The organism is Pseudomonas sp. p1(2021b) (assembly GCF_020151015.1).
Lineage (GTDB): Bacteria > Pseudomonadota > Gammaproteobacteria > Pseudomonadales > Pseudomonadaceae > Aquipseudomonas > Aquipseudomonas putida_K.
In genome coordinates, this window is sequence record NZ_CP083746.1 from 1602096 (window position 1) to 1659247 (window position 57152).

Consider the following 57152-nt stretch of genomic DNA (forward strand, 5'->3'; position numbering starts at 1 on the left):
CTGGCCGCGCCTGGGGCAGCTCAAGGCCAGTTATGCGGTGGATGGCCAATTGCTGCTTGAAACCTCGGGGCAGGCGCCGCTTACGGTGCCTGTACCACCCGCCGACGAGGCGCTGCGGGGGGTGACCATCTGGCGCGATACCCTGCGCGTGCCCGACGCCGGCGACGCCGCCGCGGCCTGGTTGAGCGAGCTGCTCGGCAAGCCGGTGCGCCTGGTGCATTGCCCCGAGCAGCGGGCCCGCTACCTGCCCAATGGCTATGGGTTCAACAGTGACCGTGCGGCTTTCCCGGACGGGTTTCCTTTGCTGTTGATCGGCCAGGGCTCGCTCGATGAGCTGAATCGACGGATCGGGCGGCCCATGGAGATGTTGCGGTTCCGACCGAACCTGGTGGTTTCGGGGGGCGAGCCGTTTGCCGAGGACGGGTGGAAGCGGATTCGTATCGGCGGCCTGGTTTTCCGGGTGCTCAAGCCTAGCGTGCGCTGCATCCTGACGACCCTGGACCCGGCGACCGGGGAGCGCAGCGCGGATCGCGAACCGTTGACGACCTTGAAGACGTTCCGTGAGCGTGAGGGGGATGTATTGTTCGGGCAGAACCTGGCGGTGGATGGCAGTGGGGAGTTGCGGGTGGGGATGGCGGTCGAGGTCCTTGAGTAGGGGGCTACGGGCCCCTGCGTTCCGGCCGCCTGTTGCCTCAGGAGTACAGACGGCGCCTGGCCTGGTGGACGGGTGGTGGGCTCAGGTTCTAGAGGCTGCTTTGCAGCCTATCGCCGGCTTGCCGGCGATAGGGCCCGAACGACGAACCCAGTAGCGCCCGTCCGCGTAGCCCACCCCGTTACATATCGTCGAAATAACGCTCATGCCAATCCACCAACGGCTGCGGTGAATTCAGCTTCTGCCCGTAGATGACCGAATAGGACAGTACGTTCTGTACATACTGCCGGGTCTCATCGAACGGTATCGATTCTACCCAGACATCGAAGCTCAGGTGCTTGGCGCCCTTGAGCCATTGGCGTACTCGCCCGGGGCCGGCGTTGTAGGCTGCCGATGCCAGCACCCGGTTGCCATTGAACTGCCCGTGCACCTGGCTCAGGTAGGCTGCCCCCAGCTGGATGTTCTTGTCCGGGTTGAGCACCTGCGACGGTGAGGCCAACGGTATGTTGAACTTGCGCGCCGTCTCCTTGGCCGTAGCCGGCATCAGCTGCATCAGGCCGCTGGCCCCGACACTGGAGCGGGCGTCTTCCATGAAGGCGCTTTCCTGGCGGGTAATGGCGAACACCCAGCTCGAATGCAGCCCGCGTACCTTGGCCTCGCGTACCAGCGTGTCGCGATGGGCCATGGGGAAGCGGATGTCCAGGTCGTCCCAGTACTGTGCCTGGCTGATGGTGCGAATCGCCGGGAAGTACCAGCGCAGGTCGTAGGCCAGGCGCGCCTGGGCGACCATCTCGTCGCGGTTGAAATGACGGCTGACGTGGTACCACTCGCGGCGACCTTCGACGATCTGGCCGCGGGCGTGGAATTCCAGCGCGCGGCGGATGCCCGGGGTGTTGCGAACCTTGTTGATCACCTGCTGGCTCAGCGCCAACGGCTTGTTGTTCAGCTGGTAGGGTGTTTGCGCCCGGTCGGCGGCCAGGAAACCATAGAAGTCGCGTTCACGGGCCACGGTCTTGTACAGCAGCGGGATCTGTGGGTTGTTCGGCTGGGCGAGCTCCAGGCTGCGTGCCTGCCAGTAGCGCCAGCGGTTGCTGCTGGCCAGGTCCTGGGGCAGGCGTTGGGTCAGCTTGTAGGCCTCTTCCCAGCGCCCCAGGCGCAGCAGCAGGCGCAGGCGCCATTCACTGACGGTATTGTCGCGCAGTTCGGGGTCGTAGCGCGTCATCAGGTCGAGGGCGCGCGGGTCATAGCGGCGTGCCAGGGTCAGGCCGATCTCGCGAGCGATGGCGACTTTCTCGTCACGGGAGAAGTGCATGCGCTGGGCGTAGTCGTCGAGTAGCGCCATGGCCCGTTCCGGGTCCTGGCGGGCCAGGCGGCGCAGGCCCAGGCTGACCACATCGGACATGGCCTCGTTGGCCGGGGTGAAGCGCGACGGCTGGTTGAGCAGTTGCGGCTTTTGCGCCACGTCGATCAGCAGGCGGCCTTGGGGGGCGAGGGTGGTCAGGCTTTTCACCAGGCTATTGGCCAGGCCGTAGTTGCGCGCCTGGGCCGCCAGCTTGGCCCGGTGCCAGCGCTTGGCTTCGGTCAACTGGCCCTCGGCGGCCCAGAGGCCGAACAAGGTGTCGCAGGCCGCCGGTTGCGACTTGCCCACGTTCCACAGCTTTTCGGCGCTGGCGAAGCCCTCGGCACGCTGACCGTGGGTGATCTGGTACTGGCCGTTCAGGCAGTCCAGCTCGGTGAAGTTGAGCTTGGGGTCGTAGTATTTGACGAACGTGCTCCACTCTCCGCGCTCGGCCAGCCAGCGCAGCCAGCGCAGCTTCATCCAGTTGGCCTGGGGCAGGTCGCCGTGCTTGGCGAGGAAGCCTTCTATTTCCTGGTTGCTGGCGCTCTTGAGGCGGGCGGTGAGCTCGTCATAGGCCAGGTAGGGCGTCAGCGGGTAGTCACGCAGTGCCTGGGCGTAGCGCAGGTAGGGGCCTTTGTCGCCCTTGGCCAAGGCGCGCTTGGCTTCGTCGTAGTACTGACGTTGCTGGGTGATGTCGATGGCCTGTGCCGCACTCGTGGCGGTGGCAGTGAACAGCAGGCAGGAAACGAGTTGGAACAGGCGGCTGCGCATGAGACGTCCGGGCAGTTGAACCATGGGAAAGTGACGGCGGAGCCAGCACTGTTGGGATCTATTGCCTTAGCTTAGCCGTTTGCCGGCGGCGGATGAAAGCACTGAGCTTGTATCCGGAGATTATCTTCGACCGGGTGTCGCACGGCCCCTGGAATAGGGCCGGGTTGATGCCGGGAAGGGGCAAGTCAGGTAGAATGCGCGCCCGGTTTTTGGAGACGATTATGACCCTGCTCAAATTCAGCGATGTGTCCCTCGCGTTCGGTGCCATGCCGCTGCTGGACAAGGTGTCCTGGCAGATCGCGCGTGGCGAGCGGGTGTGCATCATCGGTCGCAACGGCACCGGCAAGTCGAGCATGCTGCGCCTGGTCAAGGGCGAGCAACGGCCCGATGACGGCGAGATCTGGCGGGCCCCAGGCCTGAAGATCGGCGAACTGCCGCAGGAGTTGCCGGTGGCCGACGAGCGCAGCGTGTTCGACGTCGTGGCCGAGGGCCTGGACGGTGTCGGGGCGCTGCTGGCCGACTATCACCACCTGAGCCAGAACATCCAGGGCGACGCCGACCTGGAGAAACTCATGCATGTCCAGCACGAGCTCGAGGCCCGCGACGGCTGGCGCCTGCAGCAGGTGGTGGAAAGCACCCTGAGCCGCCTACAGCTGCCGGCCGACAAGACCCTGGCAGAGCTCTCCGGTGGCTGGCGTCGTCGTGTGCTGCTGGCCCAGGCACTGGTGTCCGAACCCGACCTGCTGCTGCTCGACGAGCCGACCAACCACCTGGACATCGGCGCCATCGCCTGGCTCGAGGAAGCCCTGAGCGGCTTCAACGGTGCGGTGCTGTTCATCACCCACGACCGTTCCTTCCTGCAGAACCTGGCCACGCGTATCCTCGAGCTGGACCGCGGCGGCTTGATCGACTGGAACGGTGACTACGCCAGCTTCCTGGTACACAAGGAGGCCATGCTGGCCGCCGAGGAAACCGCCAATGCGCTGTTCGACAAGCGCCTGGCCCAGGAGGAAGTGTGGATTCGCCAGGGCATCAAGGCTCGGCGTACCCGCAACGAAGGCCGTGTACGCGCCCTCAAGGCCCTGCGTGTGGAGCGTGGCGAACGACGTGAGCGCCAGGGCAAGGCGAACATCCAGATCGAGGTGGCGGACAAGTCCGGCAAGCAGGTCATGGTGTTGGAGAACGTCAGTTTCGCCCATGCCGACGGCCCCCTGCTGGTCAAGGATTTCTCCATGGTCCTGCAGCGCGAGGACCGCATCGGCCTGCTGGGCGCCAACGGCACCGGCAAGACCACCTTGCTCAAGCTTATGCTGGGTGACTTGGAGCCCAGCAGTGGCAAGGTCGAGCGCGGCACCAAGCTGGAAGTCGCCTACTTCGACCAGATGCGCCACCAGCTGGATCTGGAAAAAACGGTGATCGACAACCTTGCCGAGGGGCGCGACTTCATCGAGATCGATGGCCAGAATCGCCACGTGCTCAGCTACCTGGGCGATTTCCTGTTCAGCCCCCAGCGTGCCCGCACGCCGGTCAAGGCCTTGTCGGGCGGTGAGCGGGCGCGTTTGTTGCTGGCCAAGCTGTTCAGCAAGCCAGCCAACCTGCTGGTGCTGGACGAGCCGACCAACGACCTGGACGTCGAAACCCTCGAGCTGCTCGAGGAAGTGCTATCCAACTTCAAGGGCACCGTGTTGATGGTCAGCCACGACCGGGCGTTCCTCGACAACGTGGTCACCAGCACCTTGGTGTTCGAAGGCCAGGGGCGGGTGCGCGAATATGTCGGGGGCTATGAGGACTGGATCCGCCAGGGCGGCTCGCCAAAGTTGCTGGGCGTGACCGAAAGCAAGGGCGGCAAGGCAGCGCTTGGCAGCGCGGTGGTGGAGAAGCCTGTCGAGCAGGCGGCGCCAGCGCCGGTTGCGTCTGCCGCTGCGGTGGAGCCTGGGAAGAAGAAGCTCAGCTACAAGCTGCAGCGCGAGCTGGAAGCCCTGCCGGGACAGATCGACGCGCTGGAGCAGCGTATGGCCGCGGTTCAGGAAGAGGTCAATGCCCCTGGTTTCTACCAGCGCCCGATTGGCGAGACCTCGGCAGTACTGGCCAAGCTGGAGCAGATGCAGGGTGAGCTGGACGCCCTGGTCGAGCGTTGGGCCGAGTTGGAAGGGTAGAGCGTATCGGGGGCGCTATGCGCCCCATCGCGGGGTAAGCGGGACCGCCACAGCGCCGCTCCTGCAGGGGCATCGCTGGCCCTGTAGGAGCGGGCTGCAAAGCAGCCGCAAGTACGTGTCAGCCTTCTTTCTTCAGCAGGCGTACCGCCAGCACGTCACAAGGCGCACCGTGCAGCACGTCGTTGGCGGTGGAGCCCAGCAGCAGGGCCAGGCCATGGCGGCCATGGCTGCCCACCACGATCAGGTCACAATTCTGCTCCTTGGCCAACTGGTGGATTTCCTGGCGTGGCTGGCCGTAGGTCAGGTGCGAGTCGCCACGGTTGATGGTCGGGTACTTGTTGAACAGGCGATCCATGCGCTCCTTGGCCTGGTCGAACTGTTGCTGCTGCAATTGCGACAGGTCCATTGGCACGTCTCCGCCAAAGGCCATGGCCATGGGTTCGACGATATGCACCAGGGAGACCTTGGCACCCGTGGGCTCGGCGAGTTTCATGGCACGCTTGATCACCGGGTCGCATTCTTCGGTCAGGTCGACGGCGACCAGAAGATGTTCGTAGGACATGGGTGGTACTCCTGCAATCGCGATAGTAGAAGTATGGTCGCTTTCGGGCCGAATGCCGTGAAACCTGGCTAACCAGCTCATTTGCAACGCTTTATGGGAACTACAGATATGACGGTATGGCTGGTGGTGTCAATCCTTGCGCTGATTCTCAGCCCCCTGGCCTGGTTGCGGCCATCGCGCAAGCAGAGTGAACAGATGAACTTGCGCATGGAGGGGCGACGCATGGGCCTCGCCATGCAGCTGGCGCCCCAGACCTGGCCTCATTGGCTGGAAAAGGAGCCGCCAAGCCCTTGCCCGCAATACCACCGCGCGCGGCGTAAAGGCCATGACGATACCTGGGTGTATTGGCAGGTCACCCCGGGTGTGTGGTGGAACCAGTGGCGCGAGCCATGCGAGGACGCCCGTCTGTGCGAGGCCTTTGCGCGCCTGCCGGAGAGCGTCTACAAGATCGAAGCCGACAGCCGCATGCTTGCCCTGTACTGGGGCGAGCGGGGCGACAAATCTGTTTTGCAGGATATTGCCCAGGTCCTCGAAGCCCTCGCTTGATAGGGTTGGGGTATTGGGCGGGCGCTCGATTTCATCGGCGCCGCAAAATTCAAGGCATGCGCTGCGCCATGAATACCTGCCCATCACTGTCATCATGTTTCGTACCCAGTGGGTGCAAAATGACCGGAAAGTCGCGTTTTCACCGTGCTTGCGAGCATTTGACAACGTCGATCTTTTCGAGGAATGTGTGCGTACCCAAATCAAACGGGCGTATGAATTGAGCGTTTGTATGTCGAACGGCTCTAACAGAATCCCGACTCGCGCGCTGACGGGTGTGCCTGGGTAGGGGCCAAGCCGGCCCTTAATGCCAGCGTTCGGCGTGTACAGTTCAGCTTCCATATCGTGGAGATCAGTTGATGATTTACGAAGGTAAAGCCATCACGGTTAAGGCTCTTGAAAGCGGCATCGTCGAACTGAAGTTCGACCTCAAGGGTGAGTCCGTCAACAAGTTCAACCGCCTGACCCTGGACGAACTGCGCCAGGCCGTGGATGCCATCAAGGCCGACGCCGCCATCAAGGGTGTGATCGTCAGCAGCGGCAAGGATGTGTTCATCGTCGGCGCCGACATCACCGAATTCGTCGACAACTTCAAGCTGCCCGAGGCCGAGCTGGTCGCCGGGAACCTGGAAGCCAACCGCATCTTCAACGACTTCGAAGACCTCGAAGTGCCGACCGTTGTCGCCATCAACGGCATCGCCCTGGGCGGCGGCCTGGAGATGTGCCTGGCGGCGGACTACCGCGTCATGTCCAGCACGGCGAAGATCGGCCTGCCTGAAGTCAAGCTGGGTATCTACCCAGGCTTCGGCGGTACCGTGCGCCTGCCACGCCTGATCGGCTCGGACAACGCCATCGAATGGATCGCCGCCGGCAAGGAAAACCGTGCCGAGGACGCCCTGAAGGTCGGTGCCGTCGATGCCGTGGTGGCCCCCGAGCTGCTGCATGCCGCAGCCCTGGACCTGATCAAGCGCGCCATCAGCGGCGAGCTGGACCACAAGGCCAAGCGCCAGCCCAAGCTGGAGAAGCTCAAGCTCAACGCCATCGAGCAGATGATGGCCTTCGAGACCGCCAAGGGCTTCGTGGCAGGCCAGGCCGGCCCGAACTACCCGGCACCGGTCGAAGCCATCAAGACCATCCAGAAGGCGGCCAACTTCGGCCGTGACAAGGCCCTGGAAGTCGAAGCCGCAGGCTTTGCCAAGCTGGCCAAGACCTCGGTCGCCGAAAGCCTGATCGGCCTGTTCCTCAATGACCAGGAACTCAAGCGCAAGGCCAAGGCCCATGACCAGATCGCCCACGACGTGAAGCAGGCCGCCGTGCTCGGCGCCGGCATCATGGGCGGTGGCATCGCCTACCAGTCGGCGGTCAAGGGCACGCCGATCCTGATGAAGGACATCCGCGAAGAAGCCATCCAGCTGGGCCTGAACGAAGCCTCCAAGCTGCTCGGCAAGCGTGTCGAAAAGGGCCGCCTGACCCCGGCCAAGATGGCCGAGGCGCTCAATGCCATTCGCCCGACCCTGTCCTACGGTGACTTCGGCACTGTCGATATCGTCGTCGAGGCCGTGGTCGAGAATCCGAAGGTCAAGCAGGCCGTGCTGGCGGAAGTGGAAGGGCAGGTCAAGGAGGATGCGATCCTGGCCTCCAACACCTCGACCATTTCCATCAACCTGCTGGCCAAGGCGCTCAAGCGCCCGGAAAACTTCGTCGGCATGCACTTCTTCAACCCGGTGCACATGATGCCGCTGGTGGAAGTGATCCGTGGCGAGAAGTCCAGCGATGTGGCGGTCGCCACCACCGTGGCCTACGCCAAGAAGATGGGCAAGAACCCGATCGTGGTCAACGACTGCCCGGGCTTCCTGGTCAACCGCGTGCTGTTCCCGTACTTCGGCGGCTTCGCCAAGCTGGTCAGCGCAGGTGTGGACTTCGTGCGCATCGACAAGGTCATGGAGAAGTTCGGTTGGCCCATGGGCCCGGCCTACCTGATGGACGTGGTCGGCATCGACACCGGCCACCATGGCCGCGATGTCATGGCCGAAGGCTTCCCGGACCGCATGAAGGACGATCGCCGCTCCGCCGTCGATGCGTTGTACGAGGCCAACCGCCTGGGCCAGAAGAACGGCAAGGGCTTCTACGCCTACGAAACCGACAAGCGCGGCAAGCCGAAGAAGGTCGCCGACCCATCGGTGCTGGAAGTGCTCAAGCCGATCGTCTTCGAACAGCGTGAGGTGACCGACGAGGACATCGTCAACTGGATGATGATCCCGCTGTGCCTGGAGACCGTTCGCTGCCTGGAAGACGGCATCGTCGAAACCGCCGCCGAGGCGGACATGGGCCTGGTGTACGGCATCGGCTTCCCTCCCTTCCGCGGTGGCGCGCTGCGCTACATCGATTCGATCGGGGTCGCCGAGTTCGTCGCCCTGGCAGACCGGTACGCCGATCTGGGGCCGCTGTACCACCCGACCGCGAAGCTGCGCGAAATGGCCAAGAGCGGCCAGCGCTTCTTCAACTGAGCGCCCAACGAGTTAGAGCGAGAATATTGATATGAGCCTGAATCCAAGAGACGTGGTGATTGTCGACTTCGGTCGCACGCCGATGGGCCGTTCCAAGGGTGGTATGCACCGCAATACCCGTGCCGAGGACATGTCCGCGCACCTGATCAGCAAGCTGCTGGAGCGCAACGACAAGGTCGATCCGAAGGAAGTCGAGGACGTGATCTGGGGCTGCGTCAACCAGACCCTCGAGCAGGGCTGGAACATCGCCCGCATGGCCTCCTTGATGACCCCGATCCCGCATACCTCGGCCGCCCAGACCGTCAGCCGCCTGTGCGGCTCGTCCATGAGCGCGCTGCACACCGCCGCCCAGGCGATCATGACCGGCAACGGCGATGTATTCGTGGTCGGTGGCGTCGAGCACATGGGCCACGTCAGCATGATGCACGGCGTCGACCCGAACCCGCATCTTTCCCTGTACGCAGCCAAGGCCTCGGGCATGATGGGGCTGACTGCCGAGATGCTCGGCAAGATGCACGGTATCACCCGTGAGCAGCAGGACCAGTTCGGCCTGCGTTCGCACCAGCTTGCCCACAAGGCGACGGTCGAAGGCAAGTTCAAGGACGAGATCATCCCGATGCAAGGGTATGACGAGAACGGTTTCCTCAAGGTCTTCGACTACGACGAGACCATTCGCCCGGAAACCACCCTCGAAGGCCTGGCATCGCTCAAGCCGGCATTCAACCCCAAGGGCGGTACCGTCACTGCGGGTACTTCGTCGCAGATCACCGATGGCGCCTCCTGCATGATCGTCATGTCCGGCCAGCGTGCCATGGACCTTGGGATCCAGCCCTTGGCGGTGATCCGTTCCATGGCCGTGGCGGGCGTAGACCCGGCGATCATGGGCTACGGTCCGGTACCGTCGACCCAGAAAGCCCTCAAGCGTGCCGGCCTGACCATGGCCGACATCGACTTCATCGAGCTCAACGAAGCCTTCGCGGCACAGGCCTTGCCAGTGCTCAAGGATCTGAAAGTGCTCGACAAGATGGATGAGAAGGTTAACCTGCACGGCGGCGCCATCGCTCTGGGCCACCCATTCGGTTGCTCGGGGGCGCGGATTTCCGGCACCCTGCTCAACGTCATGAAGCAAAATGGCGGTACCCTGGGTGTCGCCACCATGTGTGTGGGCCTGGGCCAAGGCATCACGACTGTCTTCGAACGCGTCTGATCGCATCGTCTACAGCGACCGGGGCCTTGTGCCCCGGTTTTTGTTTTTAAAGTTTGTTTCAAGAGGGTGAGCGACATGCAGATACAGCCAGGTGTGTACCGGCATTACAAAGGGCCGGAATATCGTGTGTTCAGCGTTGCGCGGCACTCCGAGACCGAAGAATGGGTCGTGTTCTACCAGGCGCTGTATGGAGAATATGGCCTGTGGGTGCGGCCGTTGTCGATGTTCCTGGAGTCCGTCGAGGTTGACGGCGAGCAGGTGCCGCGCTTTGCTTTGGTCAAGGCCGAAGAGGGGCTGTTCGAGCAGCCTGGCGTGGCAAGCGACTGAACCTGAGCGCTTGACCTCACTCTGTTGCCACTATATATAGCGGTGCCGCGTCCGGCACCTGACGCGTTTTTCATCTTCAGATTCAGGAATACTCCGATCCATGGGCAAATCGCTGGTCATTGTGGAATCCCCGGCCAAGGCCAAGACCATCAACAAGTACCTGGGCAGCCAGTACGTGGTGAAGTCGAGTATCGGCCATATCCGAGACCTCCCCACCAGCGGTTCGGCCAGCGCCAGCAAGGAACCGGCGGCCAAGCGCGGCAAGGCCGCAGGTGAGGCGCCGGCCCTGTCGCCGAAAGAGAAGGCCCGTCGCCAGCTGGTGGCCCGCATGGGCGTCGATCCGGAAGCCGGCTGGAAGGCCAAGTACGAGATCCTGCCCGGCAAGGAAAAGGTCATCGAGGAACTGCGTCGCCTGGCCAAGGACGCCGATACCATCTATCTCGCAACCGACTTGGACCGCGAAGGGGAGGCCATCGCCTGGCACCTGCGCGAGGCCATCGGTGGCGATGACACCCGCTACAAGCGCGTGGTGTTCAACGAAATCACCAAGAAGGCCATCCAGGAGGCCTTCTCCCAGCCGGGCGAGCTGGACATCGACCGGGTCAACGCCCAGCAGGCGCGGCGCTTCCTCGACCGCGTGGTCGGCTACATGGTCTCGCCATTGCTGTGGGCCAAGATCGCCCGCGGCCTTTCGGCTGGCCGCGTACAGTCGGTGGCGGTCAAACTGGTGGTGGAGCGCGAGCGTGAGATTCGTGCATTCGTCCCGGAAGAGTACTGGGAAGTCCATGCGGACCTCGGCACTGCCAAGAACGCCAAGGTGCGCTTCGAAGTAGCGCGCGAAAAGGGCGAAGCCTTCAAGCCGCTGAACGAAGCCCAGGCCATGGCGGCGCTGGAAAAGCTCAAGGCTTCCAGCTACAGCGTGGCCAAGCGTGAGGACCGCCCGACCAGCAGCAAGCCGTCGGCGCCGTTCATCACCTCGACCCTGCAGCAGGCTGCGAGCAACCGCCTGGGCTTCGGCGTGAAGAAAACCATGATGATGGCCCAGCGTCTCTACGAAGCCGGCTACATCACCTACATGCGTACCGACTCGACCAACCTGTCGGTCGATGCGCTGGATATGGCGCGCAGCTACATCGAGCGCGAATTCGGCAAGCAGTACCTGCCTGAAAAGCCGGTGGTGTACGGCAGCAAGGAAGGCGCCCAGGAGGCGCACGAGGCGATTCGTCCTTCGGACGTGAATACCCATCCGAGCAAGCTCAGTGGCATGGAGCGGGATGCCGAACGCCTGTACGAGCTGATCTGGCGCCAGTTCCTGGCCTGCCAGATGCCGCCTGCGCAGTACCTGTCCACCAGCGTCACGGTCAACGCCGGCGACTTCGAGTTGCGCGCCAAGGGCCGTATCCTCAAGTTCGACGGTTACACCCGTGTGCTGCCCCAGCAGAGCAAGCCGGGCGAAGATGACGTGCTGCCGGAAATGGCCCAGGGCGAGGTACTCAAGCTCATCCAGCTCGACCCGAGCCAGCATTTCACCAAGCCGCCGGCACGCTACACCGAAGCCAGCCTGGTCAAGGAAATGGAAAAGCGCGGCATCGGCCGCCCGTCGACCTACGCGGCGATCATTTCCACCATCCAGGACCGCGGCTACGTAACCCTGCACAATCGCCGCTTCTATTCCGAGAAGATGGGTGACATCGTCACTGAGCGCCTCTCGGAGAGCTTCTCCAACCTCATGGACTACGGTTTCACCGCCGGCATGGAGGAGAACCTCGACGACGTGGCTCAGGGCGAGCGCGACTGGAAGAACGTCCTCGACGAGTTCTATGGCGACTTCAGCAAGAAGTTGCTGACCGCCGAGTCGGCCGAGAACGGCATGCGCGCCAATCAGCCCACGCTGACCAACATTCCGTGCAAAGAGTGCGGCCGGCCGATGATGATCCGTACCGCCTCCACGGGCGTCTTCCTTGGTTGTTCGGGCTACAGCCTGCCACCGAAGGAGCGCTGCAAGGCCACCGTGAACCTGGTACCGGGCGACGAGATCGCTGCTGACGACGAAGGTGAGTCCGAATCTCTGGTGTTGCGTGGCAAGCACCGTTGCCCGATCTGCGCCACGGCGATGGATGCCTACCTGCTGGACGAAAAACACAAGCTGCACATTTGTGGCAACAACCCGGACTGTCCGGGTTACGAGATCGAAGAGGGCAGCTACCGCATCAAGGGTTACGAAGGGCCGAGCCTGGAATGTGACAAGTGCGGCAGCGAGATGCAGCTCAAGACCGGCCGTTTCGGCAAGTTCTTCGGTTGCACCAACCCTGCGTGCAAGAACACCCGCAAGCTGCTCAAGAACGGTGAGGCGGCGCCGCCGAAGATGGACAAGGTGGACATGCCGGAGCTCAAGTGCGAGAAGGTCGACGATACCTACGTGCTGCGCGATGGTGCCTCGGGGCTGTTCCTGGCTGCCAGCCAGTTCCCGAAGAACCGCGAAACCCGTGCGCCGCTGGTGCTGGAAATCGTCCCGCACAAGCATGAAATCGATCCGAAGTACCACTTCCTGTGCGATGCGCCGCAGAAGGATCCGGATGGCCGCCCGGCAGTGATCCGCTACAGCCGTAAGACCAAGGAGCAGTACGTGCAGTCCGAGGTGGACGGCAAGCCGACGGGCTGGAAGGCGTTCTACGACGGCAAGGTGTGGAAGGTCGAAGACAAGCGCTGATCGGTAAGCGCTAAAAGGGGGCCGCTTCATGCCCCATCGCGGGCTTGTCCCGCGATGGGGCACGAAGCGGCCCTTGTCTTTTATGACATTCGGCTTGCGGCAGGGCGGGGCAATCCCTGAAACTGAGGCATCGCCTTGCAGCCTAGGGAGGCCATTCGAAATGGCCCAGGAACTCTACACCCGCACCAACCAGAAACTGTTCTTCGCAGGGCTTGCCCTGGAGTCCATGGCCAAGGCTGCCGACAGCCAGGCGATGAATGCCCAGGGCCTGATCCAGGCGGAGCGTGAATCGGCGCTGTTCCACTTGTATGGCGCACTGCTTGGCCTATGCCATGAGATCGCCGGCTTTTACCGCCTGCCGCAAGCGGCGGCCACGCAGGTGGAGCTGTTGCTCAATGAGGAGGCGCTCAATGGCATCGCCATCCCGGAGGTGGCCGAGATGCTGGAGCTGGCGCGTCAGCCGGAAACCTGGCTCGCGCAATTGCTTCGTGCTTATGCCGATTTGTTCCGACCGCCGGTCGCCAAAAAAGCACCGAAAACCGACGTCACCCAGCCTCTGATCCAGGCCGTGAACCTGGATGAACCCGAGCAGGCGCTGCTGTCCCGGGAAGAGCTGGAAAGTTGGCGCAACAATCTCAAGGGTTTGGTGCGACGTTTCCGTGACGCGTTGAGTGAGTGCTGACAGCGGCGGTGGCTGGTACAATACCGGCCTTTCGTGAAAAGCAGGCCCTATATGTCAACGTCCTTTCTAGAAATTGTCGAGTTGCCTGATGGCCGGATCGAGCTGCGCCGTGCCGAGGACGAGGGTTCTTTGGTGACCCTGGATTTCTCCGAGGACGCCAAGGCGTTCCTGCAAGGCCAGCATGTGGAAGTGGCCAAAGCCATGCTGAGTGTCGGCGTGCAAATGGCAGGTCGCCTGGTCGAGGGCGATCTCGAGCACGAGGAAGGGCCGCGCGTTCTGCATTGAGCCTCGCGCTTTGCAATTCAGAAATTGAAAGACAGGCAAAGCCTGAACATCAGCCGAGGCGGATGTTCAGGCTTTGTGCGTTTCCGGTCGTGGCTGCGCGGATCAGTTGCTGGCGCGCCGTGGCATTGAGGTTGCCAAGCCAGCTGACCACGGTATGGCTGTGGCCCAGGCGCAAGGCTTCGCAGGCCAGCTGCAGGGCGCTCTGGTTCGCGCCCGGTTGCAGCAACAGGATGCGTTCACGGTTGAGGCCGGCATCGCGTAGCCAGGCCTGGGTCAGGCTGGCGGGTGGTGCAATGAGGGTCAGCCAGCGGGTTTCGTCCTCTTCGCTCAGTTCTCGCAGAACTGGCGCCAGCAGGCTTTGGCAGTGGCCAGGTGCGCCACGCAGGGACAGTTCGCTGAACAGCTCGGGCTGCTGGGGCTTGCGTGGTTGCTCTGCGGCGCCGTTGCGGGCCTTCAGGCCCGGCAGCACCGGCTGGGCCAGGAAGGCCTCGAACAGGGGCAACTGTGCTTGCTGGGGTGCATGGATGAACTGCTGCATGACGCCTCCTGGATCAGCGGCGAATGACGCCGACACTCAAGCCCTCGATCACCAGTTCCTGTTCTTTCAGGTCGACTTCGATGGGGGCGAATTCGGGGTTTTCGGCGATCAGCCAGACCTTGCTGCCTTCGCGCTTGAAGCGCTTGACGGTCACTTCATCGCCGATGCGGGCGACGACAACCTGGCCGTTGCGGGCTTCGCGGCAGGTATGCACTGCCAGCAAGTCGCCGTCGAAGATGCCGATGTCCTTCATGCTCATGCCGTGCACGCGCAACAGGTAGTCGGCGCGGGGATGGAAGAAGGCCGGGTTGATGTTGCAGGATTCCTCGATGTGCTGCTCGGCGAGGATCGGGGCACCGGCGGCGACGCGGCCGATGATCGGCAGGCCGCTTTCCTCCGCCTTGGTCTCCAGGCCGGGAATGCGGATGCCACGGGAGGCGCCCGGAGTCATTTCGATCGCACCCTTGCGGGCCAGCGCCTTGAGGTGTTCCTCGGCGGCGTTGGGGGACTTGAACCCCAGTTCCTGAGCGATTTCCGCACGGGTCGGCGGGAAGCCGTTGTCTTCCAGGCAGCGTTTGATGAAGGCCAGGATTTCGGCTTGGCGTGGCGTCAGTTTCAACATGGCGGGCGCTCTGTCTTTTTATACAGTGACTGGAATTATATACAGTGGATGGCCAGCTGCAAGCACTTGAAGACGAGAAAAGCTTCGCACGAGGCAGGCTTTCATCGCCCAGGCTACGGGATACGCGGCCTGCAGCGTGACATGCGGAGCTGTGGTTAAATGGCGACCCACCAGTCACCGAGCCTTGACAAGAGGCCTGCTTGAAACGTATGTTTCAAACAACTGTTTGTCAGGCGGAGTAGTCATGGCCCAATCCGAAACCGTTGAACGCATTCTCGATGCTGCCGAGCAGCTGTTCGCGGAAAGGGGGTTCGCGGAAACCTCGTTGCGGCTGATCACCAGCAAGGCCGGGGTCAACCTGGCGGCGGTGAACTACCATTTCGGTTCCAAGAAGGCCTTGATCCAGGCGGTTTTCTCGCGCTTCCTCGGCCCGTTCTGCGCAAGCCTGGAGCGTGAGCTGGACCGACGCCAGGCTCGCCCCGAGCCGCGGCCGAGCCTAGAAGAGCTCCTGGAAATGTTGGTGGAGCAGGCCTTGGCCGTGCAACCGCGCAGCAACAACGACCTATCGATCTTCATGCGCCTGCTGGGCCTGGCCTTCAGCCAGAGCCAGGGGCACTTGCGCCGTTACCTGGAGGACATGTACGGCAAGGTGTTCCGCCGCTACATGCTGCTGGTCAACGAGGCCGCCCCCCGTATTCCGCCGCTGGAGCTGTTCTGGCGCGTGCACTTCATGCTCGGCGCGGCGGCGTTCAGCATGTCGGGCATCAAGGCCTTGCGGGCCATTGCCGAGACCGACTTCGGCGTCGACACCTCGATCGAGCAGGTGATGCGCTTGATGGTGCCGTTCCTGGCCGCTGGTATGCGCGCCGACAGCGGTGTCACTGACGAAGCGATGGCCGCAGCGCAATTGCGTCCGCGCAGCAAGACCGGTTCCGCACCGGCCTCGGCCAAGGCCTGAGCGCTGGGCGTGGAAGGGCGCTTGAGCTAAGCTAGCGCCCATGCCCGACCTCGATTTCCTGCACGTTTCCCTCGCCGACCAGCGCCTCTATGGGTTCGCCCAGGGCGAGCTGCGTGTGCGCCTGGCCGTGTCCACGGCGCGCAACGGGGCTGGCGAGCGCAATGGCTCGGGCTGCACGCCCCGTGGCCTGCATCAGGTCCGCGCGAAGATCGGTGCCGGCTTGCCGCAGGGCGCCGTGCTGAGCAGTCGACGCTGGACCGGCGAGGTATGGTCCGAGGCGCTGCACGCACGTTTTCCCGGGCGAGACTGGATCTTGAGCCGCATCCTCTGGCTCAGCGGCTGCGAGCCGGGATTCAACCGTCTCGGCCAAGTCGACACCTTTCGCCGCTACATCTACCTGCATGGCACGCCGGACACTGAACCTATGGGCGTGCCGCTGTCCCATGGATGCATACGCATGAGGAACAGCGACCTGGTGCCGCTGTTCGACCGTATACAGGAGCATTGCCGGGTGCAGATCGACGAAGCCGCCTGCCCGCAATGGAACTCCCTGCCTCTTCACTGAAGGATTCAATTATGACCGCCAGCCTGCAAGGCTCCCTGATGGTGGATATCGCCGGTAAATGGCTGACCGCCGAAGACCGCCATCTCTTGCGCCAGCCCGAGGTGGCCGGCCTGATCATCTTTGCCCGCAACATCGACAGCCCCCGCCAGGTGCGCGAGCTGTGCGCCTCCATCCGCGCCATCCGGCCCGACCTGATCCTGGCGGTCGATCAGGAGGGCGGCCGGGTCCAGCGCCTGCGCCAGGGCTTCGTGCGCCTGCCGGCCATGCGTGCGATCGCCGACAACGCCAACGCCGAGCAGTTGGCTGAGCAGTGCGGGTGGGTGATGGCGACCGAGGTGCTGGCGGTCGGCCTGGACCTGAGCTTCGCGCCGGTACTGGACCTCGATCACCAGCGCAGTGCGGTGGTCGGTAGCCGCGCCTTCGAAGGTGACCCGACACGGGCCACGCGGTTGGCCGGAGCCTTCATCCGCGGTATGAACGCAGCCGGCATGGCCGCCTGTGGCAAGCACTTCCCCGGCCATGGCTGGGCGGAAGCGGACTCCCATGTGGCCATCCCCACGGATGAGCGCAGCCTGGAGCAACTGCGCCAGGCCGACCTGGTGCCGTTCACGCGCCTGAGTGGCCAGTTGGCGGCCGTGATGCCGGCCCATGTGATCTACCCGCAGGTGGACAACCAGCCGGCTGGCTTCTCGCGTCGCTGGCTACAGGACATCCTGCGCGGCGAATTGGGCTTCAAGGGGGTGATCTTCAGTGATGACCTGTCGATGGCTGGCGCCCATGTGGTGGGGGATGCGGCCAGCCGTATCGAGGCCGCACTGAGCGCCGGCTGCGACATGGGGCTGGTGTGCAACGACCGGGCTGCGGCGGAGCTGGCCTTGAGCGCGGCGCAGCGCCTGAAGGTCAGGCCGTCGCCGCGGATCGCGGGAATGCGCGGACGCGGGTTCGCGCGTACCGACTACCGCCAGCAGCCGCGCTGGCTGGAGGCGTTGGGGGCCTTGAGAGAGGCGCAGTTGATCGATTGACCGGGGGGCTGCGCTGGCTCATCGCGGGACAAGCCCGCTCCTACAGTGACTGCGCCAGTCCAAGGGGGCGCTGTACCTGTAGAAGCGGCCTTGAGCCGTGATCGAGGACGAAGTCCTCGCTGGGGTCAGCGGCGTTTACCCGGCAACGGCGCGAACAGCGCCTCGATCTCGTCATCGCCCAGGCGCCACTGCCCGGCCTGCCCGCCATCGAGCAAGCTGGCCGCCAGCGCGGCCTTCTCCTGCTGCAGTTGCTGGATCTTTTCTTCCACCGTTCCCCGGGTGATCAACTTGAACACGAACACCGGCTTGTCCTGCCCGATGCGATAGGCTCGGTCGGTAGCCTGGTTCTCGCTGGCCGGGTTCCACCAAGGGTCATAGTGGATCACCGTGTCGGCGGCCGTCAGGTTCAGGCCGGTACCGCCGGCCTTGAGGCTGATCAGGAACACTTCGCTGTGGCCGTTCTGGAACTGTTGCACGGGCGTGCGACGGTCGCGGGTATCGCCGGTCAACAGGCTGTAGCGAATCCTGCGCTTGTCCAGTTCGGCCTCGATCAAGGCCAGCATCGAGGTGAACTGGGAAAACAGCAGCACCTTGCGCCCTTCGCTGAGCAGCTCCTCGAGCATCTCCATCAGGCTGCCCAGCTTGCCTTTGTCGGCCTGGTTGCCCTTGGCTTCCACGCCCTTGACCAGGCGTAGGTCACAGCAGACCTGGCGCAGCTTGAGCAGGGCGTCGAGGATGACGATCTGGCTGCGTGCCGCGCCGTTGCGGGCGATTTCGTCGCGGACTTTCTTGTCCATCGCCACCCGTACCGTTTCGTAGGTGTCGCGCTGGGCATCGCTGAGCTCGACCCAATGGATCATCTCGGTCTTGGCGGGCAGTTCGGTGGCCACCTGTTCCTTGGTGCGGCGCAGCAGGAAGGGGCGGATGCGGCTGGTCAAGTGGGCCATGCGTTCGCTGTCGCCGTGGCGTTCGATGGGCGTGCGGTAGTCCTGGTTGAAGCGCTTGAGGTCGCCCAGCCAGCCGGGCATCAGGAAGTGGAACAGCGACCACAGCTCGCCCAGGTTGTTTTCCATCGGCGTGCCGGTCAGGCACAGGCGTTGGCCGGCCTGCAGTTCGCACACCGCCTGGGCGGCCTTGCTGGTGCTGCTCTTGATGTTCTGTGCTTCGTCCAGGATCAACACGCTCCAGGACACCGTACGCAGGTGCTCGAGGTCTCGCGGCGCCAAGGCATAGGTGGTCAGCACCAGGTCGTAGTCGAGCAGCGCGTTGAAATGCTTGCTGCGCCCCGGGCCATGCAGCGTCAGCACGCGCAGGCCGGGGGCGAAGCGTTGGGCTTCGTCGAGCCAGTTGGGCACGAGGCTGGTGGGCATCACTGCCAGGGCGGGTTGCGGCAGGCGGCCTTTTTCCTTTTCCAGCAGCAGGTGGGCCAGGGTCTGCAGGGTCTTGCCCAGGCCCATGTCGTCGCCGAGGATGCCGCCGGTGCCCATTTCGCGCAGTGCCTGCAGCCAGTTCAGGCCTTGTTGCTGATAGGGGCGCAGCGCAGCGTTCAGCCCTTTGGGTGGTTCGACCTGCAGGTCGCGGGCATCGCGCAGGCGCCGGCCCAGGTCGCGCAGGTGTTCGCCACCTTCCCAGAGCAGGGGCAAGTGGTCGATGTCGTTCAGCCGGGCGACATCGGCACGCTCCAGGCGCAGGGAAGGGCCGATGGCGTCTTCGTGCAGGTACAGCTCGCCCAGGGTGCCCATCACTGCCTTGATGCGGCCATAGGGCAGGGCAACGCGCAAGGCCGGGCTGTCCTGGCGGCCGCGGTTGAGGTCGATCAGCAGGTGTTCGTCGTCGCTGCGTCGGGCCAGCTCGCTGGGACGCAGCAGTTCGGGGCTGCTGCGCAGCAGTTGCAGCATGATCGGCAGCAGGCTGTGGCGCTGGCCGTCGACCACGATCCCCAGCTCCAGGTCGAACCATTCATGGCCGGGTGTTTCGTCGAGGGTGGCGTACCACTCGTCGATGTCCTGCAGGTTGAAGGCGAAATCCCGGGGGATGTCGATTTCCCAGCCGGCCTTGCGCAGACGTGGCAGGCCTTCACGGGCGAACAGCAGCCAAGCTTCGTCGTCGGCGAGTTGGAACATTTCGCCGGCGCTGTCGGGCAGGGCCTTGCTCTGCCGGGTGGCAGGCTTGAAGCCAAGCCCGCGCAAGGTCTTGCGTATGGCCTGCTCGGCCTGGGGCTGGCGGTGGATACGTTGGCTGGTCTCGCCCACGAGGCGGTTCAGGGGCTTTTCGTCGTTGCCACTGGCCAGCAGGCCGTCGTAGTTGAAGGCCAGGGCGGCGCGGTGCTGTGTCTGGCGCTGCATGCGCCCGGTCTTGGGCATATAGGCGCTGAATTCCAGGCTGCCGAGGGTCAGGTGCGGGCGTGGCTGGATGTGGTCGTGTTCTTCGCTGCGCACGGTGGTGGGCGTGGGGACCTGGCGGTTCAGGGCATTGAGCCGATGGCTCAGCGGCACGACCAGCGCCTCCGGTACCGTCGGCGCGCGGGCCAGTTGGCTGGCGATGAAGGGGTCCAGCTCGTGCCGCAGCCGGCCTGTTTGGCAGGCCCGGGTATCCACGTAGTACAGCGGGTCCAGTGGCAGCACCGGGAACAGGGCATGGCCATCGTGATACCAGGCGCCACGGTAGCTGCCGTTGTCCTGGCGGACCCAACGGAACTCCGCCGACTGCTCGGGGCCCTGGGTGAACGGCTCGGCTTGGTCCTCGAACAGCAGGCGACCTGTGGCCAGGGCATATTCGAGCAACTCCGCCCCTTTCTTGCCCTCCAGTGGCGTCGAGGGCGAAACGATGGCTTTGTTCTGCGAGCTGATCAGGCGTAGCAGGCGAGCATCTTCTTCGGTCACATAGCGAGGGGTGTAGTAGATCATCTCCGGCAACGAGGTGATCTTGCCCAGTTTCAGTCGGCCGTCGCTTTGCAGGGTGCCCTTGAGGGCTTCCAGGCGGCATTGCATACGGTCGAGCTTGACCTGGTAGTAGATGGCCGGCCCCTTGCGCGCGGACTTTTGCTCTGCCGGCGTGGCCGTGGGGGCTTCGAGCGCCTTGATCCATTGGCTCAGTTCGGGGGGGAGCGATGCCCCGCAACCGAGTGTCGAGGGGTCGTCGATGCACTCTTGCAAGTGGAACAGCGCGGCGGCGCAGTGCTTGCAGTTGGTCTCTACCGGGCAAGTACAGCGCCCGAGTACACGCAGCTTGGCGCCGCTGTGCATCAGGTGGATCGTCTGACTGTAGCGCTGGCCTGCGGAACCCGAGCAGACTGCCTCGACCGCCTGGTCATGGGCCGAAAGAATCTTGACCTTGCCCTGGATGGCATAGTCCAGGCCACGGCCAAGCGCTCCGGCATCGAAGGCGGAGGTCCAGCTCCCGTTGGCCTGGAGCAGCTGCTGCACATCGCGCGCGCTCACCTCATTGCTCCATCATCTCCGGGTCGAGCACTGGCAGCTTGCGCATGCCGGCGGGGGTGACCTTCAGCAGCACGGCCAGGTGCCCGCCGTCGAGAAAGGTCAGCTGGTTGGCTTTCATGTTGCTGTTGCTCTGCCTGAACTGCTCGCTGCGCAGCACGCTGCCGTTGCCGTCGAGCTGGTTGACCCAGAAATTGGCGTCCACGGCGATGAAGCGGCCATCGGCGATGCTCAGGTTGCCTTCGATGGGGAAATGCCCGAACTGCTCTTCGCCGGCGCTCAGGGCAATGCGGCTTGGCGTGCTGCCGACCTGCTGTTGCCAGGCCTTGTGCAGCAGCACGGTGTAGTCGGCGGTCGCCTGCAGGCGGGTGGCTTCATCGTCCAGCGCCAGTGGCCGTTCGGCTGCCTTGTCCAGGCGTGGCGCGCCAGCGCTCCAGTCTTCCGGGGCGAACGGGCTGGTCACCGCGGGCACGGCGTTCTGGCGCAGCAGGATCATTTCTACCTGATAGAGGCCTTCGGCGAAGGCGGCCGGCGCGAACAGCGTCAGCATCAAGGTCAGGCAACGGATGGCACGCATGGATCTTCCTTAGGCAGGCTGTGGGGTCAGGCGCTCGAACAGCGCCTCCAGGGTGGTGAAACGTTCGTCCGGGCGCTCCATCGGCACGAGGAAGCGGAACTGCGTGGCGCCTTCGAACTTGTAGCGCTTGGGCTGGCCCTGGATGAGCTTGATCAGGGTCAGCGGGTCGACCGGTGTCTCGGCTTCGAACTCGATCTTGCCGCCGTTGGGGCCGGCGTCGACCTTCTTGATGCCGAGCTTTTCCGCCTGCAGCTTGAGCAAGGTCAGGCGGACCAGGTTCTTGGTCGGTTCGGGCAGCAGGCCGAAGCGGTCGATCATCTCCACTTGCAGGTCCTTGAGGCCGTCTTCGTCGGCGGCCGAGGCGATGCGCTTGTAGAGGATCAGGCGGGCATGGACGTCCGGCAGGTAGTCTTCCGGGATCAGCGCCGGCAGGCGCAGGTTGATCTCCGGGCCGCCGCCCAGCGGTTGCTCGAGGTTCGGCTGGGTGCCCTTGCGGATGGCCTTGACTGCGCGTTCGAGCATTTCCATGTACAGGGTGAAGCCCACGGCCTGGATCTGCCCGCTCTGGCCTTCACCGAGCAGCTCGCCGGCGCCACGGATCTCCAGGTCGTTGGTGGCCAGGACGAAGCCTGCGCCGAGGTCCTGGGTGTTGGCGATCGCCTCCAGGCGCTTTTCGGCATCGGCGCTGATCTGCTGGCGCTGTGGCGTGAGCAGGTAGGCATAGGCTTGGTGATGGCTGCGCCCGACACGGCCACGCAGTTGGTGTAGCTGGGCCAGGCCGAACTTGTCGGCGCGCTCGATGACGATGGTGTTGGCGCTGGGCACGTCGATGCCGGTCTCGATGATGGTCGAGGCCACCAGCACGTTGAAGCGCTTGTGGTAGAAATCGCTCATCACCTGTTCCAGCTCGCGTTCGCGCATCTGCCCATGGCCGATGCCGATACGCGCCTCGGGCACCAGTTCGGCCAGTTCGGCCGCGCATTTCTCGATGCTCTTGACGTCGTTGTGCAGGTAATACACCTGGCCGCCGCGCAGCAGCTCGCGCAGCAGCGCTTCCTTGACCGTGCTCTTGTTCTGCTCCATGACGAAGGTGCGCACCGACAGCCGTCGCGCCGGTGGAGTGGCGATGATCGACAGGTCGCGCATCCCCGACACCGCCATGTTGAGCGTGCGCGGGATGGGCGTTGCGGTCAGGGTGAGGATGTCCACTTCGCTGCGCAGGGCCTTGAGCTGTTCTTTCTGGCGCACGCCGAAACGGTGTTCCTCATCGATGATGACCAGGCCCAGGTCCTTGAAGCGCACGTCGTCCTGCAGCAGCTTGTGGGTGCCGATGAGGATGTCGATCTTGCCTTCGGCCAGGTCCGCGGCGGCAGCGCTGACTTCCTTGGCCGACTTGAAGCGGCTCATGACCTCGACCGTCACCGGCCAGTCGGCGAAGCGGTCGCGGAAGCTGTTGTAGTGCTGCTGGGCGAGCAGGGTGGTGGGCACCAGCACGGCCACCTGGCGGCCGCTGTGCACGGCGATGAAGGCAGCACGCATGGCTACTTCGGTCTTGCCGAAGCCGACGTCACCGCACACCAGGCGGTCCATCGGCTTGCCGGCGAGCATGTCGGCGCGCACCGCGTCGATGGCCGATTGCTGGTCCGGCGTTTCCTCGAATGGGAAGCCGGCGCTGAAGGTGGCGTAGTCGGCGGCCGGGTCGGCGAATGCATGGCCCTTGCGCGCGGCGCGGCGGGCGTAGATGTCGAGCAGTTCGGCAGCCACGTCGCGGACCTGTTCGGCGGCCTTGCGCTTGGCCTTCTGCCAGGCTTCGGAACCCAGGCGGTGCAGCGGGGCCAGGGCATCGTCGCTGCCGGTGTAGCGGGCGATCAGGTGCAGGTTGGCGACCGGCACGTAGAGCTTGGCGCCTTCGGCGTACTCCAGGGTGAGGAACTCGGCGGCCTGGCCGTCGATTTCCAGCGTGGCCAGGCCCAGGTAGCGGCCCACGCCATGGTCGATGTGCACCACCGGCGCACCTTCGCGCAGCTCGGTGAGGTTCTTGATGACCGCATCGTTGGCCGCGTCGCCGCGTTTCTCGCGGCGCCGACGCTGCATCACGCGCTGGCCGAACAGCGGGCTTTCGGCAACCAGGGCAATGGCCGGCTCGTCCAGCAGCAGGCCGTCGTCCAGTGGGGCGATGGTGATTGCCAGGCGCGCCTTGCCGGTGACGAAGTCAGCCCAGCTTTCGACCGTTTGCGGGCGCAGCTTCAAGCGCTCGAGCAGCTCCAGCAGCACTTCGCGACGGCCCGCCGATTCGGCGGTGAACAGCACGCGGCCGGAGAACTCGTCGAGGAACTTCGACAATTCGCCCAGCGGCTGGTTGGCCTTGGCTTCGATGGCCAGGTTCGGCAGCGGTCGGGCCGGGAAGCGCTGGCGACCGGCACCGGGCTCGACCTCGTCGCTGCTGACCACCACGCGTGGCCACTGCTTGAGCTGGGCGAAGCAGTCCTCGACCGGCAGGAACAGCTCGGCCGGGGGCAACAGCGGGCGGGTCAGGTCGCCGCGGCGTTCTTCATAGCGCCCGCGCACATCGTTCCAGAAATGCTCGGCGGCCTGTTCGACGCCGGGCAGGGAGAACACCTGGGTGTCGGCCGGCAGGTAGTCGAACAGGGTCGAGGTTTCCTCGAAGAACAGCGGCAGGTAGTACTCGATGCCGGCGGGGATGATGCCGCTGGTCAGGTCCTGGAAGATCGCGCTGCGACGGAAATCGACATCGAAGCGTTCGCGAAAGCGCGCCTTGAAGCGGGTCACTTCTTCCTTCTGCATCGGGAATTCGCGGGCCGGCAGCAGGCGCACCGAGTCGACCTTGTCGATCGAGCGCTGGGTCTCGGGGTCGAAGGTGCGCAGGGTCTCGATCTCATCGTCGAACAGGTCGATCCGGTAGGGCAGCTTGCTGCCCATGGGGAACAGGTCGATCAATGCACCGCGCACGGCGAACTCGCCATGCTCGTAGACCGTGTCGACGCAGCGGTAGCCGCTGGCTTCCAGGCGTGTGCGCATCTGCTCCACGTCGATCGTCTGGCCGACGTCCAGCACCAGGCTGCTGCCCAGCAGGAAGCGGGTCGGGGCCAGGCGGTGCAGGGCGGTGGTGATCGGCACCACGAGGATGCCGTGGTCCAGTTCCGGCAGCCGGTAGAGGCTGGCGATGCGCTGGGAGATGATGTCCTGGTGCGGCGAGAACAGGTCGTAGGGCAGGGTCTCCCAGTCGGGAAACGGCAGCACCGGCAGGTCCGGCGCGAAGAAGCGCAGCTCCTGTTCCAGACGGTCGGCAGCCTGGCTGTCGGCGGTCAACAGCAGGGTGAAGCGGCCAGCGCTGCTGGCGGCTTCGGCGATGGCAAGGCTCAGGGCGGCCCCGGGCAGGTTGCCCCAGGTTTGTTTGCCGGCCGTGGCCGATAATTGCGGTAGGCGCAGAACTGACACGGGAGATTGGACTCCAAGCGTTGCGGCAAAGACGACAATTGTACCGGTGCCGGTGCGCGCTGTCAGGCTCGGAAGGGCGTGGCGACGGGCTCTGGCGGTGGCGACAGGCGCTCATTGCCCGATACGTCGAGGGGCGTCATAATGTAGCCCCTTTTTTCTCCCCCTACATGTGGAAGGTTCCCGTGACTCAGAAGCCCGACCAGTGTCTTGGTGAGTGGATCGATCGTGAAGCCCTGGCTGAAGCGATGATCCCGCTTATCGGTCAGCTCTACCGCAACAACAACGTGGTGAGCTCGATCTATGGCCGCAGCCTGATCAATCGTTCGGTTATCTCGATCCTCAAAGCCCACCGCTTTGCCCGTCACCGTCAAACCGACGAAACCGAACTGTCCGTCCACGAGACATTCCCCCTGCTCAAGGCCATGAGCGAGCTGAAGCTGGGTGCCGCCTCGGTCGACCTGGGCAAGCTGGCCAACAAGTTCAAGCAGCAAGGCAACGGCCGCACCGTCGAGCAGTTCGTGCGCGAAGAGCTGGCCGATGTCGTCGGCCAGCAGAACGTTTCCCCACGCAAGGGTACCGACGTCGTCCTGTACGGCTTCGGCCGCATCGGCCGCTTGCTGGCGCGTATCCTCATCGAGAAGACCGGTGGTGGCGACGGCCTGCGCCTGCGTGCCATCGTCGTGCGCAAGGGCGCCGAGAACGACCTGACCAAGCGCGCCAGCCTGCTGCGTCGTGACTCGGTACACGGCCCGTTCGATGGCACCATCGTCATCGACGAGCAGAACAACACCATCACCGCCAACGGCAACCTGATCCAGGTCATCTACGCCAAGAACCCGAGCGAAGTCGACTACACCCAGTACGGCATCCAGGATGCCCTGATCGTCGACAACACCGGTGTATGGCGTGACGCCGATGGCCTGGGTCAGCACCTGGCCTGCCCTGGCGCTTCCCGCGTGATCCTCACCGCACCCGGCAAGGGCGCGCTGAAGAACATCGTGCACGGCATCAACCACGGTGACATCACTGCCGACGACAAGATCATCTCCGCCGCCTCCTGCACCACCAACGCCATCGTGCCGGTGCTCAAGGCCGTGAATGACCAGTACGGCATCGTCAACGGCCACGTCGAGACCGTTCACTCGTTCACCAACGACCAGAACCTGATCGACAACTTCCACAAGGGCAGCCGCCGTGGCCGCGCCGCGCCGCTGAACATGGTCATCACCGAGACCGGTGCCGCCACCGCTGCGGCCAAGGCGCTGCCGGTGCTCAAGGGCAAGCTGACCGGCAACGCCATTCGCGTGCCGACGCCGAACGTCTCGATGGCCATCCTGAACCTGAACCTGGAAAAGGCCACGACGCGCGACGAAATCAACGAGTACCTGCGCCAGACCGCCATGCACTCGGACCTGCACAAGCAGATCGACTACGTCAGCTCCCAGGAAGTGGTATCGACCGACTTCGTCGGTTCCCGCCACGCCGGTGTGGTCGACGCCGAGGCGACCATCTGCAACGACAATCGCGTTGTCCTGTACGTCTGGTACGACAACGAATTCGGTTACAGCTGCCAGGTCGTTCGTGTGATGGAAGACATGGCTGGTGTGAACCCGCCAGCGTTTCCACGCTGATCCGCTTGTAATGCGTTGAAGAAACGGGAACCTTCGGGTTCCCGTTTTTTTTGGCCACGAAGCGTCGATCTGCACGCTACCTGTAGGAGCGTGCAGGCGGCTGGACAATCGAGAGATCGAGTTTGCGCGTACTTCTATTACTGTTCATCCTGATGTCCCTTGGTGCCTGCGACCCAGGCCCGACTCTGGAGCGCCTGGGCGGCCCGACCATGGGCAGCAGCTACAGTATCCAGTATGTCCGCGACCCTGGCGGCCCGTCGCCAATGGAGGTGCGGGAAGCCGTCGATGCGATCCTCGGCGACATCGACGAGCACTACTCGACCTACCGTGGCGACTCCACCGTCAGCCGGTTCAACCAGCTGCCAGCCAACCGCTGCCTGGCGCTGCCGGCGGACATGCTGGCGTTGGTCGGCTTCGGCCAGCACCTGGCCGAACAGAGCGAGGGCGCCTTCGACCTTACCGTCGAGCCGTTGCTCGACCTGTGGGGCTTCGGCCCCCAGGCCCGGCAGGCGCAGGTGCCCGACCCGCTGCAGCTGGCCCAGGCACGCCAGCGCGTCGGCTACCGGCACCTGCGTATCGAGGGCGGCGCCCTGTGCAAGGACGCCCCGGTGGAACTGGACTTCAACAGCATCGCCGCAGGCCACGCCGTGGACCAGATCGCCGAACGCCTGCAGGCGATGGGCGTCAGCCATTTTCTCGTCGAGGCCACCGGCGAGCTCAAGGCCGTGGGCAACAAGCCCGACGGCAGCCCGTGGCGGGTCGCCCTGGAATTGCCCCGCGAAGACCGCCAGGTCGCCCGCCAGGTGATCGCCGTGGATGGCCTGGCCGTGTCGACCTCGGGTGACTATCGCCACTATTTCGAGGACAATGGCCGGCGCTATTCGCACACCTTCGATGCCCGCCTGGGGCGTCCGGTCGAACACGACCTGGCCGCGGTCACCGTGCTCGATGCCTCGGCGCTGCAGGCCGACGGCTACTCGACGCTGCTGTTGATCCTCGGCGCTGAGCAGGGCTGGGATTTCGCCGTGGCCCACGGTATTGCCGCGGTGCTGGTGACCCGGGCCGAGGGTGGCTTCGTCTCCCGTGCTACGCCTGCGTTCGAGCAGGCGTTGAAAGGCAGGTGAAAGCGCAAGCACGGATGATCGTCGCCAGGGAACCGGTGAATGACATGTAGTGCGGTCAAAATTGGCCTACGACGCGACCAAGGGTTAATGTGCGCGGCGTTCACGCTTGATTAGACTGCACCCGAATTTTCTCATGGCGCCCCGGCGACATGATCGCGCCCCGCGGCCACCCGGCCGGCGGGCCAGTTCTGAAGGAGTACGCATGGCTGTCTACAACTACGACGTAGTGGTGCTGGGTTCCGGCCCGGCCGGAGAAGGTGCGGCAATGAATGCCGCCAAAGCAGGGCGCAAGGTGGCGATGGTCGACAGCCGTCGCCAGGTCGGCGGCAACTGCACCCACCTGGGCACCATTCCGTCCAAGGCACTGCGTCACTCGGTGCGGCAGATCATGCAGTTCAACACCAACCCGATGTTCCGCGCCATCGGCGAGCCGCGCTGGTTCTCCTTCCCCGATGTGCTCAAGAGCGCCGAAAAGGTGATCTCCAAGCAGGTGGCCTCGCGTACCGGCTACTATGCGCGCAACCGCGTCGATGTGTTCGTCGGCACCGGCAGCTTCGCTGACGAGCAGACCATCGAAGTGGTCTGCTCCAATGGCGTGGTCGAGACCCTGGTGGCCAAACACATCATCATCGCCACCGGTTCGCGCCCATACCGCCCGGCCGATATCGACTTCCACCACCCGCGCGTCTACGACAGCGACACCATCCTCAGCCTGAGCCACACCCCGCGCAAGCTGATCGTCTACGGTGCCGGGGTGATCGGCTGCGAATACGCATCGATCTTCAGCGGCCTGGGCGTGCTGGTGGAGCTGGTGGACAACCGTGGCCAGCTGTTGAGCTTCCTGGATTCGGAAATCTCCCAGGCGCTGAGCTACCACTTCAGCAACAACAACATCACCGTACGCCACAACGAGGAGTACGACCGGGTCGAAGGTCTGGACAACGGGGTGATCCTGCACCTGAAGTCGGGCAAGAAGATCAAGGCCGATGCCTTGCTGTGGTGCAACGGCCGTACCGGCAACACCGACAAGCTGGGCCTGGAGAACATCGGCATCAAGGTCAACAGCCGTGGCCAGATCGAGGTCGACCAGGCCTACCGCACCAGCGTACCGAACATCTATGGCGCCGGTGACGTGATCGGCTGGCCGAGCCTGGCCAGCGCCGCTCACGACCAGGGCCGTTCGGCCGCTGGCAGCATCGTCGACAACGGCAGCTGGCGTTTCGTCGATGACGTGCCGACCGGTATCTACACCATTCCGGAGATCAGCTCGATCGGCAAGAACGAGCAGGAGCTGACCCAGGCCAAGGTGCCGTACGAAGTGGGCAAGGCGTTCTTCAAGAGCATGGCCCGCGCGCAGATCGCCGGCGAGCCCCAGGGCATGCTGAAGATTCTGTTCCACCGCGAGACCCTGGAGATCCTCGGCGTGCACTGCTTCGGCTACCAGGCCTCGGAGATCGTTCACATTGGCCAGGCGATCATGAACCAGCCGGGTGAGCAGAACAACCTGAAGTACTTCGTCAACACCACCTTCAACTACCCGACCATGGCCGAAGCCTATCGGGTAGCGGCCTACGACGGCCTGAACCGGCTTTTTTGAGCGGCTCCGGCCGGTGGCCTGAGCCGGTCGGGGAGTCCGGGTTCAGCCCTTCCCAAGGGTGGTCATGGCCAAACCGGGAAAGTCTGTAATCAGGCTGTCTACGCCAAAGTCGGCGAGCCGGCGCATCAGCGCCGGTTCGTTGACCGTCCACACCGATACGTGCAACCCCTGGCGCTGGGCCTTGAGCAGGCGCTCGGGAGTGCACAGTGTCCAATTCAAGGCCAGCATGTCACAGCTGTAGTTCTGGGCGACCTTCAGTGGGTCGAGCCAGGCGTATTCGGCCACCAGCCCGCGAGACACGTCCGGCACCAGCTCCAGTGCGGCGCCGAGCACTTCGCGGGAGCTCGAGGTGATGGTCACCTTGTCGAGCAGGCCGTATTGCTGAGCCAGCTCGCGAATGGCCAATACGGTACTGGCGGCGCGGGTGCGCGAGGCACTCTTGACCTCCAGTTGCCAGTGTTCGAAGGCACATTTCTCGAACAGTTCCTCCAGCCGCGGGACAGGGCAGGGCTGCACCCAGCCCGGGCCGCCCTTGCGCGCATCGTAGGTGACCAGCTCGGCGGCAGTGTGCTCGACCACCTTGCCACGCCGGCCGGTGGTGCGCTTGAGGCTGGGGTCGTGGATCACCATAAGCTCGTTGTCGGCTGACAGGTGCAGGTCCAGCTCGCAGCGATTGACGCCGTGGGACAGGCACTGGCGGAAGCTGGTCAGGGTGTTTTCGGGCGCTTCGCCCTTGGCGCCGCGATGGCCATAGATCAGGGTCACGTTCGTTCCTTCAAATCAGAGTGAATAGGCTCAGGAGGCGGGGTCGTTCTGTTCCAGCGCCTGGCGCCGCTGTTGTTGCTGGCGCTGCAGGATGTAGCGGGCCAGCAGCTGGCGCTGGGCGTCGGTCATGTCGATGAATACGGTGCCGACCTCGTAATGGCCGTCCGGGCGCCGGTCGCAGTGGGTGACCCGGGCACGCAGCAACAGGCCCAGGGCGCGGGGCATCAGCACCATCTTCACGGCCACGCGGGTATCGGTGGCGAGTGGGGTCGCCTGGGCGAACTCGATGCCGCCTTCGGAGAGAATGACCGGCTGCGGTTGCCCGATTTCGCCCAGCAGGGTTTGGGCCATCACTGCGCTGAGCAGGTCGAGGCGTTTGTTCTGCACCCGCAGGAATGCCGCCAGGGTGCGGTCCTTTTCGCTGAGCTGGCGCATCAGGTGCTGGGATTCGAAGTCGGCAAGGTGCAGTTCGCTGAGCAGGTTGAACAGCGGTGAAGCATCTTGCAACAGGTCTGTTTCCAGGGCTTCGGCCGCGCCCAGGGGGCTGATTTCAAGTGCGATACTGTCTTCGATGCGGTAGTATTCGCGGCGATCTTCTTCGTCTAGTGTCGTCATGGCGAACCCATGGTTACGGCGGTGGTCCGAGTGTAAAGCCGCTGCAGGCGCCCTGCCACAAGGACGTTCCCTTTCATCCGAACAAGCCCCGACATGTTCAGACCTCTTTTCGTATTCATCGGTACGCGTTATACCCGTGCCAAGCGTCGCAACCACTTCGTCTCGTTCATTTCGCTGACTTCGATGATCGGCCTCGCCCTTGGCGTGGTGGTGATGATCGTGGTGCTGTCGGTCATGAACGGTTTCGACCACGAGATGCGTACCCGCGTGCTGGGCATGATCCCTCACGCCACGCTGGAAAGCGGCCAGCCGCTGGACGACTGGCCGGCCCTCGCCCAACAAGTAAAGCAGAATCCGCAAGTGCTTGCGGTGGCGCCCTTCACCCAGATGCAAGGGTTGCTGACCCATGACGGCAAGGTGCAGAAGGTGCTGCTCAACGGCATCGACCCTGCGCGCGAGCGCGAGGTGTCGATCATCGACAACTTCATCCGCGATGGCAGCCTCGACAAGCTGGCGCCGGGCGAGTGGGGCATCATGATCGGCGACAAGGCCGCGGCCAAGCTGGGCGTGGGCATCGGCGACAAGCTGACCTTCGTCGCCCCGGAGGTCAGCGTGACCCCGGCCGGCATGTTCCCGCGCATGAAGCGCTTCACCGTGGTCGGCACCTTCCATGTCGGCGCCGGTGAGATCGACGGCTACCTGGGCCTGACCAACATCAACGACCTGTCGCGCCTGCACCGCTGGAAGGCCGACCAGGTCCAGGGCCTGCGGCTGAAGTTCGATGACCTGTTCCAGGCCCCGCGGGTGGCCTGGAACATCGCCCAGAACCTGGGCGAGCAGGAATTCTATGCCCGCGACTGGACCCGCACCCACGGCAACCTGTACCAGGCGATCCGCATGGAGAAGGCCATGATCGGTTTGCTGTTGCTGCTGATCGTGGCGGTGGCGGCGTTCAACATCATTTCCACCCTGGTGATGGTGGTCAACGACAAGCGGGGCGACATCGCCATCCTGCGTACCCTGGGCGCCACCCCGGCGCAGATCATGGCCATCTTCATGGTCCAGGGCACGGTGATCGGCGTGGTCGGCACCCTGATCGGCGCCGTGGTCGGGATCTTCGCGGCGCTCAATGTCAGTGCGGTGATCGCCGGCATCGAGACGCTGATCGGGCACAAGTTCCTGAATGCCGATGTGTATTTCATCGATTACCTGCCGTCGCAGATCCAGGCCCAGGACGTGTACATGGTCTGTGGTGCGGCGCTGGTCCTGAGTTTCTTCGCCACCCTGTACCCGGCCTGGCGTGCGGCCCGCACCCAGCCTGCAGAGGCGCTACGTTATGAGTGAGTCGCGCATGAGTGATAAAGCCGTACTGAGTTGCCGCAACCTGGGCAAGTCCTACGAGGAAGGCCCGGAGTCGGTGCAGGTGCTGTCGGGCTTGAACCTGGAGCTGCACGCCGGTGAGCGGGTGGCCATCGTCGGCAGTTCCGGCTCCGGCAAGAGCACCTTGCTCAACCTGTTGGGCGGCCTCGACACGCCGACCCAGGGCAGTGTCTGGCTGGCCGGCGAGGAGCTGTCGGCCCTCGGCGAGCGCGCCCGTGGCCTGCTGCGCAACCGCGCCTTGGGCTTCGTGTACCAGTTCCACCACCTGCTGCCGGAGTTCACTGCCCTGGAGAACGCCTGCATGCCGCTGCTGATCGGCCGTACGCCGATCCCGGAGGCCCGCGAGCGTGCCGAGGCGCTGCTCAAGCGGGTGGGCCTGGGCCATCGCCTGAACCACAAGCCGGCCGAGCTGTCCGGCGGTGAGCGCCAGCGCGTGGCGATCGCCCGTGCCCTGGTCAATCGCCCGGGCCTGGTGATGCTCGACGAGCCCACCGGCAACCTCGACCACCATACCGCCCAGGGTATCCAGGAGTTGATGCAGGAGTTGTCCAATTCGTCCCAGACAGCCTTCCTGGTGGTGACCCACGACCTCAACCTGGCACGCCAGATGGACCGGGTCCTGCGCCTGGAAGACGGCCACCTGGTGCCGATCTGAGCCGCTCGCACGCGGCGGCAGGAGCCGCTGCGTAACTCTTTTTCATTGGGTGTTCTCGTACATGTTCAGACCCTTGCCCTTGTTCATCGGTGCCCGCTACACCCGTGCCAAGCGCCGCAACCATTTCATCTCGTTCATCTCCATGACCTCGATGATCGGCCTGTCCCTGGGCGTGCTGGCGATGATCGTGGTGCTCTCGGTGATGAACGGCTTCCAGCGCGAAATGAGCTCGCGCATCCTCGGCCTGGTGCCCCATGCCAGCATCCTCGGCGTGCAGCCGTTGGACGACTGGCGCAAGGTCGCCGATAGCGCGCTGAAGAACCCGGCGGTGATGGCCGCCGCACCGCTGACCGAAATGGAAGGCATGCTGTCTTATAAGGGCGCTATGCAGCCGATCCAGGTCAGCGGTATCGACCCGGCCGAGGAGGGCAAGGTCTCCATTGTCGGCCAGCATATCGTCCAGGGGCGGTTGCAGGACCTGGTGCCGGGCGAGTATGGCGTGGTGATCGGCGAGCTGACGGCCCGGCGTTTCCGCCTCAATACCGGTGACAAGCTGACCCTGATCGTTCCTGAGATCAGCAAGGCGCCGGGGGGTATCACGCCGCGCATGCAACGCCTGACTGTGGTCGGCATCTTCAAGGTGGGGGCCGAGCTGGATGGCTCGCAGGCTTATATACACGTGGCCGATGCCGGTGAGATGCAGCGCTGGGCGCCGGGCAGCGTGCAGGGCGTGCGCCTGAAGCTGCACGACCTGTATGCCGCGCCGCAGGTATCCAAGGCGATCGCCGCAGGCCTGGGCGATGCCTACCGCGCCGATGATTGGTCCCACACCCAGGGCAGCCTGTTCAGTGCCATGAAGATGGAAAAGACCATGATCGGCCTGCTGCTGATGATGATCATCGCCGTGGCGGCCTTCAACATCATCGCCACCCTGGTGATGGTGGTGAACGACAAGGGGTCGGACATCGCCATTCTGCGTACCATCGGCGCCACACCAGCGCAGATCATGGGGACCTTCATGGTCCAGGGTTCCTTGATCGGTATCGTCGGCACCCTGGTCGGCGGTGTGCTGGGCGTGGTCGCCGCGTTCAACGTCAGCCAGATCGTCGGCTGGCTGGAACGGGTCAGCGGGCAGCACATCTTCACCTCCGACGTGTACTTCATCAGCAGCCTGCCGTCGGAACTGCAGTGGGGCGACGTGGCGATCATCTGCACGGCGGGGCTGGTGATGAGCTTCCTGGCGACGATCTACCCGGCGTACCGGGCGTCCCAGGTGGAGCCGGCGATGGCGTTGCGTTACGAGTGACGTTCCAGGGCGCGCAGAGGCCTCTATTCGGGTAGCTCGATGACAAACCGCGTCCAACCTTCCATGCACTCGGCGCGAATGGTCCCACCATGTGCCTGGATGATCGAACGGGTGATCGCCAGGCCCAGCCCCGCATGCTCGCTGCTGCCTTCCCGGCGCGCGGGGTCGGCGCGGTAGAAGCGGTCGAACAGGCGCGGCAGCATGGCCGGTGCGATCGCAGGGCCCGTATTGGCGACGGTGATCTGTGTGCCGGGCACCAGCGTCACACGGATTTCTCCGCCTTGTGGCGTGAAGCGCAGCGCGTTGTCGAGCAGGTTGGACAGCGCTCGGCGCAGCATGTGCCGGTCGCCTTCGAGCCTCGCCTGGCCCTCACGCCGCACCTGCACCTCGGCGTCCTCGGCCAAGGGCGCATAGTACTCGAGCAGGGCATCCAGCTCCTGGTCCAGGTCCAGGGCTTCGCGGTTGGGCATGAGCAGGCCATGGTCGGCCTTGGCCAGGTACAGCATGTCGTTGACCAGTTGCGCCATCCATTGCAGCTCTTCCAGATTGCCGTGCAGCGCTTCGCGGTACTCCTCGAGGCTGCGCGGGCGGGTGAGGGTGACCTGGGTATGGGTCAGCAGGTTGGACAGGGGCGTGCGCAGTTCGTGGGCGATGTCGGCGGAAAACGCCGAGAGGCGCTGGAAGGCATCGTCCAGCCGCTGCAGCATGGCATTGACCGTGTCGGCCAGCTCCGCCAGCTCCTCGGGCATCTGCGCCACCGGCAGGCGGGTGGTGAGGGAGCGTGCGTTGACGCTGGCGGCCACTTCGCCCATCTGCCGCAGGGGGCGTAGCCCACGGCGCGCAGCCCAGGCGCCGAGCAGGGCAGTGGCCAGGGCCGACAGGCCCACCGTCAGCCAGATCAGGCGCTGCATGCCTTGCAAAAAATGCTGGTGATGGGTGATGTCGAGGAACAGGGTCAGTTGCCCTGCGCTTGGGTTTTGCTCGTCCAGGCGGGTCGACAGGCTGCGGTAGTCGATGCCGTCTGCATGCAGGGTCGCCAGGCCCGAGTGGCGGGGGGGCTCGGGCAGGTCGGTGCGGCTGTCGTACCACACCACGCCATCGGCGCCACGAATGCGCAGGGCCAGGTCGGCCTGGTGGCTCAGCTCGTTGCGCAGCGCCGGCAGCCGTTGCGCCAGCGCGTCGGGGCTGGTCACGCCGTCGAGCAGCGCGCGCATCAGGGACAGGCGGCTGCCGAGCAATTGCTGGTCCAGCTCGATGAAGTGCCGTTCGCTGGCCCGGCTGAACAGCAGCCCGGCGGTCAGCGAAACGGCTGCGGTGCAGGCAGCGAACAGCAGGGCCAGGCGCCCGCCAAGGGACAGGCGACGCATCAGTCCTGGCGCTCCTCGAGCACGTAGCCCATGCCACGCACGGTGTGGATCAGCTTGTTGGCATGGCCGTCGTCGATCTTCAGGCGCAGGCGACGGATCGCCACTTCGATGACATTGGTGTCGCTGTCGAAATTCATGTCCCATACCTGCGAGGCGATCAGCGACTTGGGCAGCACTTCGCCCTGGCGACGCAGCAGCAGTTCGAGCAGGGCGAACTCCTTGGCGGTCAGGTCGATACGTTGCCCGTCGCGGTCGGCGCGGCGGCGGATCAGGTCCAGGCGCAGGTCGGCCAGGCCCAGTGTGGTGTCCTGGTTGGGGCTGGTGCCGCGGCGCAACAGGGTACGAACACGCGCCAGCAGCTCGGAGAAGGCGAAAGGCTTGACCAGGTAGTCGTCGGCGCCCAGTTCCAGGCCATGCACCCGGTCTTCGACGGCATCGCGTGCGGTGAGGAACAGCACCGGCGTATCCAGGCCGGCCTGGCGGACGGCCTGGAGGATCTGCCAGCCATTGCGTCCCGGCAGCATCACATCGAGGATCAACAGGTCATGCTCGCCGCTCAGGGCCAGGTGCTGGCCGGTGTCCCCATCGCTGGCCAGCTCCGTGGCGAAGCCCGCTTCGCTCAGGCCCTGGCACAGGTACTGGCCGGTCTTGGCCTGGTCTTCGACGATCAGCAGTTTCATGGTGTCCCTTGTGCTGGAAGGTGAGGGCAGTGAGTACCGGCAGATGATACGTGACCCAGGGCCTGCCGGGCGAAGCTGACGGCGTTGTAATGCGGCTGTCAGCCAGCGGCCAGCCGCGCTTGGTCGGCCTGGTGGGGCCACCGGGCGACGCCAGTGCCAAGGCAGGCGTTAAAAACGGTAGACTAGGGCCATTCGAAACTTCCGTATCCAGGTCAGGTCCATGCATCCCGCCGCCGAACATTCCCCGCTGGGTAAGTCCAGCGAGTACATCGCCACCTACACCCCTTCGCTGCTGTTCCCCATCCCGCGTACGGCCAAGTGGGCCGAGCTGGGTGTCACGGCCCAGACCTTGCCCTGGCAGGGCGTGGACTACTGGAACTGCTTCGAGCTGTCCTGGCTGCTGCCTTCGGGCAAGCCGGTGGTGGCCATTGGCGAATTCGCTATCCCAGCCGACTCGCCGAACATCATTGAGTCCAAGTCGTTCAAGCTGTACCTCAACTCGCTGAACCAGACGACATTTGCCTCGGTCGGCGAGCTGCAGGCCTGCCTGGAGAAGGACCTGTCCGCCGCTGCCGGCAAGCCGGTGGGCGTTCGGGTTCGCAGTCTGGGTGAAGTCGAGGCCCAGGGCGTGGTCGCCCTGCCTGGCCAGTGCATCGATGCCCTGGATGTAAGCATCAGCAACTACGAACAGCCCCAGCCGGAGCTGCTGCACTGCGACGCACAGCGTGTGGTCGAGGAAACCGTTCACAGCCACTTGCTCAAGTCCAACTGCCCGGTGACCGGCCAGCCGGACTGGGGAAGCGTGGTGGTGCAATACAAGGGCCTGGCCCTGGACCATGCCAGCCTGCTGAGCTACCTGGTGAGCTTCCGCCAGCATGCCGACTTCCATGAGCAGTGTGTCGAGCGCATCTACCTGGACTTGCTGCGCCTGCTCAAGCCGGAGCATTTGACCGTATATGCACGCTATGTGCGCCGTGGCGGCCTGGACATCAACCCGTACCGCAGCACCGGGGCGATCAGCCCGAGCAACCAGCGGCTGGTTCGTCAGTAAGCGGGGGCCGCTGTGCGGCCCCAGGACAGATGAAGGATCAGATCCCCATGCTGTGCAGGCTGTTGGCGATATTGCGCAGGATGGCGGTCAGGTCGGGGTGGTCTGCTTCGAAGCGCTCGACGGCCGAGTTGACACCATCGACCAGGTTGGTGTCCTGGGTGGCTTCCTCCAGTTTGATCTGGGCTTCGATCTGCTGCATCAGTGCATGCAGATGCTCGCGCTCTTCCAGCGAGAGCGGCGGGTTGCGTTCCAGTTGCTCGCGCAGGCTCTCGAGTTGCTCTTGCAGTTCGCGGGCAGGCATTGGGTGTTCTCCCTCTATGGCTTGGCAAGGCATGGACCTTCGCAACGGGGCAAAGGTTCTGGCCTGCCTTCAAGCGTAATCCACCGGCGGGCGCTTTGCATGATCCGCGTCAACGAGGCCGTATCAGGGTTTTTCACCCTTGCGCCGGCGCAGGGCGATATCGGCAAGACAGGTGTCCAAGGCCTCCAGGTGGTCGATCACCGAGTGCACGCCCAGGCCGAACAATGCCAGGGTCGCCTTGCCACGCGCCAGTTCCCGTTCCTGCTCGGTCATGGCCTGCCACTGGCTGGAGCTGGGGTCGCACTCAGGGCTGCCACTGGCCAGGCCGACCGTCCACAACCCGGCGTTGAGGCCCGCCTGCAACAGGCGTGGTTGGCCGCTGACCAGCACGCAGCCCTCCAGGCGTTCGCTTTGCAGAGCCATCAGCGCCTGCCAGCAGGCATTCGGTGCCGGCAAGGGGCAGCCGTTGACCAGATGCCCGGGCAGCCAATCTGGCAGCACGGCGGCCAGGCGCTTGCCTTGGCTTGAGCTTACGTCGTCGAGCCAGATACAGGGTACGCGCTGGCGCTGCAGGTTGGACAGGGTGTCGAGGGCGCCCGGCAAGGGCTGGGCGGCGCCGCCCATGGGTTGGACCAGGCAACCGCGCAGTCCGAAGAGCACGGCGGTGAAGTCGGATGCATCGAGCATGGCAACGTCCCTGAAATAGCCCGCAGGCTAGGTCGGCTGTGTTACCGCGGGATGACACTGCAACAGTTGTTCACATAATCTTGAATAAAAATGTGTAAGGCTGTTTATCAGCCAATCAGCATTTATACTGGCGTCTTAGTTACGCAGCGCCCAGCGGGGCGTTGCGGCCGTGAAATCCGATGGAGAAACATCTATGCGTAGGATCGGTGCCGGTGTGCTCGAGCGAGTCACCCAGGCCTGTGTCTGCGCCAGCTTGTTGCTGGCGCCTGTGGCAGCCACCCAGGCGGCCACCGAGGAGGATCCCTGGGAGGCGGTCAACCGACCGATCTTCAAGTTCAACGATACCCTCGACACCTATGCCCTCAAGCCGTTGGCCAAGGGCTACCAGGCGGTCACCCCGCAATTCCTCGAAGATGGCATCCACAACATCTTCCGCAACCTGGGCGATGTCACCAACCTAGTGAACGATGTGCTGCAGCTCAAGCCGCACGCCGCCGGCGTCGATACCGCGCGCCTGATCGTCAACACCACCTTCGGCCTCGGTGGCTTCTTCGATGTCGGCACCAAGATGGGGCTGCAGCGCAACGACGAGGACTTCGGCCAGACCCTGGGCTACTGGGGCGTGGGCAGCGGCCCGTACGTGGTCATTCCGTTCCTTGGCCCAAGTACCGTGCGCGATGGCCTGGCCAAGTACCCGGACACCTACACCCGGCCTTACCGCTACATCGACCACGTGCCGACCCGTAACTCGATCTTCGCCCTGGACGTGATCGACACCCGCGCCGACCTGCTGTCGGCAGAGAAGCTGATCAGCGGCGACAAGTACGTCTTCATCCGCAATGCCTACCTGCAGAACCGTGAGTTCCGCGTCAAGGATGGCGAAGTCGAAGACGACTTCTGATTCGCTGAGTCGCAGTGCTGCCTGGTGGCGGTTCAGGGCCGTTCAATCAGTGAGTTCGTGGCGTGGGGCTGCTATGCAGCCCATCGCGGGGCAAGCCCGCTCCTACAGGAAGGGCGCCCATTCCAAGCCCCGCGATGGCCATGAAACGGCACTGCTTACGCCTGGCTTCCAACCATTCGGATCGCATCGGGTCGCTTTCTTATAACTTCCGGTCATTTGCCTTATAACGGTGCAGGCAACTCGACCCTTGCATGCTTGAAACGCCTGGCGGATGGGAGTACCGTCTGCGCCTTACAGGGTACCTCTGCAAGTTGCCGGGCTTGTTTTCTTGTCCTACAACTCAAGTAGAGTGATGCCACACAGTATTCCAGTAGCGCCGCGGCCACCTTGCCGACGCCGCTACACCAACCCAATCCGGCGCCGTTCGCCCACATGCAGAAAACCAGTGCAACGCTGCTGATCATCGATGACGACGACGTGGTCCGTGCCAGCCTCGCCGCCTATCTGGAAGACAGTGGCTTCAGCGTCCTCCAGGCCAGCAATGGCCAGCAGGGGCTCCAGGTCTTCGAAGAACACCAGCCCGACCTCGTGATCTGCGATTTGCGCATGCCGCAAATGGGCGGCCTCGAGCTGATCCGTCGGGTCAGCGAGCGCGCACCGCAATTGCCGGTGATCGTGGTCTCCGGCGCGGGTGTCATGAACGATGCGGTCGAGGCCTTGCGCCTGGGCGCCGCCGACTACCTGATCAAGCCCCTGGAAGACCTCGCCGTGCTCGAGCATTCGGTGCGTCGCGCCCTCGACCGCTCGCGCCTGGTGCTCGAGAACCAGCGCTACCGGGACAAGCTCGAGGCGGCCAACCGTGAGCTGGAAGCCAGCCTGCACCTGCTGCAGGAGGACCAGAACGCCGGTCGCCAGGTGCAGATGAACATGCTGCCGGAAAGCCCGTGGGTGGCCGGTGACCTGTCGTTCGAGCACCAGATCATTCCGTCGCTGTACCTGTCGGGCGACTTTGCCGACTACTTCCGCGTGGATGAGCGGCGCATCGCCTTCTACCTGGCGGACGTGTCCGGTCATGGCGCCTCGTCGGCGTTCGTCACGGTGCTGCTCAAGTTCATGACCACCCGGCTGTTGTTCGAATTCAAGCGCAGCAACAGGATGCGCGAGTTCAAGCCTTCGCAGGTGCTCAGCCACATCAACCGTGGGCTGATCAACTGCAAGCTGGGCAAGCATGTGACCATGGTCGGCGGGGTGATCGACGAGGACACCGGGTTGATGACCTACAGCGTCGGCGGCCATTTGCCGCTGCCGGTGCTCTATACCCCGGGCCAGGCCCGCTACCTGGAGGGCCGAGGCCTGCCGGTGGGGCTGTTCGAAGAGGCCAGCTACCAGGACCAGGTGCTGGAGCTGCCGCCGAGCTTCAGCCTGAGCCTGATGTCCGATGGCATTCTGGACCTTTTGCCAGGGGATACACTCAAAGATAAGGAAGCGACCTTGCCGGAAATCGTCAAGGACGCAGGGGGCAGCCTGGACGGGCTGCGCCAACGATTCGAATTGGCTACGCTTGGGGAGATGCCGGATGATATCGCCCTATTGGTGTTGAGCAGGAACCTTGAATGAGTACCGGTAGAATCCAGTTCGCCGAGCAGAGCGGGACCTTCGTCCTGAAGTTTGTCGGTGAAGTGCGCCTGACCCTGTGCTCGGCGCTGGATGCGACGATCGAAAAGATCTTCACTGCGCTGAACTTCTCGGCCATCGTCATCGACCTGACCGAGACCGAGAGCATCGACAGCACCACCCTTGGCCTGCTGGCCAAGCTGTCCATCCTGTCCCGGCAGAAGGTCGGGCTGTTGCCGACCGTGGTCACCACCAACCCGGACATTTCCCGGTTGCTGCAATCGATGGGCTTCGACCAGGTGTTCAACATCGTCGACCGCCCGGTGCCGTGCCCGGAGTGCCTGACCGACCTGCCATCCCAGGACCAGAACGAGGATGTGGTGCGCTCGAAGGTGCTGGAGGCACACAAGATCCTCATGGGCCTGAACGACTCCAACCGCGAGGCATTCCATGACCTGGTGAATGCCCTGGAGCGGACCTGATCCGTCGCCTGTCCCGACGCTTTCGCGGGTAAACCCGCTCCCAGGGGAGCCACACACGCTTCAAGGTGGACGGGACCAGACTATCCCTGTGGGGTTTACCCGCGAAGCGGTCAGTAAAGACCGCACAAACCCACCAGCCACAGTCACGCTGGCCGCGTAAACTCCGTCGCCTCATCCCCATTGGCACTCAACTGAAACACCCGCGCTGGCCGCCCCTGCTCATCGAACCATACCTGCCCCAGCCCTGCGCCATTCCACAGCCGCTCCCCCGCCTGGCTGCGGCTGGGCGTGCGCGGCACCACCTCCATCTGCCGGCGTTTGGTGAACCAGTTGAGCGGCGAGCGGGGCGCGTAGAGCCAGCGGTTCAAGCGGTCGAGTACGTCCAGCAGGCGCTCGGGGAACTGGTTCTTGATACCGCTGCTGGTGATCTGCCAGAGGTGCGGGCTGCGCTGGCGATGACGGATCAGCACTTCATAGACGAACGAGTAATGCACGTCACCCGAAAGGATCACGTAATGTCCTGGCGTGCGCGAGTGGCGGAAGATGTTGAGGATCACCTGGGCCGCCCCCCGGTGGGCCATCCAGTTCTCGGCATCCACCAGCAGCGGGTGGCCCAGCCAGCTGAATACGCGCTGCACTGTCTCGATCAGCTTCACGCCGAAGATCGGCGCCGGGGACACGATGATCGCCGAGGGATGATCGAGCAGCGCCTGCTGCAGTTCGCTCAGGGCTTCCCAGTCCAGCAAGCCGGAGGGTTTCTTCAGGCTGCTCTCACTGCGCCAACGGCGGGTGCGCGTGTCGAGCACCAGCAGCGGCGGGGTGGTGGGCAGGTTGAACTGCCAGCCCTGGAAGCGCAGTAGCTGGCCGATCAGTGCATCCTGGGCCGGGTGGTCCAGGTGCCCTTGCAGGGCCTGTTCGCCCAGGGCCTTGCTGCGCTCGAGCAGTGGCTGGCAGCTATCCGGGTCGTTGCCCCAGCCCTGGCAGAGCAGGTAGCCCAGCAGTGCATTGCCGATGATCCGGCGGGAGAAGGGGTGGCCATAGGCGGTTTCTTCCCATTGCGCCGACAGGTTCCAGTCATCGGTGATGTCGTGGTCATCGAAGATCATCAGGCACGGCAGGTGGGCCATGACCCGCGCCACCTGGCCGAGGCCTGCCGCAAACGCTTCGATCAGCGGCAGCTCTTGGCGGTAGCGGGCCTGGCGCTTGTCGGTGAGGCCTGCGGGCATGTCCAGGCGCACCAGCTGCCAGGGTGTTGGCGACCAGACCAGCAGGTACATGGCCATGACTTCGGCGAAGGTCACCAGGTGATTGTCGGCGTTGCTGCTGGAGAAGATCGGCTTGCGCTTCCCCCCGAAGAAGCGTTCGCGCAAGGTCTCGTTGCTCTCCTGGGCGGGCAGCAGGTCGGCGCGGTGGTAGTAGCAGGCCGGGTGGCGATACAGCTCGGCGCTGTCCTTGACCAGGGCGCCTTCAAGGGTTTCCTGGAACAGGCCCAGGCGCGCCACGAGCCCATGGATGGCCCGCAACATGGGCCCTGCGACATCGTCGGCATACACCTGGTCGCCACTCATCAGCAGCAGCGCGGGGCGCTCCTGGGGCTGCCGGCACTGTTCCAGCAAGCGGTCGGCGCAGAGCAGGCCATCGGCAGCCGGGTGATGGGGCTTGCGGCAGGAGCCGTGAAGCAACTGGTCGACGCGCTCGCGCAGCACGAAATCCGGCCGTTGCTGGCCTGGGTAGAGCAGGTGCGGCGCCCAGCTGGCGATACCTTGGGCGTCGCCCAGCAGCAGGTCGTATCCGATCGCCAGGTTGCACGGCAGCGGCTGGTCGAAACGGATGTCCAGCAGGTGCACGAACGCATGCGTACCGATCGGCACCACCTCGCAATGCAGGTTGGTCGTGATGCTTGGGCAATCGAGGGCGAATTCAGGGCGAAGCGGTTGCGTGGCGACCAGCCAGATGGCCAGGCGCTGGGGTTCCAGGCGGCGCAGTACGGGGCCGGCGAGCACGAGGGGGAGCGGAGCGTCGATTGCCATTGATCCTGTGGTGTCTGCTCTATCCAATCGCGGGGCAAGCCCGCTCCCACAAGGTTGGTGCCAGCCCTGTGGAAGCGGGCTTACCCCGCGATTGCGTCGGTCGTTTCATGGAGAAAGCGCGGTAGCAGCCTCTCCCAACGAAAACGGGCGGAAAATGCTCGGCATTTCCCGCCCGCCGGGCAAGCCAGATTTGTATCAGGCCTTTTCAGCCATCAGCGCTTCGAGCTTCTCTTGGTCCCGGGCGAATTGGCGAATACCTTCGGCCAGCTTCTCGGTGCCCATGGCATCCTCGTTCATCGCCCAGCGGAACTGGCTTTCGCTCAAGTGCTGCTTGGTTTCACCGGACTTGCCTGGCTGGAGTACGCGGGGCAGTTGGCCCTGGTCGTCGCTCAGCTGTTGCAGCAGTTCGGGGCTGATGGTCAGGCGGTCGCAGCCGGCCAGCTGCTCGATCTGGCCGATGTTGCGGAAGCTCGCGCCCATGACCACGGTGTCGTAGCCATTGGCCTTGTAGTAGTTGTAGATGCGCGTCACCGACTGCACGCCTGGGTCTTCGGCGCCGACGTATTCTTTGCCGGTGCTCTTCTTGTACCAGTCGTAGATGCGGCCCACGAACGGCGAGATCAGGAACACCCCGGCGTCGGCGCAGGCCTGGGCCTGAGCGAAGGAGAACAGCAGGGTCAGGTTGGTCTGGATACCTTCCTTTTCCAGCTTCTCGGCGGCGCGGATGCCTTCCCAGGTGGAGGCCAGCTTGATCAGCACGCGGTCACGCGGAACGCCGGCCTTTTCGTACAGCTCGATCAACTGGCGGGCCTTGGCCAGCAGGGCAGGTTCGTCGAACGACAGGCGCGCATCCACTTCAGTGGAGATGCGCCCTGGGATGACTTTGAGGATGCCCGAACCCACTGCCACGGCGAACTTGTCGCAGGCCAGGTCGACATTGCCCTTGGCATCGCCCTTCACCTGCTTGAGCAGGTCCGCGTAACCGGGAATTGCCGCGGCCTTGAGCAACAGGGACGGGTTGGTGGTGGCATCGACCGGTTTGAGGCGGGTGATGGCGTCCAGGTCCCCGGTGTCGGCGACCACGGTGGTGAACTGCTTGAGTTGTTCCAGCTTGGAGGTCATGGGCGTGCTCTGTCCTGTGCAATGACTCGACATTACCCGAGCCCCGACAGCCACTCAAGGGCCGGCGGGGCAGGTCGGGCGAGGGAATGAAGGTTCGAGTCGAAAGCGCGCCCGGGGTTCCGTCAGCGGCCCTGCAGCAGCTCGGCGGCCTGGTCGAGCACGACCAGTGGGTCCTGGGCCTTGTGGATGTCCGCCGACAGCAGCTGGCGGAAGCGCCGCGCCCCCGGGAAGCCCTGGCCCAGCCCGAGGATGTGGCGGGTGATGTGATGGATGGCGCCGCCGCTTTGCATGTGCGCGACGATATAGGGACGCAACTGCGCCATCGCGTCGCTGCGGCTGACGATCGGCGCATCGCTGCCGAACAGCTGCTGGTCCACTTCGGCCAGCAGGTACGGGTTGTGGTACGCCTCGCGGCCCAGCATCACCCCATCGAAGGTTTCAAGGTGCGCGTGGCATTCCTCCAGCGTCTTGATACCGCCGTTGAGCACCAGCTCCAGGTCCGGGAAATCGGCCTTCAGCTGCGCCGCCACGTCATAGCGCAGCGGCGGGATCTCGCGGTTCTCCTTGGGTGACAGACCTTCGAGGATGGCGATGCGCGCATGCACGGTGAAGCTGCGGCAACCGGCATCACGCACCTGGCCGACGAAGTCGCACAGCTCGGCATAGCTGTCGCGGCCATTGATGCCGATGCGGTGCTTGACCGTGACCGGAATGCCCACCGCATCACGCATGGCCTTGACGCAATCAGCCACCAGCGCCGGGTGGCCCATCAGGCAGGCACCGATCATGTTGTTCTGCACCCGGTCGCTGGGGCAGCCGACATTGAGGTTGACCTCGTCGTAGCCTGCCTCCTCGGCCAGCCGCGCACAGGCCGCCAACTCCCCCGGCACACTGCCGCCCAATTGCAGGGCCAGCGGGTGCTCGGACACGTCATGGCGCAGGAAACGCTGGGCGTCGTTGTGCAGCAGCGCGCCGGTGGTGACCATCTCGGTGTAGAGCAGCGTGTGCTTGGAGAGCAGGCGCAGGAAGAACCGGCAGTGGCGGTCGGTCCAGTCCATCATCGGTGCAACGCTGAAGCGGCGGGAGGGCTCAGTGCGTGTAGCGGCGGGCTTGGTGGTTGATTCTGGGAGCATTTGGCTAGGTGTTTCCGTACCGATTGCGGCGGGGCGCATGTGTAATGGCCGCTCGCGGCACGGTAGTGTCAGGGAAAAGAGGCGGTAGTTTACCAGATTGCCGGGGCTTCGCCTGTAGGCCCTGGAGCCGGGGCGATGAGGTAAGTAAGTCGTCAGGCTCAGATGTGCCTCGCATAAAGGCAGCGATAACGCTGCCGCTGGTCAGCTCGTTCTGAATCGGTGGGAGCTTCCGGTTGCCTGAGAAAGTGGATCCATTATTGTTGAAGGCCCTGGAAAACTTGGTCGCGGGAGGGCGACATGAGAATACGTGGAGAGGTCTACTGGTCCTGGGCTGATCCAACGCTTCACCATCGAGCGCACCAAGAAGCTTTCGAAGACGGAACGACCATCGACGTCCAGGTGCGCCTTTCTCGTACAGGATCCACGCAGTTGTTTCTTGGGATCTATGCGTCGTCAGGTATGGCCCTCCATGAGGAGTCATTTGACTCGCGGCCGGGCGAGTCCATGACGCGAGCACTTGCCTGGGGAGTAATGCGGGCGAGAAGGGTCGTTGAAGAAGGTGGTGGTGAGGCAGCGGAGTGTGAGCAGCGGGCCTGAAAGCGTGGGGCAACAATGGGGCAAACCGGACGCTATTCTATGCCCCTCTATGCCCCTCTATGCCCTTTGAGCGTCTTGCAAGCAGATACGAAAAAGCGCTCAAGCCCTTTTGGTACGGGGCTTGGGCGCTTTTTCTGATTAATACCCCAGCACAATTGGTGTGTGCTTCAGTTTCGGGGGCCGCATTCGACGCAAGGCTGTCCTTCGGAGGCGGTTGCCTTTGGCCAAAAGCGGATACGTTGCTGCAAGCAAAGCTGAAAGGCGACCGAGATGGCGTCTGGCTAGCAAGAGGACGCCTGTGCCGCCTGTATTTCTAGCCAGAAACGGCCGTCTCGGGTGTCCGCAGTTGGCTCGGATCGATATTTAGTAGCGACTACGCAGTTCCTCCAACCGGCTCATTGCCTGTTGTGCGTCGTCGAGAACCTCGTCAAAGATGGCATCTACCGGCTGCACACTGTTGGCAAATACAACCGAGGGACCATAGTCCAACATGCCAGTCCTACTATCGCCCGTCAGATAGGCTTGGGTGGTCAACTTTCCCATTACGTGAGGGCGGTATTGTTCAAAGTCACTAGCGCCTGTTGCATCCAGGGCGGCAACCGCTTTCGCGCTCTCATTGTTCAATACCCTGTGATGCTGACGTAGGCCAGTCTTCACAACGACGCTATCAGTACCGTCACTCTGGACAAGCAGTTCTTTATATCGATGGTGAATCCATAGCTCCTCAGACACCAACATTCTCGAGCCCATTAAGATCGCGTCTGCTCCCATCATCAGCGTAGCGGCAAGTTGGCGCCCGGTCCCAATCCCACCGCCGATAACGAGCGGAATGGCGATCTCTTTAGATGCGTGAGGTGCCTGCACCATGCTGCTGATGCCGTAGGTACCTGGATGGCCCGCGCTGTCATTGCCAACAACGATTACGGCATCTACGCCGAGTCGTGCCGCAGATCGTGCATAACGCACTGCAGGCACCTTATGCAGTACCTTGATGCCTGCCTCTCGCAGGGCTGGGAGAACACCTGCCGGGCTTCCACCGGAAGTTTCGACGCAAAGTACCTCTTCTTCAGAAAGGATTTTCACCTGCTCTTGCAGACGCTCAGTCGCCCTGTCCTGCCCTGAAATGTAGAGGTTCACGCCGAATCCCTTACCCGAGGTCAACTTTCGGCACTCTCGAAGTTGCTCCCGCAACTCCTCCGGATCGGGGAAGCCAGCAGCAACGATAAATCCCATGCCACCAGCGTTGACCACCGCTGCGACGTAGTTTGCGTCTGACACACTTGGCCCCATACCGCCGCAAAGAATCGGGTGGCGAATGCCGAGCATTTCAGTGATTCGAGTCTTGAACAACGCGCCTCGCATTAGAGCTCTCCAGTTCTTTGTCGACACCAAGGGACAAGCCGATCCGGACGTAGGAAGTCAAACCCAAAAAGACAAAGCCGTACAAAACCGGAAGGCTACAAGCTTATAGCTGAACAGTCGTTCAGTAGCAAGGCGTTGATCACGAGTCGACCAGGACCGTCGGTATTGTTTGGGAAGGATTGGTTTGTGAAATCAACTGCGGTGGATCCGGTGGGGTTTGCTTTACTGGATACCAGTGAGCGCTTTTCCCCATCCTGACTCGGGCCAGTGCGTTCGCTGATGTCGTAAGCTGGATCTTGAAGGACCGCTATGGGTCGAAGCTGCCCTGGCGTTCATAGGAGTGAATCAGACGGAAAATTTCGCCGAATGCGAACCGGGCAGTTACGGTTCGTTGGTACATAATTGGTACATGCTTCGACTGACTTGGCTGGAAGTCCCGCAGTTAAAGGGCTTTAGGAAATCACAACCCAATCCATCATGGGGGCCACGCAGAAGCGGCGGGAAGAGGCGTGATCATTGCCAGAACGCTCTGATGAACATCAGGCTCACCCCCAACCAGATGCCTACGATAACCGCCCCGGCCAGGCGACTGCTGGGGCGTTTTTCGTTGGCGTTTTCGAACGCCTGCGCCTGGGCGCGGCTCTGCTGGTAGACCTCTTCGGGCACCAGCCGAATGATCAGCCAGATGAATGCTGGTAACAGGATCAGGTCGTCGAGCAAGCCGAGGACCGGGATGAAATCCGGGATCAGGTCGATGGGGCTCAGTGCGTAGGACACCACCAGAACGCACAGCACCTTCACCGCCCAAGGCGTACGGCGATGCCGGCAGCAGAACCACAGGGTCATGGTCTGTTGCTTGATGGCCCTGGCCCACTGTCTCAATCGTTGCAGCATGGCGCTTCGCTCAGGAAGGAAAAGCACCGAGTCTACGGTGGTGAGGGTGAAAAACCTGTGTCTTGCGCGAGAGCGTGTTCCAAGTAGCTACTTCGACCGGACATACCAGGTGACCTTGCAACCGCCAGTAACACTGCTGTACACCGCTGCCCGGACAATCAGGCCATAGTTTCCCGGGCGTGCTGATGGCTCGCTTGTATAGGTTGCCTGACCGTCGGTCGCTCCGGTTCACCAGCGGGTGGATTCGGTCATGTTTTTGTACGATGATTTTCGTATCTACAGGGAAGGCTATGGATAATGGCTTCAGGAAGGCCAAGCGCGATGTGATCGCGGCGCTTGAAACAGGTGACTACCTGCATGTGTCGCGGGGCGATATCGAGGTCAAGAACTTGCTTGCGACAGGGGAGGTGACGGCGCAGGAGGTGGCTGGCATCGTTCGCGCGTGCAACGGCACCCATCATCACAGCAGCCCCCATCATGCTGTCGCGCATATCGATGTGCATGTGCTCAAGCGGCATGGTTGGTACATCAAGTTCTATTTCATCGAACCAGACACCTGGTTCATCAGCGTACATCGGTGAGTATCCAGATCATGAAGATCCTTTTCGAAGGCGACACCGGCACGGCGCTCTGCGAGCGTTGCCAGGCGGTGGTCCAGACCCGTTACCTGCGCCGCGACGTGCCGTTCAGCGATGGCCAGGGGCAGGCCAGGGATATCCTGGTGGGCGTCTGCATCAGCTGCGACACGGTGGTGGCCATTCCGCCGCAGTCCACGCCGGCGATACGCGAGGCGCGCAAGCAGCAGCTCAAGTCCATCGAAGCGCGGTTGCCCGCGGTTTACCTGGATGTCCTGGATGCGGCCATGCACGTCGTGAGCGGTGACGCCGGTGCCCATTTGCGCAAGTTGTTCCTCGGGCATTACTTCCAGATGCTGGCCCAGGGTTGCCAGGGGGAGGGCCTGCAGCCGGCCCATGAGGCGTTCGCGTGTGAGTTGGCGGAGCAGTTGCAGGGGCGCGGGCTGGCGTCTTCCGGTTCGACCCGGCGGTTGTCGATGAAGGTCAACCCGCATGTGGCCGAGGATTTTCTGGCATTGCAGCAGCAGAGCCACATGAGCCAGACAGATGTGCTCAAGGCGGTGATCGCGCGGATCCAGGCGGATGTACTGCAAGGGCAGGACCCTGGGGTGATTCGCACCCTGCGGGGACTGGTGCGGCTTGCGGGCTGATGAATTGAGCGTCGGCTATTTGGGTCAAGCCCGCTCCCAGGGGCAGCGCTAGCCACTCGTTCCCCACGGCAGTCCAGCCTGAACGGCTAGGTCATCGTCCACAGGATTCATAACAGCAGTATGCTCCTGTCATTGCTCTTGCTCTTGCTCTTGCTCTTGCTCTTGCTACGCGATAGCCCAGGCGCCGCCAATCGCGACGTCAGGAGGCCGAGTGGAAGCCTTGCGCAGGTGGGTGCCAGGCATGGATGCCTGGCAAGCGGCGCAGGGCCATGGATGGCCCTTCGCCGCGCCCCGCCGGAGCAAGGCTGGAGCGAGGGAACCCCGGAGCGCAGCGCAGGGGCCGGATGCAGGAGCCATGTACGGGTCACCCACATGGGTTACATAAAAGTTCACTCACATAGGTGACACCTTGAGCGTCACATAGCCATCAATGGCATCACGCACATCGATCCTACCGAGGACGATTGGACCGAAAATAACATCCCAGAGTCCGTCTCCAACTTGCTCCAGCCCAATGGTCTGGTGCTTCAGTACGTAACCTACGTAGATCCTCAAGCCTCGGCGGCTGACGATGCCGCAACCGTCAATTGGCAAGCTCTCGATATGGCTGGGATAAATCATCTCAGGCAGCTTTTCAGGGAATGGGCGCGGCGAAGGTTGGTAACAGGACGCCGGCGTTCTTTGTTCCAAGGCTTCGTGCAACCGTTCGTAATTGTAATGCTGCCGAAACCGATCAAAGTGCCGTTGTTGAGCCTCCCATGCTATTGCTGGTGGCGATGGGAGCGTGCTCTTGGGAGTCCGATGCATGCGTTCATGCCGGCCATTCTGCTCAGGTCTGCCAGGTGCGATGCGCTCGGGAATGATGCCCAGACGCAACCACCAGATCGACAGTTGGGAAAGACCTGCGCGTCCTTTGCTGGCGAACGGTACGCCGTTGTCGGTTCGGATACGCTCAGGCAGCCCATTTTCACGGAATACATCAGTAAATACCGCCTGCGTTTCCAGGAAGTTCGTGTTTGCCATGCTGTGGCAGGCAAGCAAGAAGCGACTGGCGTGATCCATGATCGTCAACGGATAGCACCAGACGCCTGCCCCTGTGCGGAACTGGCCCTTGTAGTCCGCACTGAACAGCTGATTGGGCAACTCCGCTTTTTCCAGTGGCTTGGGATAGATGGCCACACGCTGACGTAGACGCCGCGGCTTGATCAGTTCGGCTTTCTTGAGGATGTTGTAGATCGCGGTCTTTGAGGGTGGCGCCTGATCAGGAAAGCGCTCCTGCAACGCTGCCTGGATTTTTTTGGGCCCAGGCACCGTCTCCCCCTGACCGCGCAGTTCCACAATGGCCTCGCGGACCGCAACGGGTACAACCCAGTCCTGGGTCAACCGGCGTCGGCTGCGCTCCTCCAAGCCTGCCGGGCCCTCTTTCTCGTATCGCTCGACCCATTTGTAGCCAGTCTTTCGACTGATCTCGTAGGCCTCACACAGGGCGCTGAAGCTAGGCGGCCCCTGCAGGTAGTCCGCGATGAAAAGCATTTTCAGGTCCATAGGTGTTAGCTCTCGCCACGGCATGGTCAGATCCTCGAAAACCGACCTTGCCAGTTAAAGACTGTTACCTATGTGCGTGAACTGATTTGTAACCCATCTGGGTGAGTCATACCGCCAGCGTTTTTTGGTTACTTTTTGTCGCGTTTGACAAAAAGTGACCCGCCGTAAGGGCGGAAAGGTGACTATGCGTCGCCATCGCAAACGGACTGTTCGCCCACCTCATACCAACACCTCCCAAAAAAAGCAGAAGCATCGCCGCCGTTGGAATCGCGAAATATTCATTTGCCATGGCGGCGAAAAGTCATGCTGATGGATTGGTCCGGTCGAAGCGAAAGACAGTTGGCTCCTACAGCACCAGGCAAAAAGCCTTCCAGCACCCCGCGTCGGTTTCAGGATGAGCCCTGTCGCTTGGGTGCAAATCTCCAGCGCCAGTACTGCCATGCTTTAAGGATGCCTAGGGAACCAGTGCGCGCAGACGCATGGCCATGGGCACGGAGGGCGTCCGTAACCATGCAACCGTGACATGGTCGGTGCGCCGCAGCAGAAGACACCGGCGGCCTGCCCAGGGAGGCAGGTCGGTCCGTGATGCCGAGGTCCGCTGTATGCCTGATGAGACGCTTCACCTGCCATTGATCCAGACCGTGCTGGAACGCTTCAAGGACACCCCCGGTGCCTTGCTGCCGATCCTCCACGCCATCCAGGAAGGCGCGGGCTATGTGCCCGATGGCGCCGTTCCCGACATCGCCCATGCCCTGAACCTCAGCCAGGCCGAGGTACGCGGGGTGATCAGCTTCTACCACGATTTCCATACCACACCGCCGGCACGCCATACCCTGCGCCTGTGCCGGGCCGAGTCCTGCCAGAGCCGTGGCGCCGAGGCGTTGGCCGCGCAACTGCGCGAACAGCTGGCGCTGGACGACCATGGCACCAGCGCCGACGGCGCGATCAGCCTGCGGCCGGTGTACTGCCTGGGCGCCTGCGCCTGCTCGCCAGCCCTGGAGCTCGACGGCCAGCTGCACGCCCGCATCACCCCTGAACGCTTGCGTTCCCTGGTCAATGGCTGCCTGGAGGACGAAGCATGCTGAAGCTGTTCATTCCCTGCGATTCGATCGCCCGCGCCGTCGGTGCCGACCAGGTCGCCGAGGCCTTGGTCCGCGAGGCCGAACGTCGGCAATTGCCGCTGGACATCCAGCGCACCAGTTCCCGTGGCCTGTACTGGCTGGAGCCGTTGGTCGAGGTGGAGCAGGCCGATGGTCGCCACGGCTTCGGCCCGGTCGGCGTAGAAGACGTTCCGAGCCTGCTGGATGCCCTGGCCGGCAATGCCGATAGCCATTCGCTGGCCCTGGGGCCGGTGGAAGAAATCCCTTACCTCAAGACCCAACAGCGCCTGCTGTTCGCCCGTGCCGGCATCACCCGGCCGCTGTCGCTGGACGACTACCGCGCCCACGGCGGTTTCGAGGGCCTGACCCAGGCCGTTGCGCTCGATGGCGCCGAGGTGGTCGCCGCCGTGCTGGATTCCGGCCTGCGTGGCCGTGGCGGCGCGGCGTTCCCGGCCGGTATCAAGTGGCGCACCGTGCGTGACGCGCGGGCCGAGCAGAAGTATGTGGTGTGCAATGCCGATGAAGGCGACTCCGGTACCTTCGCCGACCGCATGCTGATGGAAGGTGACCCCTTCCTGCTGATCGAAGGCATGGCCATCGCCGGTCTCGCCGTGGGCGCGACCATGGGCTACATCTACGTGCGTTCCGAATACCCGGATGCGATCCGCGTGCTCAACCAGGCATTCGACATCGCCCGCGCGGCGGGCTACCTGGGCAATGACGTGGCCGGCAGCGGCAAGGCCTTCGACCTGGAAGTGCGGGTCGGGGCCGGTGCCTATATCTGCGGCGAGGAAACCGCGCTGCTGGAGTCCATCGAAGGCAAGCGTGGCATCGTCCGCGCCAAGCCGCCGCTGCCCGCGCTCGAGGGCCTGTTCGGCCTGCCGACGCTGGTGCACAACGTGCTCACCCTGGCGTCGGTGCCGGTGATCATGGCCAAGGGCTCGGCGTTCTACCGCGACTTCGGCATGGGCCGCTCGCTGGGCACCATGCCGTTCCAGCTGGCGGGCAACATTCGCCAGGGCGGCCTGGTGGAACGTGCCTTCGGCCTGACCCTGCGCGAGCTGGTGGAAGGTTACGGCGGTGGTACCGCCAGCGGCCGGCCGTTGAAGGCGGCGCAGGTGGGCGGCCCGTTGGGCGCCTGGGTGCCGCCCAGTGCCTTCGACACGCCGATGGACTACGAGGCTTTCGCCGCCATCGGCGCGATGCTCGGCCACGGTGGCGTGGTCGTCGCCGACGACACCCTGAACATGGCCAGCATGGCCCGCTTCGCCATGCAGTTCTGCGCCGAGGAGTCCTGCGGCAAGTGCACGCCCTGCCGGATCGGCTCGACCCGAGGCATGGAAGTGGTGGACCGGCTGATCGCCGCCACCGATGTCACCGAGCGCCAGAACCAGGCCCTGCTGCTGCATGACCTGTGCGACACCATGCAGTACGGCTCGCTGTGCGCCATGGGCGGGATGACCTCCTACCCGGTGGCCAGCGCCCTCAAGTACTTCCCCGCCGACTTCGGTCTGACCACCACGGAGGTCGCCCAGTGATCAATTTCTTCGACCCCGCCAGCGACATCGACCTGGGTACACCGGCCCGCGAAAGCGACGTGCAGGTCAACCTGGTCATCGATGGCCGTGAAATCAGCGTGCCTGCCGGCACTTCGGTGATGCGTGCCGCGGCGCTGCTGGGCACCACCATTCCCAAGCTTTGCGCCACCGACAGTCTGGAGGCCTTCGGCTCCTGCCGCATGTGCGTGGTGGAAATCGAGGGCATGCGCGGTTACCCGGCATCCTGCACCACGCCGGTCACCGAGGGCATGGTGGTGCGTACCCAGACCTCGCGCCTGGCCGACCTGCGCCGTAACGTGATGGAGCTGTACATCTCCGACCACCCGCTGGACTGCCTGACCTGTTCGGCCAACGGCAACTGCGAACTGCAGACCGTCGCCGGCCAGGTGGGCCTGCGCGAAGTGCGCTACGGCTACGACGGCGACAACCACCTCGACGAGAAGAAGGACGTCTCCAACCCGTACTTCGACTACGAGCCGAGCAAGTGCATCGTCTGCAACCGCTGCGTACGCGCCTGCGAGGAAATCCAGGGCACCTTCGCGCTGACCATCACCGGCCGTGGCTTCGAGTCGCGTGTGGCGGCAGCGGGCGGTGACAACTTCCTGGAGTCCGAATGCGTCTCCTGTGGCGCCTGCGTGCAGGCCTGCCCGACCGCGACCCTGAGCGAGAAGAGCCTGGTCCAGCTCGGCCAGCCCGAGCGCGCCGTGATCACCACCTGCGCCTACTGCGGCGTGGGTTGTTCGTTCCGCGCCGAGATGAAGGGCGACCAGCTGGTGCGCATGGTCCCGGACAAGAACGGCGGCGCCAACCATGGCCACGCCTGCGTCAAGGGCCGTTTCGCCTGGGGCTACGCCACCCACCCGGATCGCGTCACCAAGCCGATGATCCGCAAGCACATCAACGACCCGTGGCAGGAGGTCAGCTGGGACGAAGCGGTCAACTACGCCGCCAGCGAGTTCCGCCGCATCCAGCTCAAGTACGGGCGTGATTCCATCGGCGGCATCACCTCCAGCCGCTGCACCAACGAAGAAGCCTACCTGGTGCAGAAGCTGGTACGCGCTGCCTTTGGCAACAACAACGTCGATACCTGCGCGCGCGTCTGCCACTCGCCGACCGGCTATGGCCTGAAGCAGACCCTGGGCGAGTCCGCCGGTACCCAGAGCTTCGATTCGGTGATGCAGGCCGACGTGGTGCTGGTGATCGGTGCCAACCCCACCGACGCCCACCCGGTGTTCGGCTCCCAGCTCAAGCGTCGCCTGCGCCAGGGCGCGCGGCTGATCGTCATCGACCCGCGACGCATCGACCTGGTGGATTCGCCTCACGCTCGCGCCGAGCTGCACCTGCAGCTGCGTCCGGGCACCAACGTGGCCATGCTCAACGCCCTGGCCCACGTGATCGTCACCGAAGGCCTGGTCGACCAGCCGTTCGTCGATGCGCGCTGCGAGGCAGCCGACTTCGCCCGCTGGCGCGATTTCGTCAGTCTGCCGGAAAACGCACCTGAAGTGCTGGGCCCGGTCTGCGGCGTGCCTGCCGAACAGATCCGCGAAGCGGCTCGCCTGTACGCCACCGGCGGCAACGCGGCGATCTACTATGGCCTGGGCGTCACTGAGCACAGCCAGGGCAGCACCGCGGTGATGGGCATCGCCAACCTGGCCATGGCCACCGGTAACGTTGGCCGCGAAGGCGTGGGCGTGAACCCGCTGCGTGGGCAGAACAACGTTCAGGGTTCCTGCGACATGGGCTCCTTCCCCCACGAACTGCCGGGCTACCGCCACATCTCCAACGAGACCGTGCGCAGCGAGTTCGAACAGGCCTGGGGCGTGACCCTGCAGCCTGACCCGGGCCTGCGGATCCCCAACATGTTCGAGGCGGCCCTGGACGGCAGCTTCAAGGCGCTCTACTGCCAGGGCGAGGATATCGCCCAGAGCGACCCCAACACCCAGCACGTCACCGCCGCCCTGATGGCCATGGAATGCGTGGTGGTGCAGGACATCTTCCTCAACGAGACGGCCAAGTTCGCCCACGTGTTCCTGCCGGGCAGCTCGTTCCTCGAGAAGGACGGTACCTTCACCAACGCCGAGCGCCGCATCTCGCGGGTACGCAAGGTCATGGAGCCGCTGGCCGGCAAGGGCGACTGGGAAGCCACCGTGGCCTTGGCCAATGCGCTGGGCTACAAGATGGACTACCGCCACCCCTCGGAAATCATGGACGAGATCGCGCGCCTGACCCCGACCTTCCACCGGGTCAGCTACGCCGAGATCGACCGCCACGGCAGCCTGCAATGGCCGTGCAACGACGAGGCGCCGGACGGCACGCCGACCATGCACATCGACCAGTTCGTGCGGGGCAAGGGCCGCTTCATGCTGACCGGTTACGTGCCGACCGACGAGAAGGTCAACAACCGCTTCCCGTTGTTGCTGACCACCGGGCGTATCCTCAGCCAGTACAACGTCGGCGCCCAGACCCGTCGTACCGAGAACGTCGCCTGGCACGCCCAGGACCGCCTGGAGATCCACCCGACCGACGCCGAGAGCCGTGGCATCAGCGATGGCGACTGGGTCGGCGTGGGCAGCCGGGCGGGGCAGACGGTGTTGCGCGCGAAGGTCAGCAACCGGGTGGCGCCGGGCGTGGTGTACACCACGTTCCACTTCCCCGAGTCCGGGGCCAACGTGATCACCACCGACAACTCCGACTGGGCCACCAACTGCCCTGAGTACAAGGTCACGGCGGTGGAAGTGGTGCGGGTGTTCCAGCCGTCCGAATGGCAGAAGCGCTACCAGGCCTTCAGCGATGAACAGCAGCGGCTGCTCAAGGAACGCCGCCAAGCCGAGAAAGCCGAGGTGCGCCGATGAGCAGTGGTCATGAAAGCCTGGTCAAGATGGCCAACCAGATCGCCCAGTACTTCGCCAGCGAGCCCGACCGGGCGCTGGCGGTGCAGGGGGTGAGGCAGCATATCCAGAGCTTCTGGACGCCGGCCATGCGTCGGCAACTGGGGGAATGGTCGCAGGCCAACCCGCAGGCCGAGCTGCATCCACTGGTGCGCGAGGCGCTGGCCTAGCGCGGTGCAGCCCAATCGCCGGCACGCCGGCGATTGGGCCGATCGCAAAAGATGAAAAGTCCGTCATGTATGCCTGACGAATCCGGGGGCAATGCTACGCTCGCCAGACAACCCGCATTCGTATGGAAGTCACCATGGACATGAACTGGCACCAGGCCCTGCAGGAGAGCCTGAGCTGGCTCGCAATCGCCTCTCTCTTCACCCTGGCCGGCTTTGCCGCCGCTGGCGCCCTGGCGGTGCGTTTCACCCGTTGGGGGCGGCAGTTCTGGCAGCTCGCCGGCGCCTATTTCAACTTCAGACGCAGCTGGCGCCCCTTGCTGGTGTTCGCGCTGTTGCTGGTGCTGACGCTGTTTTCAGTACGCCTGAACGTGCTGTTCTCATTCTGGTACAACGGTTTCTACAGCGCCTTGCAAGCCCTCGACCAGACGGCGTTCTGGTACCTGCTGGGCGTA

General features: G+C 63.9%; 49 protein-coding genes (2 of these 49 cut by a window edge). 30 read left to right on the forward strand and 19 right to left on the reverse strand.

Annotated features, from left to right (window positions below):
* Positions 1 to 655: the 3' portion of an MOSC domain-containing protein gene (locus K8374_RS07465; protein WP_224458498.1), read on the forward strand. Its footprint begins 149 nt before the window's first position; 655 of the gene's 804 nt are visible here — the last part of the coding sequence; the start codon falls outside the window, past its left edge; the stop codon is at positions 653 to 655.
* 178 nt (positions 656 to 833) lie between these two features.
* Here K8374_RS07465 and K8374_RS07470 read toward each other — a convergent pair whose 3' ends face one another.
* Positions 834 to 2762 (reverse strand): transglycosylase SLT domain-containing protein, encoded by a 1929-nt coding sequence (locus K8374_RS07470; protein WP_224458499.1) that lies wholly within the window; start codon positions 2760 to 2762, stop codon positions 834 to 836.
* 221 nt (positions 2763 to 2983) lie between these two features.
* On the opposite strand from K8374_RS07470, the gene K8374_RS07475 reads away from it, so the two are divergent.
* Positions 2984 to 4918 carry an ATP-binding cassette domain-containing protein gene (locus K8374_RS07475; protein ID WP_224458500.1) on the forward strand — a complete coding sequence of 645 codons (1935 nt, stop codon included), beginning with the start codon at positions 2984 to 2986 and terminating at the stop codon, positions 4916 to 4918.
* A gap of 118 nt (positions 4919 to 5036) precedes the next feature.
* On the opposite strand, the gene K8374_RS07480 is transcribed toward K8374_RS07475, so the two are convergent.
* Positions 5037 to 5480: a universal stress protein gene (locus tag K8374_RS07480; protein ID WP_084859247.1), complete on the reverse strand. Its 444-nt coding sequence runs from the start codon at positions 5478 to 5480 to the stop codon at positions 5037 to 5039.
* A 108-nt stretch (positions 5481 to 5588) separates the two neighbouring features.
* On the opposite strand from K8374_RS07480, the gene K8374_RS07485 reads away from it, so the two are divergent.
* The 7 genes from K8374_RS07485 to K8374_RS07515 all read left to right on the forward strand — a co-directional run bounded on the left by K8374_RS07485 (position 5589) and on the right by K8374_RS07515 (position 13741).
* A complete protein-coding gene (locus K8374_RS07485; protein WP_224458501.1) occupies positions 5589 to 6026 on the forward strand; it encodes a hypothetical protein in 438 nt (145 codons plus the stop codon).
* 356 nt (positions 6027 to 6382) lie between these two features.
* Positions 6383 to 8530 (forward strand): fatty acid oxidation complex subunit alpha FadB, encoded by a 2148-nt coding sequence (fadB, locus tag K8374_RS07490; RefSeq protein ID WP_224458502.1) that lies wholly within the window; start codon positions 6383 to 6385, stop codon positions 8528 to 8530.
* A gap of 31 nt (positions 8531 to 8561) precedes the next feature.
* The gene (gene fadA, locus K8374_RS07495) at positions 8562 to 9737 is read left to right on the forward strand and encodes an acetyl-CoA C-acyltransferase FadA (protein WP_224458503.1); all 1176 of its coding nucleotides are present in this window, start codon (positions 8562 to 8564) and stop codon (positions 9735 to 9737) included.
* 75 nt (positions 9738 to 9812) lie between these two features.
* A complete protein-coding gene (locus K8374_RS07500; RefSeq protein ID WP_224458504.1) occupies positions 9813 to 10064 on the forward strand; it encodes a DUF1653 domain-containing protein in 252 nt (83 codons plus the stop codon).
* Between the two features lie 100 nt (positions 10065 to 10164).
* Positions 10165 to 12774 carry a type I DNA topoisomerase gene (gene topA, locus K8374_RS07505; RefSeq protein ID WP_224458505.1) on the forward strand — a complete coding sequence of 870 codons (2610 nt, stop codon included), beginning with the start codon at positions 10165 to 10167 and terminating at the stop codon, positions 12772 to 12774.
* A gap of 160 nt (positions 12775 to 12934) precedes the next feature.
* Entirely contained in the window at positions 12935 to 13456 is a 522-nt protein-coding gene (locus K8374_RS07510) for a DUF6586 family protein (RefSeq protein WP_224458506.1), read from the forward strand.
* A gap of 51 nt (positions 13457 to 13507) precedes the next feature.
* Complete coding sequence (locus K8374_RS07515) at positions 13508 to 13741, forward strand: hypothetical protein (RefSeq protein ID WP_084858188.1); 234 nt, start codon at positions 13508 to 13510, stop codon at positions 13739 to 13741.
* Between the two features lie 49 nt (positions 13742 to 13790).
* On the opposite strand, the gene sulA is transcribed toward K8374_RS07515, so the two are convergent.
* Together sulA and lexA are read right to left on the reverse strand one after the other, a co-directional pair.
* Positions 13791 to 14279 carry an SOS-induced cell division inhibitor SulA gene (gene sulA / locus K8374_RS07520; RefSeq protein ID WP_084858187.1) on the reverse strand — a complete coding sequence of 163 codons (489 nt, stop codon included), beginning with the start codon at positions 14277 to 14279 and terminating at the stop codon, positions 13791 to 13793.
* 13 nt (positions 14280 to 14292) lie between these two features.
* The gene (gene lexA, locus K8374_RS07525) at positions 14293 to 14901 is read right to left on the reverse strand and encodes a transcriptional repressor LexA (protein WP_084858186.1); all 609 of its coding nucleotides are present in this window, start codon (positions 14899 to 14901) and stop codon (positions 14293 to 14295) included.
* 244 nt (positions 14902 to 15145) lie between these two features.
* On the opposite strand from lexA, the gene K8374_RS07530 reads away from it, so the two are divergent.
* The 3 genes from K8374_RS07530 to nagZ are packed head-to-tail and all read left to right on the forward strand — an operon-like array spanning position 15146 to position 17446.
* On the forward strand, positions 15146 to 15859 hold the full coding sequence (locus K8374_RS07530; RefSeq protein WP_084858185.1) for a TetR/AcrR family transcriptional regulator: 714 nt from the start codon (positions 15146 to 15148) through the stop codon (positions 15857 to 15859).
* Between the two features lie 40 nt (positions 15860 to 15899).
* Entirely contained in the window at positions 15900 to 16424 is a 525-nt protein-coding gene (locus K8374_RS07535) for a L,D-transpeptidase (RefSeq protein WP_224458507.1), read from the forward strand.
* A gap of 23 nt (positions 16425 to 16447) precedes the next feature.
* A complete protein-coding gene (nagZ, locus tag K8374_RS07540; protein ID WP_224459289.1) occupies positions 16448 to 17446 on the forward strand; it encodes a beta-N-acetylhexosaminidase in 999 nt (332 codons plus the stop codon).
* A 125-nt stretch (positions 17447 to 17571) separates the two neighbouring features.
* On the opposite strand, the gene K8374_RS07545 is transcribed toward nagZ, so the two are convergent.
* The 3 genes from K8374_RS07545 to mfd are packed head-to-tail and all read right to left on the reverse strand — an operon-like array spanning position 17572 to position 24919.
* Positions 17572 to 20886 (reverse strand): DEAD/DEAH box helicase, encoded by a 3315-nt coding sequence (locus K8374_RS07545; protein WP_224458508.1) that lies wholly within the window; start codon positions 20884 to 20886, stop codon positions 17572 to 17574.
* 1 nt (position 20887) lies between these two features.
* Positions 20888 to 21460, reverse strand: coding sequence for a peptidoglycan binding protein CsiV (locus tag K8374_RS07550; RefSeq protein ID WP_224458509.1), 573 nt, complete (start codon positions 21458 to 21460; stop codon positions 20888 to 20890).
* A 9-nt stretch (positions 21461 to 21469) separates the two neighbouring features.
* The gene (gene mfd / locus K8374_RS07555; RefSeq protein WP_224458510.1) at positions 21470 to 24919 is read right to left on the reverse strand and encodes a transcription-repair coupling factor; all 3450 of its coding nucleotides are present in this window, start codon (positions 24917 to 24919) and stop codon (positions 21470 to 21472) included.
* A gap of 167 nt (positions 24920 to 25086) precedes the next feature.
* On the opposite strand from mfd, the gene K8374_RS07560 reads away from it, so the two are divergent.
* From K8374_RS07560 to sthA, 3 genes are all read left to right on the forward strand, one after another.
* A complete protein-coding gene (locus K8374_RS07560; RefSeq protein ID WP_224458511.1) occupies positions 25087 to 26550 on the forward strand; it encodes a glyceraldehyde-3-phosphate dehydrogenase in 1464 nt (487 codons plus the stop codon).
* 152 nt (positions 26551 to 26702) lie between these two features.
* Positions 26703 to 27674: an FAD:protein FMN transferase gene (locus K8374_RS07565; protein WP_224458512.1), complete on the forward strand. Its 972-nt coding sequence runs from the start codon at positions 26703 to 26705 to the stop codon at positions 27672 to 27674.
* Positions 27675 to 27876: 202 nt separating this feature from the next.
* Positions 27877 to 29271, forward strand: coding sequence for a Si-specific NAD(P)(+) transhydrogenase (gene sthA / locus K8374_RS07570; RefSeq protein WP_084858177.1), 1395 nt, complete (start codon positions 27877 to 27879; stop codon positions 29269 to 29271).
* Positions 29272 to 29313: 42 nt separating this feature from the next.
* On the opposite strand, the gene K8374_RS07575 is transcribed toward sthA, so the two are convergent.
* Together K8374_RS07575 and K8374_RS07580 are read right to left on the reverse strand one after the other, a co-directional pair.
* The gene (locus tag K8374_RS07575; protein ID WP_084858176.1) at positions 29314 to 30036 is read right to left on the reverse strand and encodes a glycerophosphodiester phosphodiesterase; all 723 of its coding nucleotides are present in this window, start codon (positions 30034 to 30036) and stop codon (positions 29314 to 29316) included.
* 30 nt (positions 30037 to 30066) lie between these two features.
* Positions 30067 to 30651 (reverse strand): PilZ domain-containing protein, encoded by a 585-nt coding sequence (locus K8374_RS07580; protein WP_224458513.1) that lies wholly within the window; start codon positions 30649 to 30651, stop codon positions 30067 to 30069.
* A 93-nt stretch (positions 30652 to 30744) separates the two neighbouring features.
* Between K8374_RS07580 and K8374_RS07585 the strand changes: the two genes are divergently transcribed.
* The 3 genes from K8374_RS07585 to K8374_RS07595 all read left to right on the forward strand — a co-directional run bounded on the left by K8374_RS07585 (position 30745) and on the right by K8374_RS07595 (position 33992).
* Positions 30745 to 31995 carry a lipoprotein-releasing ABC transporter permease subunit gene (locus K8374_RS07585; RefSeq protein WP_224458514.1) on the forward strand — a complete coding sequence of 417 codons (1251 nt, stop codon included), beginning with the start codon at positions 30745 to 30747 and terminating at the stop codon, positions 31993 to 31995.
* A 7-nt stretch (positions 31996 to 32002) separates the two neighbouring features.
* The gene (gene lolD / locus K8374_RS07590) at positions 32003 to 32686 is read left to right on the forward strand and encodes a lipoprotein-releasing ABC transporter ATP-binding protein LolD (RefSeq protein WP_224458515.1); all 684 of its coding nucleotides are present in this window, start codon (positions 32003 to 32005) and stop codon (positions 32684 to 32686) included.
* Positions 32687 to 32747: 61 nt separating this feature from the next.
* On the forward strand, positions 32748 to 33992 hold the full coding sequence (locus K8374_RS07595) for a lipoprotein-releasing ABC transporter permease subunit (protein WP_224458516.1): 1245 nt from the start codon (positions 32748 to 32750) through the stop codon (positions 33990 to 33992).
* Between the two features lie 23 nt (positions 33993 to 34015).
* Here K8374_RS07595 and K8374_RS07600 read toward each other — a convergent pair whose 3' ends face one another.
* The gene (locus K8374_RS07600; protein WP_224459290.1) at positions 34016 to 35362 is read right to left on the reverse strand and encodes a heavy metal sensor histidine kinase; all 1347 of its coding nucleotides are present in this window, start codon (positions 35360 to 35362) and stop codon (positions 34016 to 34018) included.
* Positions 35359 to 36039, reverse strand: a complete 681-nt coding sequence (locus tag K8374_RS07605; protein WP_224458517.1) for a heavy metal response regulator transcription factor — start codon at positions 36037 to 36039, stop codon at positions 35359 to 35361. Before K8374_RS07605 ends, K8374_RS07600 begins: the two co-directional genes overlap by 4 nt.
* 220 nt (positions 36040 to 36259) lie before the next feature.
* Between K8374_RS07605 and queF the strand changes: the two genes are divergently transcribed.
* The gene (gene queF / locus K8374_RS07610; protein ID WP_224458518.1) at positions 36260 to 37090 is read left to right on the forward strand and encodes an NADPH-dependent 7-cyano-7-deazaguanine reductase QueF; all 831 of its coding nucleotides are present in this window, start codon (positions 36260 to 36262) and stop codon (positions 37088 to 37090) included.
* Between the two features lie 37 nt (positions 37091 to 37127).
* Here the strand turns inward: queF and K8374_RS07615 are convergent, their stop codons facing one another.
* Both K8374_RS07615 and K8374_RS07620 read right to left on the reverse strand, forming a co-directional pair.
* The gene (locus tag K8374_RS07615) at positions 37128 to 37391 is read right to left on the reverse strand and encodes a DUF4404 family protein (protein WP_084858169.1); all 264 of its coding nucleotides are present in this window, start codon (positions 37389 to 37391) and stop codon (positions 37128 to 37130) included.
* Between the two features lie 123 nt (positions 37392 to 37514).
* Positions 37515 to 38078 (reverse strand): phosphonoacetaldehyde phosphonohydrolase-related protein, encoded by a 564-nt coding sequence (locus K8374_RS07620; RefSeq protein WP_224458519.1) that lies wholly within the window; start codon positions 38076 to 38078, stop codon positions 37515 to 37517.
* A 193-nt stretch (positions 38079 to 38271) separates the two neighbouring features.
* Between K8374_RS07620 and K8374_RS07625 the strand changes: the two genes are divergently transcribed.
* The 3 genes from K8374_RS07625 (at position 38272) to rssC (ending at position 41075) form a co-directional block, all read left to right on the forward strand.
* Positions 38272 to 38979, forward strand: coding sequence for a VacJ family lipoprotein (locus tag K8374_RS07625; protein ID WP_224458520.1), 708 nt, complete (start codon positions 38272 to 38274; stop codon positions 38977 to 38979).
* Positions 38980 to 39411: 432 nt separating this feature from the next.
* Entirely contained in the window at positions 39412 to 40596 is a 1185-nt protein-coding gene (rssB, locus tag K8374_RS07630; protein WP_224458521.1) for a two-component system response regulator RssB, read from the forward strand.
* Positions 40593 to 41075 (forward strand): anti-sigma factor antagonist RssC, encoded by a 483-nt coding sequence (gene rssC, locus K8374_RS07635; protein ID WP_016394629.1) that lies wholly within the window; start codon positions 40593 to 40595, stop codon positions 41073 to 41075. The genes rssB and rssC overlap by 4 nt, the downstream gene beginning before the upstream one ends.
* 143 nt (positions 41076 to 41218) lie before the next feature.
* Here the strand turns inward: rssC and K8374_RS07640 are convergent, their stop codons facing one another.
* From K8374_RS07640 to dusA, 3 genes are all read right to left on the reverse strand, one after another.
* Positions 41219 to 43105 (reverse strand): alkaline phosphatase D family protein, encoded by a 1887-nt coding sequence (locus K8374_RS07640; protein WP_224458522.1) that lies wholly within the window; start codon positions 43103 to 43105, stop codon positions 41219 to 41221.
* A gap of 195 nt (positions 43106 to 43300) precedes the next feature.
* Positions 43301 to 44227, reverse strand: coding sequence for a transaldolase (gene tal, locus K8374_RS07645; protein ID WP_224458523.1), 927 nt, complete (start codon positions 44225 to 44227; stop codon positions 43301 to 43303).
* A 122-nt stretch (positions 44228 to 44349) separates the two neighbouring features.
* Positions 44350 to 45360: a tRNA dihydrouridine(20/20a) synthase DusA gene (dusA, locus tag K8374_RS07650; RefSeq protein WP_224458524.1), complete on the reverse strand. Its 1011-nt coding sequence runs from the start codon at positions 45358 to 45360 to the stop codon at positions 44350 to 44352.
* 297 nt (positions 45361 to 45657) lie between these two features.
* Between dusA and K8374_RS07655 the strand changes: the two genes are divergently transcribed.
* Positions 45658 to 45957 (forward strand): hypothetical protein, encoded by a 300-nt coding sequence (locus K8374_RS07655; protein ID WP_224458525.1) that lies wholly within the window; start codon positions 45658 to 45660, stop codon positions 45955 to 45957.
* 363 nt (positions 45958 to 46320) lie between these two features.
* On the opposite strand, the gene K8374_RS07660 is transcribed toward K8374_RS07655, so the two are convergent.
* Positions 46321 to 47319: an NAD(P)H-dependent flavin oxidoreductase gene (locus K8374_RS07660; protein ID WP_224458526.1), complete on the reverse strand. Its 999-nt coding sequence runs from the start codon at positions 47317 to 47319 to the stop codon at positions 46321 to 46323.
* 513 nt (positions 47320 to 47832) lie between these two features.
* Positions 47833 to 48213, reverse strand: coding sequence for a YkvA family protein (locus K8374_RS07665; protein WP_224458527.1), 381 nt, complete (start codon positions 48211 to 48213; stop codon positions 47833 to 47835).
* A 290-nt stretch (positions 48214 to 48503) separates the two neighbouring features.
* Between K8374_RS07665 and K8374_RS07670 the strand changes: the two genes are divergently transcribed.
* Positions 48504 to 48794 carry a hypothetical protein gene (locus K8374_RS07670; protein ID WP_224458528.1) on the forward strand — a complete coding sequence of 97 codons (291 nt, stop codon included), beginning with the start codon at positions 48504 to 48506 and terminating at the stop codon, positions 48792 to 48794.
* An 11-nt stretch (positions 48795 to 48805) separates the two neighbouring features.
* Positions 48806 to 49438, forward strand: coding sequence for a hypothetical protein (locus K8374_RS07675; RefSeq protein WP_224458529.1), 633 nt, complete (start codon positions 48806 to 48808; stop codon positions 49436 to 49438).
* 393 nt (positions 49439 to 49831) lie between these two features.
* On the opposite strand, the gene K8374_RS07680 is transcribed toward K8374_RS07675, so the two are convergent.
* On the reverse strand, positions 49832 to 51007 hold the full coding sequence (locus K8374_RS07680) for an integrase core domain-containing protein (protein ID WP_224458530.1): 1176 nt from the start codon (positions 51005 to 51007) through the stop codon (positions 49832 to 49834).
* A 578-nt stretch (positions 51008 to 51585) separates the two neighbouring features.
* Here K8374_RS07680 and K8374_RS07685 point away from each other — a divergent pair.
* From K8374_RS07685 to K8374_RS07705, 5 genes are all read left to right on the forward strand, one after another.
* Positions 51586 to 52068 (forward strand): formate dehydrogenase subunit gamma, encoded by a 483-nt coding sequence (locus tag K8374_RS07685; RefSeq protein ID WP_084858113.1) that lies wholly within the window; start codon positions 51586 to 51588, stop codon positions 52066 to 52068.
* The gene (locus K8374_RS07690; protein WP_224458531.1) at positions 52062 to 53621 is read left to right on the forward strand and encodes a formate dehydrogenase beta subunit; all 1560 of its coding nucleotides are present in this window, start codon (positions 52062 to 52064) and stop codon (positions 53619 to 53621) included. Before K8374_RS07685 ends, K8374_RS07690 begins: the two co-directional genes overlap by 7 nt.
* Entirely contained in the window at positions 53618 to 56494 is a 2877-nt protein-coding gene (gene fdhF / locus K8374_RS07695) for a formate dehydrogenase subunit alpha (RefSeq protein WP_224458532.1), read from the forward strand. The genes K8374_RS07690 and fdhF overlap by 4 nt, the downstream gene beginning before the upstream one ends.
* Complete coding sequence (locus K8374_RS07700) at positions 56491 to 56700, forward strand: formate dehydrogenase subunit delta (protein ID WP_224458533.1); 210 nt, start codon at positions 56491 to 56493, stop codon at positions 56698 to 56700. The genes fdhF and K8374_RS07700 overlap by 4 nt, the downstream gene beginning before the upstream one ends.
* A gap of 134 nt (positions 56701 to 56834) precedes the next feature.
* Positions 56835 to 57152 carry the beginning of an ABC transporter ATP-binding protein/permease gene (locus K8374_RS07705; protein ID WP_224458534.1) on the forward strand. The gene runs 1500 nt beyond the window's last position, so only the first 318 of its 1818 coding nucleotides appear in the window; its start codon is at positions 56835 to 56837; the stop codon falls past the right edge of the window.

Excerpts from the sequence above, each read along its gene's own strand:
- K8374_RS07605 (WP_224458517.1), bottom strand. The coding sequence starts at position 36,039 with ATGAAACTGCTGATCGTCGAAGACCAGGCCAAGACCGGCCAGTACCTG.
- K8374_RS07680 (WP_224458530.1), bottom strand. The coding sequence starts at position 51,007 with ATGCCGTGGCGAGAGCTAACACCTATGGACCTGAAAATGCTTTTCATC.
- K8374_RS07485 (WP_224458501.1), top strand. The coding sequence starts at position 5,589 with ATGACGGTATGGCTGGTGGTGTCAATCCTTGCGCTGATTCTCAGCCCC.
- K8374_RS07580 (WP_224458513.1), bottom strand. The coding sequence starts at position 30,651 with ATGACGACACTAGACGAAGAAGATCGCCGCGAATACTACCGCATCGAA.
- lolD (WP_224458515.1), top strand. The coding sequence starts at position 32,003 with ATGAGTGATAAAGCCGTACTGAGTTGCCGCAACCTGGGCAAGTCCTAC.
- K8374_RS07470 (WP_224458499.1), bottom strand. The coding sequence starts at position 2,762 with ATGCGCAGCCGCCTGTTCCAACTCGTTTCCTGCCTGCTGTTCACTGCC.
- K8374_RS07475 (WP_224458500.1), top strand. The coding sequence starts at position 2,984 with ATGACCCTGCTCAAATTCAGCGATGTGTCCCTCGCGTTCGGTGCCATG.
- K8374_RS07640 (WP_224458522.1), bottom strand. The coding sequence starts at position 43,105 with ATGGCAATCGACGCTCCGCTCCCCCTCGTGCTCGCCGGCCCCGTACTG.
- K8374_RS07530 (WP_084858185.1), top strand. The coding sequence starts at position 15,146 with ATGGCCCAATCCGAAACCGTTGAACGCATTCTCGATGCTGCCGAGCAG.
- K8374_RS07660 (WP_224458526.1), bottom strand. The coding sequence starts at position 47,319 with ATGCGAGGCGCGTTGTTCAAGACTCGAATCACTGAAATGCTCGGCATT.
- tal (WP_224458523.1), bottom strand. The coding sequence starts at position 44,227 with ATGACCTCCAAGCTGGAACAACTCAAGCAGTTCACCACCGTGGTCGCC.
- K8374_RS07560 (WP_224458511.1), top strand. The coding sequence starts at position 25,087 with ATGTGGAAGGTTCCCGTGACTCAGAAGCCCGACCAGTGTCTTGGTGAG.
- topA (WP_224458505.1), top strand. The coding sequence starts at position 10,165 with ATGGGCAAATCGCTGGTCATTGTGGAATCCCCGGCCAAGGCCAAGACC.
- rssC (WP_016394629.1), top strand. The coding sequence starts at position 40,593 with ATGAGTACCGGTAGAATCCAGTTCGCCGAGCAGAGCGGGACCTTCGTC.
- K8374_RS07655 (WP_224458525.1), top strand. The coding sequence starts at position 45,658 with ATGAGAATACGTGGAGAGGTCTACTGGTCCTGGGCTGATCCAACGCTT.
- K8374_RS07690 (WP_224458531.1), top strand. The coding sequence starts at position 52,062 with ATGCTGAAGCTGTTCATTCCCTGCGATTCGATCGCCCGCGCCGTCGGT.
- K8374_RS07665 (WP_224458527.1), bottom strand. The coding sequence starts at position 48,213 with ATGCTGCAACGATTGAGACAGTGGGCCAGGGCCATCAAGCAACAGACC.
- sthA (WP_084858177.1), top strand. The coding sequence starts at position 27,877 with ATGGCTGTCTACAACTACGACGTAGTGGTGCTGGGTTCCGGCCCGGCC.
- K8374_RS07500 (WP_224458504.1), top strand. The coding sequence starts at position 9,813 with ATGCAGATACAGCCAGGTGTGTACCGGCATTACAAAGGGCCGGAATAT.
- queF (WP_224458518.1), top strand. The coding sequence starts at position 36,260 with ATGCATCCCGCCGCCGAACATTCCCCGCTGGGTAAGTCCAGCGAGTAC.
- K8374_RS07480 (WP_084859247.1), bottom strand. The coding sequence starts at position 5,480 with ATGTCCTACGAACATCTTCTGGTCGCCGTCGACCTGACCGAAGAATGC.
- K8374_RS07615 (WP_084858169.1), bottom strand. The coding sequence starts at position 37,391 with ATGCCTGCCCGCGAACTGCAAGAGCAACTCGAGAGCCTGCGCGAGCAA.
- fadB (WP_224458502.1), top strand. The coding sequence starts at position 6,383 with ATGATTTACGAAGGTAAAGCCATCACGGTTAAGGCTCTTGAAAGCGGC.
- sulA (WP_084858187.1), bottom strand. The coding sequence starts at position 14,279 with ATGCAGCAGTTCATCCATGCACCCCAGCAAGCACAGTTGCCCCTGTTC.
- K8374_RS07685 (WP_084858113.1), top strand. The coding sequence starts at position 51,586 with ATGCCTGATGAGACGCTTCACCTGCCATTGATCCAGACCGTGCTGGAA.
- K8374_RS07595 (WP_224458516.1), top strand. The coding sequence starts at position 32,748 with ATGTTCAGACCCTTGCCCTTGTTCATCGGTGCCCGCTACACCCGTGCC.
- K8374_RS07670 (WP_224458528.1), top strand. The coding sequence starts at position 48,504 with ATGGATAATGGCTTCAGGAAGGCCAAGCGCGATGTGATCGCGGCGCTT.
- K8374_RS07515 (WP_084858188.1), top strand. The coding sequence starts at position 13,508 with ATGTCAACGTCCTTTCTAGAAATTGTCGAGTTGCCTGATGGCCGGATC.
- K8374_RS07625 (WP_224458520.1), top strand. The coding sequence starts at position 38,272 with ATGCGTAGGATCGGTGCCGGTGTGCTCGAGCGAGTCACCCAGGCCTGT.
- K8374_RS07675 (WP_224458529.1), top strand. The coding sequence starts at position 48,806 with ATGAAGATCCTTTTCGAAGGCGACACCGGCACGGCGCTCTGCGAGCGT.
- rssB (WP_224458521.1), top strand. The coding sequence starts at position 39,412 with ATGCAGAAAACCAGTGCAACGCTGCTGATCATCGATGACGACGACGTG.
- K8374_RS07585 (WP_224458514.1), top strand. The coding sequence starts at position 30,745 with ATGTTCAGACCTCTTTTCGTATTCATCGGTACGCGTTATACCCGTGCC.
- K8374_RS07535 (WP_224458507.1), top strand. The coding sequence starts at position 15,900 with ATGCCCGACCTCGATTTCCTGCACGTTTCCCTCGCCGACCAGCGCCTC.
- K8374_RS07565 (WP_224458512.1), top strand. The coding sequence starts at position 26,703 with ATGTCCCTTGGTGCCTGCGACCCAGGCCCGACTCTGGAGCGCCTGGGC.
- lexA (WP_084858186.1), bottom strand. The coding sequence starts at position 14,901 with ATGTTGAAACTGACGCCACGCCAAGCCGAAATCCTGGCCTTCATCAAA.
- dusA (WP_224458524.1), bottom strand. The coding sequence starts at position 45,360 with ATGCTCCCAGAATCAACCACCAAGCCCGCCGCTACACGCACTGAGCCC.
- K8374_RS07550 (WP_224458509.1), bottom strand. The coding sequence starts at position 21,460 with ATGCGTGCCATCCGTTGCCTGACCTTGATGCTGACGCTGTTCGCGCCG.
- fadA (WP_224458503.1), top strand. The coding sequence starts at position 8,562 with ATGAGCCTGAATCCAAGAGACGTGGTGATTGTCGACTTCGGTCGCACG.
- K8374_RS07510 (WP_224458506.1), top strand. The coding sequence starts at position 12,935 with ATGGCCCAGGAACTCTACACCCGCACCAACCAGAAACTGTTCTTCGCA.
- K8374_RS07620 (WP_224458519.1), bottom strand. The coding sequence starts at position 38,078 with ATGCTCGATGCATCCGACTTCACCGCCGTGCTCTTCGGACTGCGCGGT.
- K8374_RS07700 (WP_224458533.1), top strand. The coding sequence starts at position 56,491 with ATGAGCAGTGGTCATGAAAGCCTGGTCAAGATGGCCAACCAGATCGCC.